Origin of the sequence: Micromonospora sp. NPDC005254, assembly GCF_042872525.1 — a bacterium.
GTDB lineage: Bacteria > Actinomycetota > Actinomycetes > Mycobacteriales > Micromonosporaceae > Micromonospora.
The window spans coordinates 337,315-394,771 of record NZ_JBIAKM010000002.1; the positions used below are offsets into that span (position 1 = coordinate 337,315).

50 protein-coding genes, 1 tRNA gene and 2 pseudogenes (2 of these 53 running past the window's edge) are annotated in these 57,457 nt (G+C 72.6%); 37 read left to right on the forward strand and 16 right to left on the reverse strand.

Going from position 1 to position 57,457, the window contains the following annotated elements; genetic code table 11:
- The 10 genes from ACFYPR_RS07210 to ACFYPR_RS07255 all read left to right on the forward strand — a co-directional run.
- Window positions 1–300, forward strand: the end of a protein-coding gene (locus ACFYPR_RS07210) for an HAAS signaling domain-containing protein (RefSeq protein ID WP_355062965.1). Its footprint begins 714 nt before the window's first position; 300 of the gene's 1,014 nt are visible here — the last part of the coding sequence; its start codon lies beyond the left edge, outside the window; its stop codon occupies window positions 298–300.
- A gap of 130 nt (window positions 301–430) precedes the next feature.
- Window positions 431–937 (forward strand): hypothetical protein, encoded by a 507-nt coding sequence (locus ACFYPR_RS07215; RefSeq protein ID WP_355062967.1) that lies wholly within the window; start codon window positions 431–433, stop codon window positions 935–937.
- Window positions 938–1,148: 211 nt separating this feature from the next.
- Window positions 1,149–1,835 carry a dienelactone hydrolase family protein gene (locus tag ACFYPR_RS07220; RefSeq protein ID WP_354854158.1) on the forward strand — a complete coding sequence of 229 codons (687 nt, stop codon included), beginning with the start codon at window positions 1,149–1,151 and terminating at the stop codon, window positions 1,833–1,835.
- Window positions 1,828–2,568: a uracil-DNA glycosylase gene (locus ACFYPR_RS07225; protein WP_387258936.1), complete on the forward strand. Its 741-nt coding sequence runs from the start codon at window positions 1,828–1,830 to the stop codon at window positions 2,566–2,568. Before ACFYPR_RS07220 ends, ACFYPR_RS07225 begins: the two co-directional genes overlap by 8 nt.
- 20 nt (window positions 2,569–2,588) lie before the next feature.
- Window positions 2,589–3,398 (forward strand): DUF4129 domain-containing protein, encoded by an 810-nt coding sequence (locus ACFYPR_RS07230; RefSeq protein WP_387258938.1) that lies wholly within the window; start codon window positions 2,589–2,591, stop codon window positions 3,396–3,398.
- 22 nt (window positions 3,399–3,420) lie between these two features.
- Window positions 3,421–4,011 (forward strand): hypothetical protein, encoded by a 591-nt coding sequence (locus ACFYPR_RS07235; protein ID WP_355062971.1) that lies wholly within the window; start codon window positions 3,421–3,423, stop codon window positions 4,009–4,011.
- A complete protein-coding gene (locus ACFYPR_RS07240; RefSeq protein WP_354854163.1) occupies window positions 4,008–5,015 on the forward strand; it encodes a MoxR family ATPase in 1,008 nt (335 codons plus the stop codon). Before ACFYPR_RS07235 ends, ACFYPR_RS07240 begins: the two co-directional genes overlap by 4 nt.
- Window positions 5,015–6,457, forward strand: a complete 1,443-nt coding sequence (locus tag ACFYPR_RS07245) for a DUF58 domain-containing protein (RefSeq protein WP_387258940.1) — start codon at window positions 5,015–5,017, stop codon at window positions 6,455–6,457. The genes ACFYPR_RS07240 and ACFYPR_RS07245 overlap by 1 nt, the downstream gene beginning before the upstream one ends.
- A gap of 19 nt (window positions 6,458–6,476) precedes the next feature.
- Complete coding sequence (locus ACFYPR_RS07250) at window positions 6,477–7,040, forward strand: hypothetical protein (protein WP_355062975.1); 564 nt, start codon at window positions 6,477–6,479, stop codon at window positions 7,038–7,040.
- 103 nt (window positions 7,041–7,143) lie between these two features.
- Window positions 7,144–8,475, forward strand: coding sequence for an NAD(P)/FAD-dependent oxidoreductase (locus ACFYPR_RS07255; RefSeq protein WP_387258942.1), 1,332 nt, complete (start codon window positions 7,144–7,146; stop codon window positions 8,473–8,475).
- Window positions 8,476–8,533: 58 nt separating this feature from the next.
- Here ACFYPR_RS07255 and ACFYPR_RS07260 read toward each other — a convergent pair whose 3' ends face one another.
- The gene (locus ACFYPR_RS07260) at window positions 8,534–10,393 is read right to left on the reverse strand and encodes a hypothetical protein (protein WP_355132855.1); all 1,860 of its coding nucleotides are present in this window, start codon (window positions 10,391–10,393) and stop codon (window positions 8,534–8,536) included.
- Window positions 10,394–10,494: 101 nt separating this feature from the next.
- Here ACFYPR_RS07260 and ACFYPR_RS07265 point away from each other — a divergent pair.
- The 4 genes from ACFYPR_RS07265 (at window position 10,495) to ACFYPR_RS07280 (ending at window position 12,764) form a co-directional block, all read left to right on the forward strand.
- Window positions 10,495–10,575 (forward strand) — tRNA-Leu (locus ACFYPR_RS07265).
- 111 nt (window positions 10,576–10,686) lie between these two features.
- Window positions 10,687–11,502, forward strand: coding sequence for a Bax inhibitor-1/YccA family protein (locus ACFYPR_RS07270; RefSeq protein WP_354854173.1), 816 nt, complete (start codon window positions 10,687–10,689; stop codon window positions 11,500–11,502).
- Between the two features lie 136 nt (window positions 11,503–11,638).
- Window positions 11,639–12,397 (forward strand): Bax inhibitor-1/YccA family protein, encoded by a 759-nt coding sequence (locus tag ACFYPR_RS07275; protein WP_354854175.1) that lies wholly within the window; start codon window positions 11,639–11,641, stop codon window positions 12,395–12,397.
- A 46-nt stretch (window positions 12,398–12,443) separates the two neighbouring features.
- The gene (locus ACFYPR_RS07280; protein WP_354854177.1) at window positions 12,444–12,764 is read left to right on the forward strand and encodes a hypothetical protein; all 321 of its coding nucleotides are present in this window, start codon (window positions 12,444–12,446) and stop codon (window positions 12,762–12,764) included.
- Between the two features lie 7 nt (window positions 12,765–12,771).
- On the opposite strand, the gene ACFYPR_RS07285 is transcribed toward ACFYPR_RS07280, so the two are convergent.
- From ACFYPR_RS07285 to ACFYPR_RS07295, 3 genes and pseudogenes are all read right to left on the reverse strand, one after another.
- Window positions 12,772–14,034 carry an acetyl-CoA C-acetyltransferase gene (locus ACFYPR_RS07285; RefSeq protein WP_363940545.1) on the reverse strand — a complete coding sequence of 421 codons (1,263 nt, stop codon included), beginning with the start codon at window positions 14,032–14,034 and terminating at the stop codon, window positions 12,772–12,774.
- Window positions 14,035–14,112: 78 nt separating this feature from the next.
- Window positions 14,113–14,901, reverse strand: coding sequence for an SGNH/GDSL hydrolase family protein (locus tag ACFYPR_RS07290; RefSeq protein WP_387259357.1), 789 nt, complete (start codon window positions 14,899–14,901; stop codon window positions 14,113–14,115).
- Window positions 14,893–15,974 (reverse strand): annotated as a pseudogene (locus tag ACFYPR_RS07295) (SGNH/GDSL hydrolase family protein); the annotation flags it as partial. The gene ACFYPR_RS07290 and the pseudogene ACFYPR_RS07295, both read right to left, overlap by 9 nt.
- Window positions 15,975–16,124: 150 nt before the next feature.
- Here ACFYPR_RS07295 and ACFYPR_RS07300 point away from each other — a divergent pair.
- The gene (locus ACFYPR_RS07300; protein ID WP_354854181.1) at window positions 16,125–16,481 is read left to right on the forward strand and encodes a YkvA family protein; all 357 of its coding nucleotides are present in this window, start codon (window positions 16,125–16,127) and stop codon (window positions 16,479–16,481) included.
- Between the two features lie 72 nt (window positions 16,482–16,553).
- Window positions 16,554–17,924: a cystathionine beta-synthase gene (locus tag ACFYPR_RS07305; protein ID WP_387258945.1), complete on the forward strand. Its 1,371-nt coding sequence runs from the start codon at window positions 16,554–16,556 to the stop codon at window positions 17,922–17,924.
- Between the two features lie 232 nt (window positions 17,925–18,156).
- Here ACFYPR_RS07305 and ACFYPR_RS07310 read toward each other — a convergent pair whose 3' ends face one another.
- The 4 genes from ACFYPR_RS07310 to ACFYPR_RS07325 all read right to left on the reverse strand — a co-directional run bounded on the left by ACFYPR_RS07310 (window position 18,157) and on the right by ACFYPR_RS07325 (window position 21,115).
- Window positions 18,157–18,666 carry a GNAT family N-acetyltransferase gene (locus tag ACFYPR_RS07310; protein ID WP_355132859.1) on the reverse strand — a complete coding sequence of 170 codons (510 nt, stop codon included), beginning with the start codon at window positions 18,664–18,666 and terminating at the stop codon, window positions 18,157–18,159.
- A complete protein-coding gene (locus tag ACFYPR_RS07315; RefSeq protein ID WP_387258947.1) occupies window positions 18,663–19,592 on the reverse strand; it encodes a ribonuclease Z in 930 nt (309 codons plus the stop codon). The genes ACFYPR_RS07310 and ACFYPR_RS07315 overlap by 4 nt, the downstream gene beginning before the upstream one ends.
- A 363-nt stretch (window positions 19,593–19,955) precedes the next feature.
- Complete coding sequence (gene msrA, locus ACFYPR_RS07320; RefSeq protein ID WP_354854188.1) at window positions 19,956–20,618, reverse strand: peptide-methionine (S)-S-oxide reductase MsrA; 663 nt, start codon at window positions 20,616–20,618, stop codon at window positions 19,956–19,958.
- 74 nt (window positions 20,619–20,692) lie between these two features.
- The gene (locus tag ACFYPR_RS07325) at window positions 20,693–21,115 is read right to left on the reverse strand and encodes an HIT family protein (RefSeq protein ID WP_354854190.1); all 423 of its coding nucleotides are present in this window, start codon (window positions 21,113–21,115) and stop codon (window positions 20,693–20,695) included.
- Between the two features lie 137 nt (window positions 21,116–21,252).
- Between ACFYPR_RS07325 and ACFYPR_RS07330 the strand changes: the two genes are divergently transcribed.
- The 4 genes from ACFYPR_RS07330 to ilvA all read left to right on the forward strand — a co-directional run bounded on the left by ACFYPR_RS07330 (window position 21,253) and on the right by ilvA (window position 26,189).
- Entirely contained in the window at window positions 21,253–22,395 is a 1,143-nt protein-coding gene (locus ACFYPR_RS07330) for a cystathionine gamma-synthase (protein WP_354854192.1), read from the forward strand.
- Window positions 22,396–22,407: 12 nt separating this feature from the next.
- Entirely contained in the window at window positions 22,408–23,817 is a 1,410-nt protein-coding gene (locus tag ACFYPR_RS07335; protein ID WP_387178531.1) for an amidase, read from the forward strand.
- Window positions 23,818–23,863: 46 nt separating this feature from the next.
- The gene (locus ACFYPR_RS07340) at window positions 23,864–24,844 is read left to right on the forward strand and encodes a DUF4328 domain-containing protein (RefSeq protein WP_387258949.1); all 981 of its coding nucleotides are present in this window, start codon (window positions 23,864–23,866) and stop codon (window positions 24,842–24,844) included.
- Between the two features lie 124 nt (window positions 24,845–24,968).
- Entirely contained in the window at window positions 24,969–26,189 is a 1,221-nt protein-coding gene (ilvA, locus tag ACFYPR_RS07345; protein WP_354854197.1) for a threonine ammonia-lyase, read from the forward strand.
- Between the two features lie 105 nt (window positions 26,190–26,294).
- Here the strand turns inward: ilvA and greA are convergent, their stop codons facing one another.
- Together greA and ACFYPR_RS07355 are read right to left on the reverse strand one after the other, a co-directional pair.
- Window positions 26,295–26,792: a transcription elongation factor GreA gene (gene greA, locus ACFYPR_RS07350; RefSeq protein ID WP_354854199.1), complete on the reverse strand. Its 498-nt coding sequence runs from the start codon at window positions 26,790–26,792 to the stop codon at window positions 26,295–26,297.
- A 168-nt stretch (window positions 26,793–26,960) separates the two neighbouring features.
- On the reverse strand, window positions 26,961–27,401 hold the full coding sequence (locus tag ACFYPR_RS07355) for a DUF4307 domain-containing protein (RefSeq protein ID WP_355062995.1): 441 nt from the start codon (window positions 27,399–27,401) through the stop codon (window positions 26,961–26,963).
- A 198-nt stretch (window positions 27,402–27,599) separates the two neighbouring features.
- Here ACFYPR_RS07355 and mca point away from each other — a divergent pair, with 198 nt between their 5' ends.
- The 9 genes from mca (at window position 27,600) to purE (ending at window position 38,624) form a co-directional block, all read left to right on the forward strand.
- On the forward strand, window positions 27,600–28,481 hold the full coding sequence (mca, locus tag ACFYPR_RS07360) for a mycothiol conjugate amidase Mca (RefSeq protein WP_354854202.1): 882 nt from the start codon (window positions 27,600–27,602) through the stop codon (window positions 28,479–28,481).
- A gap of 48 nt (window positions 28,482–28,529) precedes the next feature.
- A complete protein-coding gene (locus tag ACFYPR_RS07365) occupies window positions 28,530–28,823 on the forward strand; it encodes a hypothetical protein (RefSeq protein ID WP_354854204.1) in 294 nt (97 codons plus the stop codon).
- Window positions 28,824–29,053: 230 nt separating this feature from the next.
- Window positions 29,054–31,534, forward strand: coding sequence for a bifunctional diguanylate cyclase/phosphodiesterase (locus ACFYPR_RS07370; RefSeq protein WP_354854309.1), 2,481 nt, complete (start codon window positions 29,054–29,056; stop codon window positions 31,532–31,534).
- 250 nt (window positions 31,535–31,784) lie between these two features.
- Entirely contained in the window at window positions 31,785–32,468 is a 684-nt protein-coding gene (locus ACFYPR_RS07375; protein WP_387258951.1) for a hypothetical protein, read from the forward strand.
- Between the two features lie 568 nt (window positions 32,469–33,036).
- Window positions 33,037–34,098, forward strand: coding sequence for a class I SAM-dependent DNA methyltransferase (locus tag ACFYPR_RS07380; protein ID WP_387178542.1), 1,062 nt, complete (start codon window positions 33,037–33,039; stop codon window positions 34,096–34,098).
- Window positions 34,095–34,730, forward strand: a complete 636-nt coding sequence (locus tag ACFYPR_RS07385) for a restriction endonuclease subunit S (RefSeq protein ID WP_354854210.1) — start codon at window positions 34,095–34,097, stop codon at window positions 34,728–34,730. The genes ACFYPR_RS07380 and ACFYPR_RS07385 overlap by 4 nt, the downstream gene beginning before the upstream one ends.
- Before the next feature lie 41 nt (window positions 34,731–34,771).
- The gene (locus ACFYPR_RS07390) at window positions 34,772–36,808 is read left to right on the forward strand and encodes a thioredoxin domain-containing protein (protein ID WP_387258953.1); all 2,037 of its coding nucleotides are present in this window, start codon (window positions 34,772–34,774) and stop codon (window positions 36,806–36,808) included.
- A gap of 117 nt (window positions 36,809–36,925) precedes the next feature.
- Window positions 36,926–38,101: a 5-(carboxyamino)imidazole ribonucleotide synthase gene (locus ACFYPR_RS07395; protein WP_354854214.1), complete on the forward strand. Its 1,176-nt coding sequence runs from the start codon at window positions 36,926–36,928 to the stop codon at window positions 38,099–38,101.
- Between the two features lie 31 nt (window positions 38,102–38,132).
- Window positions 38,133–38,624: a 5-(carboxyamino)imidazole ribonucleotide mutase gene (purE, locus tag ACFYPR_RS07400; RefSeq protein ID WP_355063003.1), complete on the forward strand. Its 492-nt coding sequence runs from the start codon at window positions 38,133–38,135 to the stop codon at window positions 38,622–38,624.
- Window positions 38,625–38,718: 94 nt separating this feature from the next.
- Here the strand turns inward: purE and ACFYPR_RS07405 are convergent, their stop codons facing one another.
- Both ACFYPR_RS07405 and ACFYPR_RS07410 read right to left on the reverse strand, forming a co-directional pair.
- Window positions 38,719–43,620, reverse strand: a complete 4,902-nt coding sequence (locus ACFYPR_RS07405; protein ID WP_387258955.1) for an SCO7613 C-terminal domain-containing membrane protein — start codon at window positions 43,618–43,620, stop codon at window positions 38,719–38,721.
- Between the two features lie 150 nt (window positions 43,621–43,770).
- Complete coding sequence (locus tag ACFYPR_RS07410; protein ID WP_354854219.1) at window positions 43,771–45,198, reverse strand: UDP-glucose/GDP-mannose dehydrogenase family protein; 1,428 nt, start codon at window positions 45,196–45,198, stop codon at window positions 43,771–43,773.
- 251 nt (window positions 45,199–45,449) lie between these two features.
- Here ACFYPR_RS07410 and ACFYPR_RS07415 point away from each other — a divergent pair, with 251 nt between their 5' ends.
- Complete coding sequence (locus ACFYPR_RS07415; protein WP_354854221.1) at window positions 45,450–46,619, forward strand: acyl-CoA dehydrogenase family protein; 1,170 nt, start codon at window positions 45,450–45,452, stop codon at window positions 46,617–46,619.
- A gap of 183 nt (window positions 46,620–46,802) precedes the next feature.
- Window positions 46,803–48,083: a Bcr/CflA family efflux MFS transporter gene (locus ACFYPR_RS07420; protein WP_355063009.1), complete on the forward strand. Its 1,281-nt coding sequence runs from the start codon at window positions 46,803–46,805 to the stop codon at window positions 48,081–48,083.
- A gap of 66 nt (window positions 48,084–48,149) precedes the next feature.
- Here the strand turns inward: ACFYPR_RS07420 and ACFYPR_RS07425 are convergent, their stop codons facing one another.
- Entirely contained in the window at window positions 48,150–48,815 is a 666-nt protein-coding gene (locus tag ACFYPR_RS07425; protein ID WP_387258957.1) for a hypothetical protein, read from the reverse strand.
- A 23-nt stretch (window positions 48,816–48,838) separates the two neighbouring features.
- Between ACFYPR_RS07425 and ACFYPR_RS07430 the strand changes: the two genes are divergently transcribed.
- Window positions 48,839–49,357, forward strand: coding sequence for a hotdog domain-containing protein (locus ACFYPR_RS07430; RefSeq protein WP_328423667.1), 519 nt, complete (start codon window positions 48,839–48,841; stop codon window positions 49,355–49,357).
- Window positions 49,358–49,499: 142 nt separating this feature from the next.
- The gene (locus tag ACFYPR_RS07435) at window positions 49,500–51,509 is read left to right on the forward strand and encodes an acetoacetate--CoA ligase (protein WP_387258959.1); all 2,010 of its coding nucleotides are present in this window, start codon (window positions 49,500–49,502) and stop codon (window positions 51,507–51,509) included.
- Window positions 51,510–51,754: 245 nt separating this feature from the next.
- Here ACFYPR_RS07435 and ACFYPR_RS07440 read toward each other — a convergent pair whose 3' ends face one another.
- On the reverse strand, window positions 51,755–52,444 hold the full coding sequence (locus tag ACFYPR_RS07440) for a TIGR03089 family protein (protein WP_354854228.1): 690 nt from the start codon (window positions 52,442–52,444) through the stop codon (window positions 51,755–51,757).
- Between the two features lie 151 nt (window positions 52,445–52,595).
- Here ACFYPR_RS07440 and ACFYPR_RS07445 point away from each other — a divergent pair, with 151 nt between their 5' ends.
- Together ACFYPR_RS07445 and ACFYPR_RS07450 are read left to right on the forward strand one after the other, a co-directional pair.
- Window positions 52,596–53,741, forward strand: a complete 1,146-nt coding sequence (locus ACFYPR_RS07445) for a glycosyltransferase family 1 protein (protein WP_354854230.1) — start codon at window positions 52,596–52,598, stop codon at window positions 53,739–53,741.
- Window positions 53,742–53,804: 63 nt separating this feature from the next.
- Entirely contained in the window at window positions 53,805–54,896 is a 1,092-nt protein-coding gene (locus tag ACFYPR_RS07450; protein WP_354854232.1) for a sugar phosphate nucleotidyltransferase, read from the forward strand.
- On the opposite strand, the gene ACFYPR_RS07455 is transcribed toward ACFYPR_RS07450, so the two are convergent.
- Window positions 54,844–55,482, reverse strand: coding sequence for an NUDIX hydrolase (locus ACFYPR_RS07455; protein ID WP_387258961.1), 639 nt, complete (start codon window positions 55,480–55,482; stop codon window positions 54,844–54,846). The two genes, ACFYPR_RS07450 and ACFYPR_RS07455, sit on opposite strands and share 53 nt — an antisense overlap.
- A gap of 35 nt (window positions 55,483–55,517) precedes the next feature.
- Here ACFYPR_RS07455 and ACFYPR_RS07460 point away from each other — a divergent pair.
- A pseudogene (locus ACFYPR_RS07460) lies at window positions 55,518–55,928 on the forward strand (hypothetical protein); the annotation flags it as partial.
- A gap of 291 nt (window positions 55,929–56,219) precedes the next feature.
- Window positions 56,220–57,218: a winged helix-turn-helix domain-containing protein gene (locus ACFYPR_RS07465; protein ID WP_355063017.1), complete on the forward strand. Its 999-nt coding sequence runs from the start codon at window positions 56,220–56,222 to the stop codon at window positions 57,216–57,218.
- Window positions 57,219–57,237: 19 nt separating this feature from the next.
- Here the strand turns inward: ACFYPR_RS07465 and ACFYPR_RS07470 are convergent, their stop codons facing one another.
- Window positions 57,238–57,457, reverse strand: partial view of a coenzyme F420-0:L-glutamate ligase gene (locus ACFYPR_RS07470; RefSeq protein ID WP_354854236.1) — the 3' end only. 869 nt of this gene lie beyond the right edge of the window; the window shows 220 of its 1,089 coding nt (coding positions 870–1,089); its start codon lies beyond the right edge, outside the window — the gene reads right to left on this strand; the stop codon is at window positions 57,238–57,240.

Genomic DNA, 57,457 nt, shown 5'->3' on the forward strand with positions numbered 1-57,457 from the left:
GCCCGGCTGTTCGATCAGAACGGCAATCCGATCCGCCTGGGCTACCCGGGCTGCGAAGGCCGCGTCGACGAGTACGGCAACCCGCTGCTGCGCCCGTACCCGTACTGTCCGAGCCAGGCGCCCTTCGGCCCGCGCGCCCCCGGAGCGCCCGTCCCGCCGACAATCGAGCCGCAGCCGACCGACACGTCGACACCGAGCCAAACCCCGGCGGTCCCGACACCCACTCCGACCACGGCGAGCCCGAGCGTGACGCCGAGTGCCACGCCGAGTGGCGACCCGACCCCGACCGCGACGAGCTGACGGGCGATGTGAACCAGATCATGCACACGATGCTGGGAAATAGCTGAACGGACGAGGCGAGCGGGACGACGCCGGAAATCAATGATCGTTACGGTGTCGTCTGCTCATCCACCCCTCGGAAGGAACCCCCGTGTCAGAGCAGGTCGCACCGCCCCCCGCGTCCGACGCCGCGCCGCAGCAGCCGGCCGTCGAGACGCCCGCCCAGCCGGGTGTCGAGACGCCGCCCCCGGCCGAGCCGGAGGCGAAGAAGTCCGGTGGGAAGAAGGCGCTGGGCATCATCGGCGCGATCGTCGTGTTTCTCGTCGTCGCCGGCCTGAAGTTCGGTCTCGGCGCGGCGATCGGCAACTTCCTGAACAAGGACGAGACGGCCGACGCCAAGGCCGGCGACTGCATCGCGGAACTGCCCGAGATCAAGGGCGACAAGCAGCAGAAGGTCGACGGCGCCAAGGTCGTCGAGTGCACCTCCACCGACGCCGCGTACAACGTGGTCGGTCGGATCGACGGGCAGACCGAGGCCCAGGCCAAGGCCGACACCACCTGCAACGAGTTCTTCAAGGAAGGCCAGGACGGGTACGTCTTCTCCAGCATCGAGTCGGGCAAGAAGGGCTACGTGCTCTGCCTGACCAAGAAGGCCTGACCGAAAAGGTCAGACCGAGCTGGGAGACCGATGACGGCGGCGGGGGAGCGTTCCCCGCCGCCGTCGGCGTACCCCGGTCACCGTCCGGCGAACAGGAGGTGAATGCCACTGTTCCGGCGTCTTCCCGGCGGAGGCGCGGCATGGCAGGCTACCGGCACGTAGGACCACTGGGCGACCAGCCAACGATGACTGACCGCTAGGAGGACGGCCGATGGGCGACATGGTGAGCTACCGCAGCAACGGGGGTACGAGCGAGGGGTATCTCGCGATACCCGCCAGCGGCACGGCCAGCCCCGCCGTCATCGTCATTCAGGAGCGGTGGGGTCTCGTCCCGCACATCCGGTCGGTCGCGGACCGGTTCGCCGAGGCCGGCTTCGTCGCCCTCGCCCCGGACTTCTACCACGGTGAGACCACCAGCGAGCCGGACGAAGCGCAGCGTCTGCTGCTGGCGATGCGGATGGACGAGGCGGCGAAGGACATCGCCAGCGCCGCCGACTACCTCGCGGGGCGGCCGGAGGTAACCGGCAAGGTCGGCGCCGTCGGCTTCTGCGCCGGTGGCAGCCTCGCCCTCTGGTCGGCGACCCTCTCCGAGCGGATCGTCGCCACCGCCGGCTTCTATCCCGTGCTGCCCTGGGAGTCGATGCGCCCCGACTGGGTCGACTACGCCGGCAAGACGGCCGTCATCCACTGCTCCGAAGAGGACGGCACCTCGGCCGCCGAGGGTGTGCAGACCGCACGCCGGGCCATCGAGGAGGCCGGCGGCACCTGCCAGCTCTACGACTACCCGGGCACCTCGCACTCGTTCTTCAACGACGACCGGCCAGAGGCGTTCGACCAGCGTTCCGCCGCCAGCGCCTGGGCCCGCACCCTCGAACTCTTCCGGGCCAAGCTTGGCTGAGCCGCGTACGCCCGACCAGGTCGTCGCCCGCGCCGCGCGGGCGACGGACCTGGCCGACCTCGACGCGGCGGTCAGTGACTGTTTCGCCTGTCCACGGCTGGTCCGGTGGCGGGAGGAGGTGGCCCGCACCCGGCGGGCCGCCTTCCGCGACCAGGAGTACTGGGGTCGGCCGGTGCCGGGCTTCGGCCCCGCCGACGCGCGGATCGCCATCCTCGGGCTCGCGCCCGCCGCGCACGGTGGCAACCGCACCGGCCGGATCTTCACCGGCGATCGCTCGGGTGACGTGCTCTTCGCGGCCCTGCACCGGGCCGGGCTGGCGAACCAGCCGACAAGCGTCGCCGCCGACGACGGGCTGGCGCTGCACGACACCCGCATTTTCTCGGCCGTCCGCTGCGCTCCGCCGGACAACAAGCCAACCCCGGACGAGCGGGACACCTGCGCGCCCTGGCTGCACCGCGAGGTCACGCTGATCCGGCCCACCCTGCGCGTCGTGGTCGCGCTGGGCGCGTTCGCCTGGGCCGCGTGGTGGCCGGTGCTGCGCCAGGTGTACGGGCAGCGCCCGCCCAGCCCGCGACCGGCGTTCGGTCATGGGGCACACTGGTCCGGCGCGGCCGTGCCGGAGTTGCTCGGTTGCTACCACGTCAGCCAGCAGAACACCTTCACCGGGCGGCTGACACCGGGGATGTTGGACGATGTCTTCGGCCGGGCCAAGCAGCTGGCCGAAGTGGACTGAGAACGCGTGGGGTGGTGGCGATGACGAACGGAACGCGCCCGCCCACGCCGTCCCCGGTCGCCGGGTCGGGTGTGGTCCGCCCGGTGCTCGGTCTGCTGCGTCGGTGGTGGCCGGTGGGTGCGGTGGCGGCGCTGCTCGCGGCCGCCGCACTGGCCTCGGCGCACTCGTCGATCGGCGCCAGTCAGATCCCGCCGGCCGCGGAGAACGTCCCCTGGGTGCCCGAGTACCCGACGGATATGCCGTCGCCGCCGCCGTCGATCCCGGTCGAGCCGAGGGACGCCGGCGAGGCCACCCAGGCGCACATCCCGCAGTGGATCGCCACCGTGGCGATGGCTCTGCTCGGGCTGGCCATCCTCGCGGTGCTGGGTTATCTCAGCTGGCTCCTGCTCCGTGGCGCGCTGCGCCGCACCTCGCGGGCGCTGCCGGCGCAGCGGGCCCGGCGTACGGCCGAGGGCACCGCCCGCGAGGTGGCCGCCGCCCTGGACGCCGGCCTGGTGGAGCTGGACGACCAGGCGACCGACCCGCGCGTCGCGGTGATCGCCTGCTGGGTACGCCTCGAGGAGGCCGCCGCCGCGGCCGGTGTGCCCCGGCGGCCCGGCGACACCCCGACCGACCTGGTCACCCGGCTGCTGCGGGGTGACCCGTCGACCGGGGTCCCGGCGATCGTCAGCGCCGACGTGCTGGCCGAGTTCGCGCACGTCTACCGCGAGGCCCGGTACGCCACGCGTGAGGTCGACGAGGGCACCCGCGACCAGGCCCGCGCCGCGCTGCGGCGGCTACGCGGTGAACTCACCATCGTGACGACGGGCGCTTCCGAGGTGCCGTCGTGAACGGGCTGGGGACGGTGCGACGGTGAGCGGCAGTGCCAGCATCGACGACCTGCTCACCTTCGAGGAGGAGCGGCCGAGGCAGGCCGAGCGTGAGCGGGGTGGCCGCGCCGGGCGCGTCTTCCGGGCTCTGGCCGGCAACGCCGCCCTGGTCGCCGTGCTGGTCGTCGGTCTGCGGGCGGTCGGTCTGCAGGTGTCGCTGGTGATCCTGGTGGCCGGTGTGTTCGCGGTGTCCGCGGTGCGCCGGGTCGCTGCCGCGCTCGCGCCGCCACCGGCGGCGAGGTCCCGTCCTCCGCTTCACCAGTACGACGACGACGGCACCTGGAACTGGGGTGCCCGGGACGCGCTGCGCGCCGCCATCAACGGCTGGGAACTCCCGCTGGACTGGTCCACGACGCGACCCGAACGCTTCACCGGGGTCATCCTGCCCCGGCTCGCGGAACTGGCCGACGAGCGGCTGCGCCTGAAGCACGCCGTGACCCGCGAGTCGGATCCGACCCGTGCCCGTGCCCTGCTGGGCGATCGGTTGTGGACGTTCCTGGAATCCCCGCCCCGCCGCCCCCCGTCGCCGCGCGATCTCGCGGTGATCGTCGCCGAACTGGAGAAGATTTCATGAACGACGTGGACCGGAGCATGCCCGCCGCCGAGGTCGGTCGCCTGGCCCGGGCCGTCCTGGACGCGGTCGGCACCGTCGTGGTCGGCAAGCGGGACGCGTTGGAGCTGGTCCTCGCCGGGATCCTGGCCGGTGGGCACGTGCTCCTGGAGGATCTGCCCGGCCTGGGTAAGACGCTCACCGCGCGCTCCTTCGCCCAGGCGCTCGGGTTGGACTTCCGCCGGCTCCAGTTCACCCCGGACCTGCTCCCCGCCGACGTCACCGGCTCCTTCCTCTACGACCAGCGCAACGGCGACTTCACCTTCCGCGCCGGGCCGGTCTTCACCAACCTGCTCCTCGCCGACGAGATCAACCGGACGCCGCCGAAGACCCAGTCCGCGCTGCTGGAGGCGATGCAGGAGAAGCAGGTCTCGGTGGAGGGCGTGACGTACAAGCTGGACGAGCCGTTCCACGTGCTGGCCACCGCAAACCCGATCGAGTACGAGGGGACCTACCCGCTGCCCGAGGCGCAGCTGGACCGGTTCCTGCTGCGGGTCTCCTTCGGCTATCCGGAGCACGAGGAGGAGTGGGAGGTGCTGCGCCGTCGGATGGGCCGCCGCCGCGAGGAGGCGGACATCAAACCGGTCGTCGACGCCGCCACCCTGCGGGCGATGCAGGCCGCCCTGGAGGACGTGGTGGTGGAGGACTCCATCGGCCGGTACATCGTGTCGCTGACCGCGGCCACCCGGGAACATCCGTCGGTGCTGGTCGGCGCCTCGCCGCGTGGCTCGTTGGCGCTGCTGCTGCTGGCCCGGGTGCGCGCGGTGTTCGGCGGCCGGGACTACGTGGTGCCGGAGGACGTCAAGGAAGTGGCGGCGCCCGCCCTGGCCCACCGGATCACCCTGCGCCCGGAGATGTGGCTGCGCCGCGTCGACCCGGCCTTCGTGGTGGGTGAGGTGTTGGAGGCCACGCCCGCCCCGGCCAGCGGTGCGCTGCCCAGCTACGCCGCCGGCGGGCTCCGGCGCTGATGACCGGCCCGACCGCGCCCGCGCCGCGATCCACCGAGCCGGAGTCGGCCGCCGGCTGGGCGCCCACCCCGGCGCTCGGCCGCGCGGTGCTGCTCGCCGGCCTGTTGCTGGTGGCGGGGGTCCTGCTGGGGCGGGTCGATCTCGTCGTGCTGGCGGCCCCGTTCGCGCTGGGCACCGCGTACGCGCTGCGCCGCCGGCCCACGACGCTGCCGCAGGTCTGGATCACCGCCGGGGACGACGGACCGCTCGTCGAGGGTGGCGAGGTGTCGGCCGCCGTCAGTGTCGGCAACCCGGACGCGGTCGACTACGACCTCGTGGTGGTGCGGTCCCGGGTCTCGCCGTGGTTGCGGATCACCCATGCCGGTTTCGCCGGCACCGGCCCGGCCGACGACGCCCCGCCCGCCGACGCCCCGCCCGCTGCTGGCGCGTCCGCCCGCACCGGCCGCTCCGTCGCCGATCGGCCGTTCGTGACCTCAGTGCCCGCCGCCGCGGCGGTGGACCTCGAGTTGGCCGGCCGGGCTCTGCGCTGGGGCCGGCACCCGGTCGGTCCGGCCGGCGCGCGGGTCGCCACGGCGGGTGGCCTGCTGGTCTCCCGAGCGGTGTTCACCGAGCCGGTCGGGGTGCGGGTCTATCCGCGCACCGAACCGTTCGAGGCGGTGGAGGCGATGCCCCGCGCCGCCGGCCTGGTCGGCGCGCACCACTCCCGCCGGCCCGGTGAGGGCGGCGAGCTGGCCGGCGTACGGATCTTCGCCCCCGGCGACCGGCTCCGCCGCGTCGACTGGCGGGTGTCGCTGCGCGCCCGGCAGTTGCACGTGGCGGCCACCCTCTCCGACCGGGACGCCGAGGTGGTGGTGCTGCTCGACGTGCTCGCCGAGGCGGGGCGCTCCGGCGGCGTGGACGGCTCCGCCTCGGTGCTGGACACCACAGTGCGGGCCACCGCGGCGATCGCCGAGCACTACCTGCACCGGGGCGACCGGGTGTCGCTTGTGGAGTACGGGCCGGGTGCCCGCCGGTTGCGCGCGGCCGCCGGCCGCCGGCAGTACCTGACCGTCCTGGAGTGGCTGCTCGACGTGCGCGCCGAAGCCTCCCAGCACGAGCCGTACGACCAGGTCTTCGGCCCGCAGCAGCTTTCCTCGGACGCGTTGGTGGTGGTCCTCACCCCGCTGCTGGACGAGCGGTCGGCGCAGATGCTGGCGCGGCTGGCCCGCTCCGGCCGGTTCGTGGTGGCGGTCGACACGCTGCCGGCCAACCTGACGCCGCCGAAGGATCGGGGTTGGGCCGAGGTGGCGTACCGCCTGTGGCGGCTGGACCGGGAAACCATGATCGGGCAGCTCCGGGAGCACGGCGTGCCCGTCGTGCGCTGGGCCGGCGCGGGCAGCCTGGACCAGGTGCTGCGGGACGTGGCGCGGCTGGCGACGGCCCCAAGGGTCGGTTCCCGGTGAGGATCGAGGGTGTGGGCAGATGATCGACGCGATCACCGGGCGGGTTCGGGCTGCTCAGGATGCTGTTGCACGGATCAGCGCCGTTCCGCTGATGGTCCGGGCCGCGATCTTCGTCACCGCGCTGGCCGGGCTGGCGCTGGCGTTTCCCGCCGAGGTGTTGACCGGCCGGCCGCTGCTGCTCCTGGCGGTGGCGGCGCTGCTGCCCGCGGTGGGTCCGCGGCGGCTGTGGCCGACCTTCGTGGCGCTGGTCATGGCCGGCGGCTGGCTGCTCGCCACCGACGGATACGGCCGACCGGTGGCGTTGTGGCGGCTGCTCGCCGTCGCTGCGCTGTTGTACCTGGGGCACTCCCTGTGCGCGCTGGCGGCGCTGCTGCCGTACGACGCGATGGTGGATCCGGAGCTGGTCACCCGGTGGTTGCTGCGGGTGGCGGCGGTGCTGTTGGGTACGGCCGTGCTGGGGGTGCTGCTGTTGCAGGCGGCGGGCCTGGGCGGGGAGGCCGGTCATCAGTGGGTCACCGTGCTGGGGCTGGTGGTGGCGGTGGGTCTCGTCGCGTTGCTGGGTTGGCTGCTGCGGCGTAGGTGAACCCCTGAGGCGACAGAGTTATGCAGGTCACAGGGGTTGTGTTCCGTCACAGATGGGGGGCGCGAGCGGGATTACCTGAGCCCGGCGGGGAAAGATAGATGACGTGAATCCGAAGCGGATCCTTGTGGTGGGTGCCGGGCACGTCGGTCTCTACGCGGCCCTGCGCCTGTCAAAGAAGCTCAGCTCCCGTGAGGCTGAGGTCATCGTCGTGGACCCCCAGCCCCACATGACCTACCAGCCGTTCCTGCCCGAGGCCGCGGCGGGGAACATCTCCCCCCGGCACGCCGTGGTGCCGCTGCGCCGGGAGCTGCGCCGGTGCAAGGTGGTGGCGGGAACGGTCACGCGGGTCGAGCACGACCGCAAGGTGGCCACCGTGCAGCCGATCGTCGGTCCGGCCCGGGAGATCGCGTACGACCACGTGATCGTCGCGCCGGGTTCGGTGTCCCGGACGCTGCCGATTCCGGGCCTGCACGAACAGGGCATCGGGTTCAAGACCATCGGTGAGGCGATCTACCTCCGCAACCACGTGTTGGACCGGCTGGACGTCGCGGCCGTGACCCCGGATGCGGAGGTGCGCCGCTCGGCGCTGACCTTCACGTTCGTCGGTGGCGGTTACGCGGGCATCGAGGCGCTCGCCGAGATGGAGGACATGGCCCGGGACGCCCTGCGCTACTACCCGGAGCTGAAGCCGGAGGACATGCGCTGGGTGCTCGTCGAGGCCACCCAGCGGGTGCTGCCCGAGGTCGACCGGGACATGGGCGCCTACACGGTGCAGCAGCTCATGAAGCGCAACATGGACATCCGGCTGGACACCCGCCTGGAGTCCTGCGTCGACGGGGTGGTCAAGCTCTCCGACGGGGACAGCTTCCGGTCCGACACGATCGTCTGGACGGCCGGCGTGAAGCCGTCGCCGATGCTTGACGCGACGGACTTCCCGCGTGACGAGCGCCGGCGGGTCACCTGCATTCCCACCCTCCAGGTGGTCGACGGTGACCGGGTCATCGAGGGCGCGTGGAGCGCGGGTGACTGCGCCGCCGTGCCGGACCTGACCAAGGAGCCGGGCAACTTCTGCTCGCCGAGCGCGCAGCACGCGGTGCGTCAGGCGGCGCGGATGGCCGACAACATCGTCGCGGTGATCCGCGGCCGCGAGCCGGTCAACTACAAGCACAAGCACGCCGGCAGCGTCGCCAGCCTCGGCCTGCACAAGGGCGTCGCCCAGGTGTACGGCATCAAGATGACCGGCTGGCCGGCCTGGTTCATGCACCGGACGTACCACATGAGCCGGATCCCCTCGTTCAACCGCAAGGTCCGGGTGGTGGTGGACTGGTCGCTGGCGTTCTTCCTCAAGCGTGAGGTCGTCGCCCTGGGCCAGCTGCACGACCCGCGCGAGGAGTTCGTCGAGGCATCCCAGCCGGTGGGCGCGCCGCGCGTCTGAGCAAACTGGACGAAAGGGCCCCTCCTGCTCAGGAGGGGCCCTTTCGCGATACTCGGCGTCAGACCCGCCAGATCCAGGCGTCGGCGATGCGGGTGGCCGGGCCGTACAACTGCTCCAGGGTCGCCCGCAGGCTGTCGGCGTGCGGCGCGTCGTCGGCCAGCGCCACGCAGGACGCGCCCCAGAAGTCGACGTCCCGGGCGGCCTGCCGGCGCTGCTCGTCGCCGATGGCCGGCTGGTCGCCGCGGCGGGCGACGTCGGCCAGCAAAGCCGAGGTGGGCTGCTTGAAGGTGCCCATGGCGGCGGTGCCACCGCGCCCGTACGGGCCGATGAAGAACCCCTCGGGCAGGCCGAACCCGGCGTCGGCGGCGGCTGCCCAGCGCATCGGCCACGGTTCCTTGGGGGTGGGCAGTGGCACCGGGACCAGCACCCCGCCCGGGCGGACGCACTGCCGCCAGTGCCCGCCGGTGATGAACTCCGGCACGGCGGGCCGCTCGGCGGTCGGCAGTGGGGTCGGGAAGATCGGCAGCAGGGCTGCGATGACGGCGAGCGGCACCAGCCGCCGCGCCCGGCCGGTGCCGCGCAGTGCCCGGTCGACGGCCACGACGAGCACCGTCGCCACGATCGGGAGCAGCGCCAGGCCGAACCGCATCGGCAGCGCGCCGTCCACCACCGGCAACCCGGCCAGCAGGGCGTACGGGCCGGGCAGCGCGGTGCGGGTGCCGCCGAGCACCACCTCCGGGCCGAGGGAGAGCGCGCCCATCACCAGCGCCGCCACCACGCAGGCGAGCACCAGCCGGCGCCGGCCGGCCCAGACCGCGCAGGCGGCGGTGACCAGCAGCAGCGGCCAGCCGAGGAAGGTGTTGTATTCGGCGGGGCCGGTGGTCAGCCGGGACGCCTCGTCGCTGCCGGCGACCGACAACGGGGAGACCGCCCACCAGCTGCTGAGGTCGGCCGAGAAGTAGGCCGGGCTGAACATCCCGTCGGCGACGCCCTGCGGCCCGGCGAACTGGAACCACAGTGGGTAGCCGAGCACCAGCAGCGCCAGGCCGGCGGCGATCGCCAGCCCGCCGGCGAATCCGGGCAGTGCGCGCCGGGCGAGGTCCCGGTCCGCGACGGTGTAGCTGATCGCCATCACCAGCAGTGTGACGGCGCAGAGGAAGAGGACCTCCTCGCCGATGAAGACCTGCGCGGTGACGGCTGCGGCCAGCCCGGCAGCGGAGCTGATCATCCGTCGTCGGTCCGGGCCGACCGATCGGGCGCGGCCCGTCGCGTCGGGTGTCGTGGGGCCGGGGTCGGACGCGCGGAGCAGCCGGAGCACCAGCCAGACGATCACCGGCACCAGCCACTGCGCCGTCATGTGCAGGTGGCTGTTGGACTGCGAGATCATGCCCGGACCGAACCCGCACAGCCCGCCGCCGAGCGCGGCGGCGAGGCGGTGGGCGCGCAGCGTCCGGTGGAACAGCAGGTACCAGGCGAGGGCGGTGCCGGCCAGGTTGGCGGCGGCGAGCAGCGCGAAGGTGGTGGGCGCGCCGAGCAGGAGGGTGATCGGCGCGCAGACGACGCCGAGCGCGATGACAGTGGTGTTGGCCATCAGGTTGACGCCGTCCGGGGCGTTGAGCCGGTCGGTGAGCAGGTGGAAGTCGCCGAGCAGCGCCCTCGCGTCGACCGCCAGGAACCATTCGTAGAGCGTCTGGTCCTCGGGGTTGAGCGCCAACGTCCGCCCACCCGGGTCGGGCCACAGGCCGTGGGTCAGCCAGCCGGCGAGCGCCACCCAGACCACCGCGATCAGCAGATCCGCCCGGTGGCGGCGGACGGCGGCCAGCAGCCGGACGGCCCGGGGTCGGCGGCTGACCTGATCGTCGAGACGGAAGACCTGGTCAGGGGCGGCGTCGGGGGCCGTTGGGGCTGCGCTGCTCACGGCATCGACCCTAATGTGGCCAGCCCGGCGGGGTACGCCGGGTCGCCGCGGACCGGCTACGGTGACACTGCACCGTGCGTGTCGGCGCGCGGGTGCCACCCGCCCGGGTGGTGGAACGGCAGACACGGCCGCCTTAAAAGCGGCTGCCGAAAGGCGTGCGGGTTCGACCCCCGCCCCGGGCACCCAACCGCCACGGCGTCCGCGTTCCCATCGTGATCACCAGGAGTGGGCCGGGCAGTTTACTCTTGGGGTGCACGTTCACGTGCAAACGACCCCCTGAGGGAGGCCAGACAGTGAAGACCTCGAACCCGGTGCTCGCCCGGCTCGGCCAAGCGGCCGAGCGGGAGCGCTCCGCCGGGTACGCACCGGCCGGGCCGTACGGACAGCCCGGCATTCCGCAGCAGTACCCGTCCCAGGCCGGCTACCCGGCCGCACCGCCCGCCGTGGCACCGATGACCGTCGACGACGTGGTCGTCAAGACGGTCGCGCTGTTCGGCATCCTCGGCATCACCGCCGCCGCGGCCTGGGTGCTCGTGCCCGACGCGCTGGTCGGCACCGCCTGGATCGGCGCGGCGGTCGTCGGCCTGGTGCTCGGCCTGATCATCTCGTTCTCCCGGATGGCCAACCCGGCGCTCGTCATCGCGTACGCGGTCGTCGAAGGTGTCTTCGTCGGCATGGTCAGCAAGGCGTTCGAGTCCGCTTACGACGGCATCGTGCTCCAGGCCGCCGTGGCCAGCTTCGGCATCTTCTTCGTGATGACGATGATCTACAAGGCGAAGATCATCCGGGCCACCCCGGTCTTCGTCAAGGTCATGACTTCGGTGATCATCGGCCTTGCCGCGGTCATGCTGATCAACCTGGTGCTGGCGCTGTTCGGCATCAACACGGGTCTGCGTGACGGCAGCCCGCTCGCCATCGGCTTCAGCCTCGTCTGCATCGTGGTCGCTTCGCTGAGCTTCGTGCTCAGCTTCAAGGAGATCGAGGACGGCGTCCGGATGGGCCTGCCCCAGCGCTACTCCTGGGTGGCCGCGTTCGGCATCCTGGTCAGCCTGGTCTGGCTCTACATCGAGATCCTGCGCCTGCTGAGCTACTTCCAGGGCGACGACTGATCTCGTCCGTCCCGCTGACCGGCGCCCGCTCCCGCTCTCGCGGGGGCGGGCGCCGTCGTCCGCGCCGTTTCGCCGCCGCCGCCGGGCCGTCCGGGGCAGAGTGACTGCGAGGGGTACGCGGGCGAAGGAGGCGACGGTGCGCAGCAACAACCCGGTGCTCAACCGGCTGGACGAGACCGGCCGGTTGGAGTCCCGGGTGGTCAGCTCCCGCGACGTCGAGCCGATGACCGTCGACGACGTGGTGGTGCGTACCGTCGGATTGCTCCTGCTCACCGGCGCGGCCGCCGCGGTGTCCTGGGCGGTGGTGCCCGACGCGGTGTGGTTGGGGGCGGCCCTGGCCGGCAGCGCCCTGGCCTCGATCGTGCTGGTCCTGGTCATCTCGCTGCGGGGGATCACCAACCCGGTGCCGATCGTCGGCTATGCGGTGCTCCAGGGGCTGCTGCTGGGGGTCGCCAGCCGGACCTTCCAGCAGGTCTACCCCGGGATCGTGGTGCAGGCGGTGGCCGGCACCTTCGGCGTCTTCCTCGGCATGGCGGCGCTGTACCGGGCCCGGGTGATCCGCGCGACGCCCCGGCTGGCCCGCCTGGTGATCGGCACGCTGCTCGGTATCGCCGTGCTCAGCGTGGTCAACCTGGTGTCGTACCTGATCTCCGGACGGCCGGGGCTGGCGGTCTACAGCGTCAGCGGGGAGGTCGGCTGGTTGCCGTACGCCTTCTCGGTCGTGGCGATCATCGCCGGTGCGTTCAGCTTCATCCTCGACTTCGACCTCGTCGAGCGCTCGGTGCGCGACGGCCGACCCCGCCGGTACGCGTGGCTGAGCGCGTTCGGCCTGCTCACCGGCCTGGTCTTCCTCTACTGGCAGCTGCTACGGCTGCTCAGCTACCTGCGCCGCTGAGCGGCCCGGAATGTCGGGGTCGGCGCCGGCCGTAGACTCGGCGGCGATGAGCGCAGCGGAGTTGGAGCGGGCCGTGCAGTTGCTGGTCCGCCAGGTCGGGCACTGGGAGCAGCCGCGCTGGGCGGCGGCCGCGACCACCGGCAACGTGCCCCGCGCCGACCTGATGCACCGGTTGGTGCAGGAGATCGCCAATCTGGCCGCCGACGCCGAGGGACAGCCCCGCCGGACCGTGCCCCGGCTGGACAACGACCTGGCCCTACCCGACCAGTTGCGGGTGGTGACGGCCGACCTGCTGGCCGCCGGGGCCGACGCCGAGGCGCTGGCGCGGGCCGCCGCCGAGGTGACGGCGACCCGCGGCGCTCTCTGACGTCGGGTCAGCTCAGGCGTTCGAGCACCATGGCCATGCCCTGGCCGCCGCCGACGCACATGGTCTCCAGACCGATGGTCTTGTCGTGCCACTCCAGCGCGTTGAGCAGGGTGCCGGTGATCCGGGCGCCGGTCATGCCGAACGGGTGGCCGACCGCGATCGCGCCGCCCATGACGTTCAGCTTCTCCTCCGGGATGCCCAACTGCCGGTAGGAGGGGATCACCTGAGCGGCGAACGCCTCGTTGATCTCGACCAGGTCGACGTCGTCGATGGTCATGCCGGCCCGGCGCAGCGCCTGCCGGGACGCCTCGACCGGTCCGAGACCCATGATCTCCGGCGACAGCGCGGTCACGCCGGTGGAGACGATCCGGGCCAGCGGGGTCAGGCCCAGCTCCTCGGCCCGCTGGGCGCTCATCACGACGACGGCGGCGGCGCCGTCGTTGAGCGGGCAGCAGTTGCCCGCGGTGATCCGCCCGTCCGGACGGAACACCGGCTTCAGGCCGGCCACCGCATCCAGGGTGACGCCTGCGCGGGGGCCGTCGTCGGTGCTCACCACGGTGCCGTCCGGCGTGGTGACCGGGGTGATCTCCCGGGCCCAGAAGCCGTCGGCGATGGCCTTCTCGGCGAGGTTCTGACTGCGCACACCGAACTCGTCCATGTCGGCGCGGGTCACGTCGTACACCTGGGCGAGGTTCTCCGCGGTCTGCCCCATGGTCAGGTAGATGTCCGGCAGCTCACCGGCCTCGCGCGGGTCGGTCCAGACCTCGGCGCCGCCCTGCGCGCGGCGCTTCGAGCGCTCAGCGGCCGTCGCGAAGCGCGGGTTCTCCCAGCCGCCGCCGACGAGAGCCTGCGCCTCGGGAGGCAGCCCGTCGGAGCTGCCGCGGGCGTAGCGGGAGACCATCTCGACACCGGCGGAGACGAACACGTCGCCCTCGCCGGCGCGGATCGCATGCAGCGCCATCCGGGTGGTCTGCAACGAGGAGGCGCAGTAGCGGGTCAGCGTGGCGCCGGGAACGGTGTCCAGCCCCAGCAGGGTGGCCACCACGCGGGCCATGTTGAAGCCCTGCTCACCGCCGGGCAGGCCGCACCCGAGGTAGATGTCGTCGATGGTGGTCGGGTCGAGTTCGGGGATCTTGTCCAGCGCGGCCTGGACGATGGTCGCGGCGAGGTCGTCGGAGCGGACATCGCGCAGGGACCCCTTGTGCGCCCGGCCGATGGGGGAGCGGGCGGTAGCGACGATGACGGCGTCGCGGGACGACTCAATCGGCATGAGCCAACGTTAACCCGCCGGTAACATGGCACGGAAGAAGCAGGCGCGGCGGGAAATGTCACCCCGGCCGGGCGTGCTCTAGCGCCGGGAGGCGACCGCCGCCGCGGCCACGACGGCCGGCAGCAGGGCGTGCGCCCACACCCGGTAGCCGTCGGCGGACGGGTGGAAGCCGTCGTGGCAGAGCGTCCCCGCGTCGGCCCGGAAGACCGGCCCGGTCTCGGTGGCCAGGTCGACCACCGCGCCGCCCGCCTCCAACACCGCAGTGGTCTGCGCGCGGGCCATCCGCCGCCCGGACCAGCCGACCAGCTGACGCAGCGGCGGCGCGATGGCGCGTACGGCGCCGAGGTCGGGGCAGGTGCCCACCACCACCTCGACGCGCGCCTCCCGCAGCCGGTGCACCGCCGCCCCGAGATAGGCGGACGCGTCGGCGGGCCGGCGCAGCCCGGTGGCGTCGTTCGCGCCGATCAGGATCAGCGCCACGTCGGGCCGCTCGCCGAGCAGGGCCCGGGCGACCTGGGTGGCCAGGTCCGTCGAGCGCGACCCGGAGACGCCGACGCTGGACAGGTGCACCCGGCGGCCGGTCGGGCCCTCGGCGAGCAGGTTGGCCAACTGTCCGCCAATGGTGTCGTCGAGGCGGTCGACGCCCACGCCCAACGCCGACGAGTCACCGAGCAGCACCAGCCGCAGCGGCGCGGCGTCGGCCCGGCCGATCGTCGCCCGCAACGCCAACCCCAGCTCCGGCTCGGCGTAGCGCCGGTGCCGGGCGACGAACGCCTCACCGGCCAGGACGGCGGCGCCGCCCACCGTGCCGGCGAGCAGCGACAGCGCCGCCGCCCGACCCAGGCGGCCGGGAAGACCGGCGGTCACGCCCCGCTCGCTGCGCTCGTTCATGCCAGTCCCTCCACTGTCGAGGTGTCCGTCGCGGAGCCGGACTGCGGCACCGTGTTGACACCGAAGAACGCCCGGCGACGCAGCTGCGCCCACCGGCCGGCCGGTCCTCGGTCGCGGCCCCGGACCTGGGTGCCGCTGACCTCGGTGCCGGCGTGCCGGGCCGCCTCCTGCGCGGCCTTTGGCAGCGACCGTACGCCCTCGCCCCGCGCCGGTGTGGCCCGTCGCTCCGGCCCGGAGCCGAGCGCCGAGAGCATCGTCGGCAGCAGAGCGGCGGCGGCCATCGCGTACCCCTCGGCGGAGGGGTGGAACCGGTCCCAGGCGAACATTCGGTGCGGTTCGGCGGCGAACCGTGGGCCGAGCAGGTCGCCGAGGGACACCGTCGAGCCGCCCGCCTCGACCACCGCCACCGTCTGGGCGGCGGCGAGCTGGCGACTCCACCGGTGCGCCAGCCAGCGCAGCGGTGGCTGGATCGGCCGGATCGCGCCGAGGTCGGGGCAGGTGCCGACGACCACCTCGCAACCGGTGTCGCGCAGCGCGTGGACCGCCTCGACCAGGTAGCGCACCGCCAGGCCGCGCGGCGTGCGGTTGGTGATGTCGTTGCCGCCGATCAGGATCACCGCGATGTCCGGCGCGCACTCCAACGCCGCCTCCACCTGGTGCCGGAGCGCCGCGGAGATGGCGCCGACCACCGCGAAACGGCGCACCAGGACCGGCCTGTGCAGCCGCCGGGACAGGCCGGTGGCGAGCAGCGCCCCCGGTGTCTCCCGGCGGCGGTGCACCCCGTAGCCGGCCGCCGACGAGTCACCGAGCACGACCATGGTGAGCGGGGGGCCGGGGAACTTCGCGCCGTACATCCCGTCGCAGCGCGGCGGCGGGGCCTCGGCCATCGGGATGGTGCGCCGGGCCTGGCGGGCCTGGCCGAGCAGCACCCCGCCGGTCGCCATCGCGGCCGCCGCGGTGGCGCCCGTCCCGATAGCCGCCAGCCGGGCGATCCGCCAGGCCTGCCGCCAGCGCGGACCAACGGGTACGACAGAACCAGCGACCCCCATATGCCGACATTATCGCGCCGGCCCGACACGCCGCTGTCGTCGTCCCGGCTCGGGAGTGCCTGGAAACCGACGAGACGGGGTACCTGTCCGGTGGAGGCCGGCCGACTTGCGCCGACCCGCCACGCTGATCCGGCGGAGAGGAGCGCGACGATGGGGAAGACACTGAAGCGCAGCGCGGCGTTCACGGCCCTGGCGCGGGCACTGGCGGCGGGGGCGCGCGGCGGGCCCTCGCTGGGCAGCCGACTGGCGGCGCTGCCCCGGATGATCCGGGCCACGACCCGGGGGGAGTACGACGGTGGCCTCCGGCTGGCCCTGATGACGGCGGCCACGGCGTACATCGTCTCGCCCATCGACCTGCTGCCGGAGATCCCACTGGCGATCTTCGGGCTGGCCGACGACGCGGTGATGATCACCTGGCTGGCCGGCAGCGTGCTCGCCGAGACCGACCGTTTCCTCGAATGGGAGGCCCGACGCAGCTCGGTCATCCCCGGGGGGCTGGTGCCCTGACGGCACGTACGCTGGTCGGCGAGGATACGTCTGCCCGGCCGCCGTCGCCGGCGCCGCAATGAAGGGCACACCGTGCAGTACTACGACAACGTCGTCGACATGATCGGCAACACCCCGCTGGTCCGCCTGCGCAACGTCACCGAGGGCATCCAGGCCACCGTGCTCGCCAAGGTCGAGTACGTCAACCCGGGCGGCTCGGTGAAGGACCGGATCGCGCTGCGCATGGTCGAGGACGCCGAGGCGGCGGGCCTGCTGCGGCCCGGCGGCACGATCGTCGAGCCGACCAGCGGCAACACCGGCGTCGGGCTCGCCCTGGTGGCCCAGCTCAAGGGCTACAAGTGCGTCTTCGTCTGCCCCGACAAGGTCAGTCAGGACAAGCAGGACGTGCTGCGGGCGTACGGCGCCGAGGTGGTGGTCTGCCCGACCGCCGTCGCGCCGGAGGACCCGCGCTCGTATTACAACGTCTCCGACCGGCTGACCCGCGAGATTCCCGGCGCGTGGAAGCCCGACCAGTACAGCAACCCGGCGAACCCGCGCTCGCACTACGAGACGACCGGCCCGGAGCTGTGGAAGCAGACCGAGGGCCGGCTCACGCACTTCGTGGCGGGCGTCGGCACCGGCGGGACGATCTCCGGCATCGGGCAGTATCTGAAGGAGGCGTCCGAGGGGCGGGTGCGGGTCATCGGGGCCGACCCGGAGGGCTCGGTCTACTCCGGCGGCACCGGCCGGCCGTACCTGGTGGAGGGCGTCGGCGAGGACTTCTGGCCGGAGACGTACGACCGGGGTGTGGCCGACGAGATCGTCGAGGTCTCCGACAAGGCGTCCTTCGAGATGACCCGGCGGCTGGCCCGCGAGGAGGGCCTGCTGGTCGGGGGCTCCTGCGGGATGGCCGTGGTCGCCGCGTTGGAGGTGGCCCGCAAGGCCGGCCCGGACGACGTCGTGGTGGTGCTGCTGCCCGACGGCGGTCGCGGCTACCTCTCCAAGATCTTCAACGACTCGTGGATGGCCCGGTACGGCTTCCTGGACAACTCCGGCCACGAGCCGACGGTGGCCGACGCGCTGGCCAGCAAGCCGGGCGGCCTGCCCGAGCTGGTGCACGTGCACCCGACCGAGACGGTCCGGGACGCGATCGACTACATGCGTGAGTACGGCGTCTCGCAGCTGCCGGTGCTCAAGGCCGAGCCGCCGGTGGTGACCGGTGAGGTCGCCGGCTCGATCGCCGAGCGGGATCTGCTCGACGCGCTGTTCACCGGTCAGGCCCACCTGCACGACACCATCGAGCGGCACATGGGTGACCCGTTGCCGATGATCGGTGGCGGCCAGCGGGTGAGCGAGGCCGTCGGCCTGCTGGAGAAGTCCGACGCCGCGCTGGTCCTGGTCGACGGCAAGCCCAAGGGCGTCCTGACCCGCCAGGACCTCCTGGCTCACCTCGGCGCCCACTAGTTCTCGCCCCCGCCTGTCCGCATGCTTCCCTCCGGGGCGGCACGGGCACCTCTGCCGGTCCTTTGCTCTGCTTCACTCCACGCAACACCGAGTGTCCGATTACCGGACACTCGGTGTTGCGTATGTTGAAGCAGAGCAAAGGCCGTGAGGCAGGGCGGGGCGGGGTGGACGCCGCACGAACCGCACGTGGGCGAGCGCCCCACGAAACGCACGATCGTCGGGCAGCAGGGCGTCAGAGGGGGCGGGTGTAGCGGAGCTGGGGCGCGGGGGCGGTGCCCATGTGTTCCTCGCGTTCCGCTCCCGTCGGGGTCCAGCCGCCGCGCTCGTAGAAGGCGCGGGCGTGGGCGTTGTCGCGGAGCACCCAGAGCACCGCCCGCTGCCAGCCCCGCGCCCGCATGGCGTCCAAAGCGTCCACCATCAACGCGCGGCCGGTGCCCCGCCCCTGCTCGGCCGGGTCCAGGTGGATCGCGTTGAGCAGTCCGGTCGCCGGGTCGTCCTCGTCGTCCGGGCCCACGTAGCTGAAGCCGACCAGCACGCCGACGCGTTCCGCCACGGTCAGCCGGTGGTTGTCGCGCTCCCAGGCCCACCGCTCGGTCCAGTACCGTCCCATCGCCTCCCCGGTCGGCTCGGCCAGCGCCTCCGCCGGCAGGAACGACGAGTAAGCGGCCACCCGGGAGCGTTGGTGCAGGGCGCCGATCCCCATCAGGTCGTCGTCGGTGGCGGGGCGGAGCGTGACGGTCATCCGGCCGAGGCTACCCGGCGCGGCGGGACCTGCACGGTGGTCAGATCCTCGGCGATGACCAGGTCGCCGTCGAAATGCCCGCGGGCCTCGTCGAAGAACCGGCGGGGGTCGGGGTAACGCTGCGAGAAGTGCGTGAGCACCAGCGTGCGTACCCCCGATTCGGTCGCCACCCGCGCGGCCTGCGCCGCGGTCAGGTGGCCGACCTCGGCGGCGAGCGCGGCCTCCGACTCCAGGAAGGTCGACTCGATGACCAGCAGGTCGGCGTGCTCGGCCAGGGCGTACACCCCGTCGCACAGGCCGGTGTCCATCACGAAGGCGAACCGCTGCCCCGGCCGGGGCACGCTCACCTCGTCGCGGGTGACGCGACGACCGTCGAGGTCCAGGTGCCCGACGCGGATCAGCGCGCCGACGGCCGGACCGGCGATGCCGTACGCGGCCAGCTTCTCCGGCAGCATCCGGCAGCCGTCCGGCTCGACCAGCCGATAGCCGTACGTCTCGATCGGGTGCCGCAGCCGGCGGGCCTCCAGCGTGCCGCAGCTCAGGGCGATCCGTTGACCGTCGGTCTCGATCGGGGTGACCGCCAGCTCGGCGGTCTCGTAGAAGGAGGTGGCGTGCCGCAGTCGGGCGAAGTACTCGGCGCCGCCCGCCGGGAAATGCACGGCGACCGGATGCGACACCCGGTCCAGCGAGAGTCGCTGGATGGTGCCGGGCAGGCCGAGGCAGTGGTCGCCGTGGAAGTGCGTGACGCAGATCCGGGTCAGGTCGGTCGCGGTGACCGTGGTGTGCAGGAGCTGCCGCTGGCTGCCCTCGCCCGGGTCGAAGAGGATCACCTCGTCGTCCCAGCGCAGCACGTACCCGTTGTGGTTGCGCTGCCGGGTGGGGGCCTGGCTGGCCGTCCCGAGAATCACCAGCTCGCGCATCGACACGCTGATCTCCCACAGATATGGAGCGACCCCCGGGGCGCTCCGCGCTGTCGCGCGGGCCGGCTGGACTTGGCCGGCACCCCGGGGGTCGGGTGGCTGTCGTGGATTCGCCGCACCGCTGCCACACGGTCTCGACGGTCGTACTGGTTGCCCGCCTCGCGGCGGACGGATCACTGTCGAGGACAGCGGCTAGCTGACAGCCACCTCACGAGTCCGATTGCTATACAAGTCTGGACCACCTCCTTTCACGTGTACGGCCACGTTATCGAGTTCTCGCCGGGCGCGGCAACGGATTTCGATCACAGGGCCAGACGGGAATGCCCGGCCACCTCGTCGGCGGCCGGGCATCGCGCTCAAGCAGGTGGGTCAGCCAGCGGTACGCGCCACGCCGACCGGGCAGCTCAGCCCGTTCGGGCCGTGGTTGCAGTACCCGTTCGGGTTCTTGGTCGGGGCGAGGTACTGCTGGTGGTAGTCCTCGGCGAAGTAGTAGCTGCCGAGCGGGGCGATCTCGGTGGTGATCTCACCCTTGCCGGCCCGGCTCACGATCGGCTGGAAGGCGTCCCGGGACGACTCCGCGATGGCCCGCTGCTCGTCATTGGTCGTGTAGATCGCCGACCGGTACTGGGTGCCCACGTCGTTGCCCTGGCGCATGCCCTGGGTCGGGTCGTGGTTCTCCCAGAAGACCTTCAGCAGGTCCTCATACGTGATCTTGCTGGGGTCGTACACCACCTGGACGACCTCGGCGTGCCCGGTCCGGCCGGAGCACGTCTCCTCGTACGTCGGGTTCTTGGTGATGCCGCCCGCGTAGCCGGCGGAGGTGGTGTAGACGCCGGGCAGCGTCCAGAACAGCCGCTCGGCACCCCAGAAACAGCCCATGCCGAAGACGGCGACCTGGAGACCCTCTGGGAACGGGCCCTTCAGCGGGGTGCCCAGCACCTCGTGGCGGTCGGCGACCGGCATGGCGATCGGCCGGCCCGGCAGGGCCTGCTCGGGCGAAATCATCTCGGCGTTCATACGGCGCAGGAACACGGTGGGACTCCTCTCGTACCTCTCCCAGCGTGTAACACCGGTGGGTCTTTCTTCCTTACCCGTGCCACTGTGACTCAGGCCCCGCCACCCAGGCCGGCGGCGATCCGGTCGGCGTAGGTCTGTGCGTCGGTGTCGTCGGCGTACCGGGTGCGCGGCCAGAAGAAACCCCGCAGCCCGTCGCCCTTGGTTCGCGGCACCACGTGGGTGTGCAGGTGCGGGACGGATTGGGACACCTTGTTGTTCACCGCCACGAACGTCCCACCCGCCCCCAGAGCGGCCTCCACCGCCACCGCCAGCCGCTGGACCAGCGCGAAGTAGCCGGGCAGCAGGTCGGCCGGAAGCTCGGCCAGGGTCACCAGGTGCGCCCGGGGCACCACCAGCACGTGCCCCTTGAACACGGGCCGGGTGTCCAGAAATGCCACCCCGTCCGCCTCGTCGGCGACCCGGAACGCCGGCACGTCACCCGACACGATCCCGCAGAAGACGCACCCGCTCATCGCCCCAGGCTATGTCGCCGGCTGACCGGCCCGCCGCCCCCTGGCCGGCACGTGGGGGCCGGGCCGGACAGGCCCGTCCCCACCCGGAGCGCGGGTTCCGTTCCAGCCCGCCGGACGGGGGCACTAGCCTCACCAGAATGAGTCACGGCTTCGAGACGCTCGCCATTCACGCCGGTCAGGACCCTGAGGCCCGCACCGGCGCGGTGATCCCGCCGATCTACCAGACCAGCACGTACGCCCAGGACGCCGTCGGCGCGCCCCGGCTCGGCTACGAGTACAGCCGCTCCGGCAACCCGACCCGTGACGCCCTGCAGGAGTGCCTGGCCGCGCTGGAGGGCGGGCCGGTGGGCCTCGCCTTCGCCAGCGGCCTGGCCGCGGAGGACACCCTGCTGCGGGCCGTCTGCCAGCCGGGCGACCACGTGATCATCCCGGACGACGCGTACGGCGGCACCTACCGGCTCTTCGCCCGGGTGGCCCAGCGCTGGGGCCTGGAGTTCACCCCCGCCAAGGTCTCCGACGCGGCCGCGGTCCGGGCCGCCGTGCAGCCCGGTCGGACGAAGATCGTCTGGGTGGAGACGCCGACGAACCCGCTGCTCGGCATCGCCGACATCGCCGCCCTGGCCGCCGTGGCGCACGACGCGGGCGCGCTGCTGGTTGTCGACAACACCTTCGCCTCGCCGTACCTCCAGCAGCCGATCGCCTTCGGCGCGGACGTGGTGGTGCACTCCACCACCAAGTACATCGGTGGGCACTCCGACGTGGTCGGTGGCGCGCTCGTCGTCGCCGACGCCGGGCTCGGCGAGGAGCTGCGCTACCACCAGAACGCGATGGGCGCGATCAACGGCCCGTTCGACGCCTGGCTCACCCTGCGCGGCATCAAGACCCTCGGGGTACGCATGGACCGGCACTGCGACAACGCCGAGCGGCTCGCCGCGTACCTGGACGGGCACGCCCAGGTGGCCGAGGTGATCTACCCCGGGCTGCCCTCGCACCCTGGTCACGAGGTGGCCGCGAAGCAGATGCGTCGGTTCGGCGGCATGATCTCGTTCCGCGCCTCCGGCGGTGAGGACCACGCCGTGGAGATCTGCAACCGCACGAAGCTCTTCGTGCTCGCCGAGTCGCTCGGCGGCGTGGAATCCCTGATCGAGCACCCGGGCCGGATGACACACGCAAGTGCTGCCGGCTCGCCGCTTGAAGTTCCCGGCGATCTCGTGCGACTGTCTGTCGGCATCGAGACGGTCGACGACCTGCTCGCCGATCTGGAGCAGGCGCTGGGCTGACCGCTGGGGAGGATGGCCGTGCAGGACATCATGTCGACCTGGGTCGGGGCGACCGCCAAGCAGATCGCCCGGGGCGTACGCAGGGGTGACGTCTCGGCCACCCAGGTCGTCGCCGACCACCTGGAGTACATCGCCTCGGCCGACCGCGAGCTGGCGGCTTTCCGCGCCGTTCGCGGCGGCGAGGCGATCACCGAGGCCGAGAAGGTCGACGAGCAGGAGGACCTGGCCAACCTCCCCCTGGCCGGGGTGCCGGTGGCGGTCAAGGAGAACACCCCGGTCGCCGGCCTGCCCACCTGGAACGGGTCGGCAGCCGTGCGGACCGACGTCGCGGAGGCCGACCACGAGGTGGTGCGTCGGCTGCGCGGCGCGGGCGCGGTGATTCTCGGAGTCACCCGGATGCCGGAGCTGGGGCTGTGGGCACTCACCGACGACGACAGCGCGGTGACCCGCAACCCGTGGGACAACACGCGTACCCCCGGCGGCTCCTCCGGCGGCGCCGCCGCCGCGGTGGCCGCCGGGCTGGTGCCGATCGCGCACGGCAACGACGGTCTCGGCTCGATCCGGATTCCCGCGGCCTGTTGCGGCCTGGTCGGGCTCAAGCCCGGCCGAGGCGTGGTCCCCTGCCAGCTCGGCGCGGACGACTGGTTCGGCCTCACCGAGCACGGCATGCTGACCAGCACGGTCGCCGACGCGGCGGTCGGCTTCTCGGTGCTCGCCGGTCGGCGTCCCGAGAAGCTGGTCCCGCCGCAGCGGCTGCGGGTGGGCGTCTCGCTGCGCTCCCCGGTGCGCGGCGTCGCAGCGGACGCGCCCAACCGGGACGCGGTCGCCGCCGCCGGTCGGCTTCTCGCCGCCGCCGGGCACGACACGGTGCCGGCCGATCCGGTCTACCCCACGGCCCTGGGCCTGCAGGGCATCGCCACCTGGTTCGCCGCCGCCGCCACCGACGTCCGGGCTTCCGGGTTGGACCGGCGTGGCCTGCAACGGCGTACCCGGCGGCACGTCGCGCTGGGCGAGTGGGCGCAGCGTCGCGGCTACGTGCGGGAGGCTGACCGGGCCGCCTGGCGGCAGCGGTCGGTCGACTTCTTCACCGACCACTCGGTCGACCTGCTGCTCACCCCCGCGCTGGCCAGCGCGCCGCCGGAGGCCGGGCGCTGGTCCGAGCGGTCCTGGCGGGCGAACATGTCGGCCAACATCCGGTACGCCCCGTACGCCGCACCGTGGAACATCGCCGGCCTGCCGGCGATCGTGGTGCCGGTGGGCCGCCGGCCCGACGGCCTGCCGGTCGCCGTGCAGATCGTCGGCCCGCCCGGCTCGGAACTGCTGCTGCTCGGCGTGGCCGGTCAGTTCGAGATGGCCGCCCCGTGGTCGCGTCACGCCCCCGGTTATCCCCTCGTCGGAACGGGGTCGCCGGCCGCCGCATGATCGTCTACCGTGTGCGCGCAACGTCGCGCGGACCCGGGGGACACCAATGCGCTGCCAGACCTGCGGGGACCCCACGTCCCCCGAGCACAACGACTGCCAGCGCTGCTACACGCCGCTGGGCCAGCCCGCCGTCACGCCGGGTCTGCCGACCTACCGCGTACGCGGGATCGGCCTGGCGGCGAACATCGCCGTCGGCGCGACCGCCCTGCTCTACCTGGTGGTGGCGCTGTCCCCGCTGATCGGGATGGCGATGGCCCGGCAGGCCAGGGCCAACGACGACGTGGACCTGCTGCTCGGCGCGGCGATCGTCGGAGGGCTGCTGTCGCTGCCCATGGTGGTGGCGCACCTCACCGCCGCCGTACTGGTGATCATCTGGACGTGGCGGGCGCGGAAGAACACCGACGCCTTCCCCGGCGCCCTGCCGACGCTGGGGGCCGGCTGGGCGATCGCCGGCTGGCTGGTGCCCTTCGCGAACTTCGTGGTGCCGGCCCGGGTGGTGGCGGGCGTGGCGCGGGACAGCCTCTGGCGGCGGTTCACCCCGACCCTCGTGGTCGTCTGGTGGTGCGCCTGGCTGGTGTTCAGCGTCGGCGATCGGGTGCGCAGCCGCGTGGACGAGGAGGCGTACAACCGGCTGCCGGAGACCCCGTTCACCGACGCCGGCTACCAGGCGTACGTCGACTACTACCGGGACTCCCTGCTCCGCAACACGCTGCCCGCGCTGGGCTGCGCAATCGCCGCGGTGACGCTGATCCTGCTGATCCACCGGATCTCCGCCGCGCAGGAGGCCCGGATCGCCCGCGCCGCCCCGGTGTGGCCTACCGCCCCGGTCTGGCCGGGGGCGCCGGTGTGGCCGGCGGCGCCGGTGTGGCCCGCGTCCGCTCCGCCCTCGGCCGGTCCGGCTCCGACGATGGCGACCCCGGCGGCCCCTGCCCCGCCAGAGGCTCCTGCCGCGGCCCCGGCGGGTCCTGCCGCGGCCCCGGCGGCCCCCGCGGGCCCTGCCGCACCGGAGGCCGCGCCGACACCGTGATCCACTCGGGATCGCTGATGTGGCGGTGTCCGGGCGCGGTTGATACCGCGACATCGGGGATGTCGAGTGGATCAACCCGGTGTCGCCGCAGGGGACGCCGGGGCCGGATGGCACGATCGGGGGCATGACGGAACTGGTCGGCCTCGACGACGTACGGGCTGCGCGGAAACTGCTCGCCGACGTCGTCCGGACCACCCCGCTGGAGCCCTGCCGGCCACTGAGCGCGGCACTGGGCGGACCGACCTGGCTCAAGTGCGAGAACGTGCAGCGCGCCGGCTCGTACAAGGTGCGCGGCGCGTACGTGCGGATCTCCCGGCTGTCGGCGGCCGAGCGCGAACGCGGCGTGGTCGCGGCGAGCGCCGGTAACCACGCCCAGGGAGTGGCTCTCGCCGCCGGGCTGGTCGGCACGCACGCGACGGTCTTCATGCCGGTCAACGCGCCGCTGCCGAAGGTCGCCGCCACCAAGGGGTACGGCGCGCAGGTCGAGCTGGCCGGCAACACGGTCGACGAGTCGCTGGTGGCGGCGCAGACGTACGCCGAGCGCACCGGCGCGGTGCTCATCCACCCGTTCGACCACCGGGACGTGATCGCCGGGCAGGGCACGGTGGCGTTGGAGATCCTCGAACAGTGCCCGGACGTGCGGACGATCATCACCGGGGTGGGCGGCGGCGGCCTGATCTCGGGCATGGCGGTGGCCGCCAAGGCACTGCGGCCCGACGTCCGCATCATCGGCGTGCAGGCGGCCGGCGCGGCGGCCTTCCCGCCCTCCCTGGTGGCCGGGGAACCGGTCCGGCTGCCCGCCTTCGCCACCATCGCGGACGGCATCGCGGTCGGGCGACCGGGGGAGATCACGTTCAACCATGTCCGCAAGCTCGTCGACGAGATCGTCACGGTGACCGAGGAGGACATCTCCCGGGCCCTGCTGATGCTGTTGGAGCGGGGCAAGCAGGTCGTCGAGCCGGCCGGGGCGGTCGGCGTGGCCGCGCTCCTGGCCGGCGTGGTGGAGGTGGAGACACCCGTGGTCGCGGTGCTCTCCGGCGGCAACATCGACCCCCTGCTGATGATGCGGGTGATCGAGCACGGGCTGGCCGCCGCGGGTCGCTACCTGCGGGTGACCGTGCGCTGCTCGGACCGGCCGGGGCAACTCGCGTCGCTGCTCAGCCAGATCGCCGAGCACCGGGCCAACGTGGTGGACGTGGAACACCAGCGGGCCAATCCGCACCTGGGCCTCGGGGAGGTGGAGGTGGCGCTGTCGGTGGAGACCCGTGGTGTGGAGCACTCCGACACGCTGATCAGCGCCTTGCGGGCCAGTGGTTACCAGGTGGTCTTCGCCGCCGAGGCGTGACACGGGTGGGTGTCACGCCTCGGCGGCGGCACACGTCAGACGGCGCTCAGGTGCCCGGTGCCGTGAAAGGCCGCTCGGCGACCGCGGCGCAGAGCCGCGTGACGCTCAGCCGGAGAACGGCTCGAAACTGACCACGGTCACCTTGATGTCGGCGCCACTCGGGGCCGTGTAGGTGCAGGTCTGCCCGGAGCGGCCACCCAGGATCGCCTTACCGAGCGCCGACTCGGGGCTGTAGACGGTGAGGTCGGTGGTGGCGGCGATCTCCCGTGAGCCGAGCAGGAAGGTCTCGGTGTCGTCGGCGTCGTCGTCGAAGTAGATCGTCACGACCATGCCGGGCGACACCGCGTCGGCCGTCGGGGCCTCGCCGACCTTGGCGGTGCGCAGCAGTTCCTGCAGGTAGCGGATGCGACCCTCGGCCTTGCCCTGCTCCTCGCGGGCGGCGTGGTAGCCGCCGTTCTCGCGCAGGTCACCCTCCTCGCGCCGAGCGTTGATCTCGGCTGCGATCGCCGGCCGGTTGGCGATGTGCTCGTCGAGCTCGGCCTGGAGGCGGTCGTACGCGTCCTGGGACAGCCAGGTGGCGGGCGCCTCGTTGCCAGTGGACACAGGCGTTCTCCTCAGTTGTGCGTGGCTGGCTGACAGGTGAACTACCAAGTTACCAGTGCGGTACGACACAGCGTGGCGGCGATCACCGCCGGTGTCCGCCTCCGGCACTCGCGGTCGACGCGCCGCGACGGGTTGACCGCAGGCGTTGCGGAGTGACGTCTGCGCAGCTCAGGCAGGAGGCCGGCAGCGCAGCACCTCGCCGATGAACGGTCGGGCGGAGGTGCTCAGACGGTGCCGGGTGGTGACGTGCCGGTCGCCGGGTGCGGCGCTCACCGTGACCTCTTCGCGGGCCACCTCGACGCCGGCGCGGTCCCGGGCGCGCAGCACACAGACCGCCGAGCCGCCCGACGGCACGGTCACCCGGAAGTCGACGACCACCTGGCTGTCCGTGATGTCGGTGTACGTGATCACCTGAGCGTCGTAGACCGGGTCGCCGTACTGCCGGTAGAGCCGCAGCGAGATCAGGCTCAGCACCGTCACCAGCACCAGGAGGACCAGCGCGGCCAGCAGCGTACGGCGGCGGCCCCCGCCGGGCGCCCGGCGGCGACCGTAGCGGCCGGCGGGGAAAACCGGCGCGCCCGGTGAAATTGTGGCGTGCGTCTCGGTCACCGGCGGGTATCTCCTGGCGTTGTTGTCGGCGGCATCGGCAAGAATGGCAGAAGTCCATCCTCCCAGCCCGGCCAAACGGCAGGAATGGCAGGTCGGGCCCCGCGGTGCCGACCGGCAGCGGGGCGAGGAGGGTCCCGGCAGGTCAGCCGGTCGAGCCCGGTCGGGTCCACCGGCCGGCACAGACGAGGAGCGCCGAAGTTGGCAGAGCAGCTGCGTCTCATGGCCGTCCACGCGCACCCGGACGACGAGTCGAGCAAGGGTGCGGCGACGATGGCGAAGTACGTCGCCCAGGGGGTGGACGTGCTGGTGGTGACGTGCACCGGTGGTGAGCGCGGCAGCGTGCTCAACCCCAAGCTCGACCGGCCCGACGTCTGGGCCAACATCGCGGAGATCCGGCGCGCCGAGATGGACGCCGCGCGGGCGATCCTCGGCGTCGACCAGGCCTGGCTCGGGTTCGTCGACTCCGGCCTGCCCGAGGGTGACCCGCTGCCGCCGCTGCCCGAGGGCTGCTTCGCGCTCCAGGACGTCGAGGTGGCGGCCGGCCCGCTGGTGCGCCTGATGCGTGAGTTCCGTCCGCACGTGGTGACCACGTACGACGAGGAGGGTGGCTACCCGCACCCCGACCACATCATGTGCCACAAGGTGAGCGTGGCCGCGTTCGAGGCCGCCGGCGACCCGGAGCGCTACCCGGAGCTGGGTGCCCCCTGGCAGCCGCTGAAGCTCTACTACGACATCGGTTTCTCCAAGGCCAGGATCATGGCCCTGCACGAGGCCATGCTCGCCACCGGCGCCGAGTCGCCGTACGAGGATTGGCTCAAGCGCTGGGACGAGCGCCCGGACAAGGGCCCCCGCATCACCACCCGGGTGGACTGCGCCGAATACTTCCCCGTCCGGGACGACGCGCTGCGCGCCCACGCCACCCAGGTCGACCCGGACGGCTTCTGGTTCCACGTGCCCATGGAGCTGCAGCAGCGTGCCTGGCCGACGGAGGATTTCGAGCTGGCGCGCACCGTGGTGGACAGCCCGCTGCCCGAGTCCGACCTCTTCGCCGGAGTGCGGGAGACGGCGCACGCGGGTTGATTCCGGCCGGGGCTACCCTGGTAGGCAGTCGCACAACGGAGGAACGCCATGCTGACCGCTGCCCAGGTGCTCGCGGAGAACAACTTCGGTGACACCCGCACGGGTGGTCTGGCCGGACCGATGGGCCTCTTCCTCATCCTGCTGCTGTCCGCCGCGACCATCCTGCTGATCCGTAACATGAACGCCCGGCTGCGGCGTCTGCCCGACCGGTTTCCCCAGCAGGGGCGGCCGACCGATGCGACCAGGGCCGACGCTTCAGTCGTCGATCCGACAGACGGGACCAGCGCGCATGATTCATCCACGCGCGCTCCCAATGGGCACCAGCAGCAGCGGAACGGGTAGTCCGCGCATGATTCACGCCGAACCGGGTGGTGGACCCCTGTTGCGACCACCCGGTTTGGCTTAGCCTTCCGCCGGGGGGACCAAAAGTCCCCGAGCCGTGCGCGGAAGGGGGCGCCGATGACCGTCACAGCACCGGCCGCCCGCCGTACCGTCGGTCGGTCGGCTGACGGGGGAGGTCGATGACCTCCGGCACGGGCGGCGACCCGTTCGACCGTCTCGGGGTGCACGGCATGCCAGCCCGGCTGCTCGTGCTGACGGCTGCGGTGACGGTGACGGCTCTGGCCGCCGCCGTGGTCGGTCTGACCCTTCCGGCCGGGCTGCCGTCGGATGATCCTCTTGGTGCTCCGGCCCGCTTCGGCATCGCCGTCGCCGTCCTCGCCGTGGCCCAACTCGCCCGGCTTCGCTTCCGCACCTCCGCCGGCATGGTCAGCATCACCTGGGGCGAGGCCGCCCTGATCGTCTGCCTCTACCTCGCGCCGGCCGGCTGGCTGCCGTCGGCCACCCTGCTCGGCACCGGGCTGGCCTGGACGGCGCTGTCGCTGCACAGCGACCGTCGCCCGCCGCTGGAGATCGTCCGGATCGCCGCGTCGCTGACTGCCGCGTCGGCGCTGGCCGTGACCGTGACCACCGCCCTGGGGCATCCGCTGCTCGCCTCGCCGACGCCGATGCTGGCGCTGGCCGTGATCGCCGGTTCGGTGACCTACCTCCTGGTGACCGCGTGGCTCGGTGGCGTGACGCTGGGTCTGCGGCACGGGCTGCCCATCGGGCCGCCGCTGCTCGCCGCGCTGCGCGGCAAGCTGCTGATGTTCGTGGGCAACGTGGCGGTCGGCCTGGTCGTGGTCGCGCTGCTGGAACTGGATCCGCGCTGGTTGCTGCTGCTCCCGCCATTGCTCTGGCTGCTGCAACAGACCTACCGCTACCGGCTGCGCGCGGACCAGGAACGCCGAACGTGGCGTGCCTTCGCCGAGGCCACCGCGGCCCTCAACCAGCTCGACGAGCGGGGCGTGGCCAGCGCGGCGGTGACCGGCGCGCTGGCGCTGTTCAACGCCGAGTTGGTCGACGTCGACGTGGCCCGGGCCGACGGCAGGTGGCGTCGCTACCGGGGAGACGCCGGCGGTCAGCTGCTCGACCGGGAGGTGAGCCCTCCGGACCGGTCGGAGCCCGACGAGTACGAGTTGGTCCGTCCCCTGTCGGTGGGCACCGCGCCGGTCGGCCAGCTACGGGTCCGGTTCCCGCGCTCCGCTCCACCAGCGACCCGGGAACGGGACGCGGTGGCGGCCTTCGGCGACGCGCTCGCCGCCGCCCTGCACGACGCCGCGACCCATCGCGAGCTGCGGCTGGTCACCGCCCGATCGTCGTACGAGGCGGTGCACGACCCGCTCACCGGGCTGGCGAACCGTACGGCGATGCTCGGCAAGGGCGACCAGTCGCTGCGGCAGCTCGCCCACGACCACCCGGTTGCGCTGCTGCTGCTGGACATCAACCAGTTCAAGGAAGTCAACGACACCCTCGGGCACGCGGCCGGCGACCAGTTGCTGCGGCTGACCGCCAACCGGCTCAGCGCGCTGGCCCGCCCCGGTGACCTGCTCGGCCGGCTCGGCGGCGACGAGTTCGCGCTGCTGCTCACCTCGGTCCCCGTGCTCGGCGACCGGGCCGCGCCGATGGCGCACGCGCTGCGGCAGGCTCGCGAGATCGCCGAGCGGCTGGCAGCACCGACCGAGGTGGCCGGGGTGCGGATGTCCATCGAGGTCTCCGTCGGGGTGGTGGTCGCCGACGCCGGCACCGCCGACCTGACCGAGCTGCTGCGCCGCGCGGACATCGCGATGTACCAGGCCAAGGAGGGCGGCGGCAGCGTCGCCGCGTACGACAGCACCCGGGACGCGGCCAGCACCGACCAGTTGGCACTGCTGGCCGAGCTGCGCGAGGCGCTGAAGGTCGACGACCAGTTGGTGCTGGCGTTGCAGCCGGCGGTCGACCTGGCCACCGGCGCGCCCACCGGGGTGGAGGCGCTGATCCGCTGGCAGCACCCCCGCCGTGGCTGGCTGAACCCGGCCGACTTCATCCGCCCGGTGGAAAACAGCGAGCAGCTCGGCACCTTCACCCGCTACGTGCTCGACAAGGCGCTCGGCGTGGCCGCCGGCTGGGCCCGCGAGGGGCTGGACGTCCCGATCTCGGTCAACCTCTCCGCGCGCAGTCTGCTCGACCCGCGCCTGCCGGCGGAGATCGCCGACGCGCTGCGCCGACATCAGGTGCCGCCGCACCGGCTGGTCCTGGAGATCACCGAGACGGTGGTGATGAGCGAGCTGGAGATCATCGACGAGGTGCTCGCCACGCTCCGGTCGATGGGTGTGCAGCTCGCGGTGGACGACTTCGGCACCGGCTTCTCCTCGTTGACCTTCCTCACCCGGATCGCCGTGGACGAGTTGAAGGTGGACCGCTCGTTCGTGATCCGGATGACCGACTCGCCGGAGGCCGCGGCGATCGTCCGGACCACCGTCGGGCTCGCCCACGAGCTGGGGCTGCGGGTGGTCGCCGAGGGTGTGGAGACGGCCGAGCAGCGGCTGGCCCTGGCCGAGCTGGGCTGCACGTCGGCGCAGGGCTACCACTTCTTCAAGCCGATGCCGGCGGACAAGATCGGCGCGGTGCTCGGGTCGCTGCGCGACTCGGCCGAGTCGAACGTCTTCCGGCTACGCGCCGACGGCGCCTCCTGACGAGGAAAGCCGGGGGTTAACAGGAATTGCGTAGCGGAGTGCGCTTGCAGAACCGGACACCGGGGCGGTAAGTCCTACTGCACCTGGGGAGCGCTGGCCGCACCGCCCTGCATCGCTAGGGCCAGGCACTCCTGCCCGGACAAAGCCGTGCCCCGGGCGGCATGCAGAGCAGAGGCGGACCCGGGGCTTACGTCCTTCACGGTACCACGCCAACCCACGCAGGTAACCCGTTCGGACGGAGTGACTGAGCATGAGCGCCGACGACCTGCCGGACTGGATTCGCCGAGCGTTCTCCGTCCCGCGACTGAACCCGTACCTGACGGAGAGCGGGCAGGATCCGGATGAAGCGGTGGGGCTCTACTGGTGGAACATCGAGGTATCTGCTGCCTTCTACGGACCGCTGCACTGTCTCGAAGTTGCGCTCAGGAATGCTCTACACGACCAACTCTGCCGCCGATTCGGTCGATCGGACTGGTGGGCGTCGGCGTCGGTTCCCCTGACCGATCACGGCATCCGACTGGTGACCGAAGCGACGCTCAAGTGCCGTCGCAGGGGCCTGACGCCACCCACGGCCGATGATGTCGTCGCCGAACTGAGCTTTGGATTCTGGGTTTCTCTGCTCAGCAATCACCGCGGCTCCTCCTACGACCGGTTGCTCTGGGTCCCGACGCTGCACCTGGCGTTCCCGCATTACTCCGGCCGAAGGGCTGAACTGCACGAGGCGTTCGAAACCATGCGGCTGCTGCGGAACAGGATCATGCACTACGAGCCCATCCACCACCGGGACCTGGCCGCCGACCACCGCAAGCTCTATCTCCTGTTGGGCAGGATGGATCCCACGCTGGCAAAGGAGATCCGAGGGCTGGATCGAGTCGAGGCGGTCCTTATGCGACGCGTAGATTTACGTTCGCGAATAGCGCGGCCGGGCTTCTGAGGCTCGCATGGACACCCTCGGCGCAGATCTCGTTTCCCGATCTGACATCGCACGCCTCGCGGGCGTGGAACGCCCGGCCGTCACCAACTGGGAGCGTCGGTACTCCAACTTCCCGAGACCGGTCGAAACGCCTCGCGGACAACTTTTCCAACGAGACGAGGTGGTCGCCTGGCTCTCCCGGCGTCCAATACCTATGAAGTCGCTCCGGGATGACGAACTGCCGGGTAGTACATACGGCTGCCGTGTGGAACCAAGTGCGCAGCCCGGAGCGCAGAGGGAAGAGTCCGCATCCGAAGGGGATTGCCGACTGGTCAGGGAGGTCGTCGGTCTTACGGCGGACCTTCACCGATCGGCGACCCGCGATGGTGTTTTTTGGCACGTCGTCCTGGCGCTCGTATTCCTGCGCCGCTTCCGACCGGTGGTCTGGCACCATCTTCTACTCAACCAGCCGGCCCAACGAAATAATCAGTTCGCCGGCGTATTCGCAGACGCTGGCTTGTTCGAGTCGGCTAGGATTGCCGAGCGGTTGGTCGACGCGCCACCGGCGACTCTGCGCCCCTTGGGTCGCGTGATCGACCTCCTTGACAGCGTGGCCGCGGAGCCGTCTGATCTCCTCGCCGTCTTCGAGCACGCGCTCGACCAGCTCGGCGACGACCTGTCGTACGAGTTTGTCACCCCTCGATCGGCCGCTCGGCTGATAGCGGAGATGGTTGGTCCGATCACTGCTGGCTCGCGTTGTTTCGATCCGTTCTGCCGCACGGGAGAACTTCTCGTCGAGGTCAACCGTGTGGCTGGAGAGGGCGGTGCCGTACCCGTTGTCGTGAGGGGTTCGCACCCCGAACCAGCTTTCGTGGAACTGGCGGAGATGAACCTTTCCATGCATGGGGCGAGTGCCCTCGTGTCGAGGTCGGAGCCGGCTTCACCCGCGATGCCTGTCAGTGACCGGTTCGACGTCGTGGTATCGAATCCGCCTTTCGGCTCGCTGGCGGAAGCCGACGTGATGCATCGGCGGTATGGACCCTCCCGCAGGCGGGAGTTTAACTGGCTGCAAATCGTCGTCGAATCGCTCGACGAGAATGGGCGGGGCGGAGTCATCATGCCCAATGGTGCCGCCTTCACCCTCAGTCACCGGGATCGGGAAATCCGGCGAGCTCTTGTCGAGGATGGAGCGCTTACCGCAGTGGTGGCCCTGCCTACGCAGCTCTTCCGGGGGACATCGATCGGGGTGACCCTGTGGCTGGTGCAACGTCCATCCGGACAGAGCGGTGAGATGCTCTTCATCGACGCCCAGAAGCTGGGCGTCATGTCCACGCGGACCCGCCGGCAGTTGACGCCGCAGGACATCGAGGAAGTGTCCCAGGAGTATCGACGCTGGCGGTTGGCCCTCCGGACGGACGGCACGTTTGTCCCGCGGGCCGGCTTCAGCGCGACAGCCACGGCGGCTGCCATTGCCAAACAGAACTACTCGTTGTTTCCGCCGAGCTACGTGGAGCCTGGCCCGATCGCACCGGACCGCGACTCCGAGGCGGACTTCTGGACGCTGGCGAAAGAGTTGGTTCGATTGACCGATGCTGCGCAAGAGGCAGATGCCGACGTCCGCAAGATGTTGAGGGGGTTCAGCGAAGGATGAGCCTGCTGGATGTCGTACCCCGAGGCTGGGCGGAGTCCAGTCTGGGAGATGTCGCCGATATTCGGTCCGGGCCCTCGGGAGCGGCTGTGAAGACGGACGACCGCAGCGCGGACGGCGTAGGCATGATCGCTCCAAAGGACCTACATGACGGGCGGGTCCAGCCGGGTGCTGTCAGCCGCGTCCGTGCCGATGTGGCGGCCGCTCTCGCGCCCTACACCGTCGTTCTGGACGACATCGTTGTTACCCGAACCGGCACGGTTGGCCGACTCGCATGGATTCCGTCGGCATGCAACGGGTGGCTTTTCTCCACCAGCCTGATGAGGGTACGTCCTCATCGAGTGGTGTCGCGGTATCTCGCCTACTACCTCGCGCTGCCCGAGGCGCAGGAGTGGGTACGGCGGCGAGCCCGGGGTACGGCTGTGCCGTCGATGAGCGCGGCAGTGCTCGCTGGCCTGCCGGTAGTGCTTCCGCCCCTTGAGGATCAGCAAGAGATCGCTCGTGCTCTCGCGCTGTTGGATGCGCAGGTCGAGGCACACGCCACGCTGAGTCGGTTGGCAGCGCAGACACGGAATACGCTGGCCGGAATGATGATGCGAGGTGAAAGGCCGGACCGGCTCGCGCTTCGTGGGTAACTTTTTCACACTCTTCTGGCATGGCTGGTTATGGTCGTCGGGTGAACCGACTCGCCGACGCCACCAGCCCGTACCTGCTCCAGCACGCCGACAACCCGGTCGACTGGTGGCCCTGGTGCGACGAGGCATTCGCCGAGGCGAAGCGACGGGACGTCCCGGTGCTCATCTCGGTCGGCTACGCGGCCTGCCACTGGTGCCACGTCATGGCGCACGAGTCGTTCGAGAACGAGCAGGTCGGCGCCCTGCTGAACGACAACTTCGTGTCGATCAAGGTGGACCGTGAGGAGCGCCCCGACGTCGACGCCGTCTACATGACCGCCACCCAGGCGATGACCGGGCAGGGCGGCTGGCCGATGACTGTCTTCGCCACCCCGGACGGCACCCCGTTCTTCTGCGGCACGTACTTCCCGCGCGCCAACTTCACCCGCCTGCTCCAGTCGGTCACCACCGCCTGGAAGGACCAGCGGGACGAGGTGCTGCGCCAGGGTGCCGCCGTGGTCGAGGCGATCGGCGGCGCACAGGCCGTGGGTGGCCCCACCGCCCCGCTGGACGCCCCGCTGCTCGACGCCGCGGCCGCCAACCTCGCCGGTGAGTACGACGCGACGAACGGCGGTTTCGGGGGCGCCCCGAAGTTCCCGCCGCACATGAACCTGCTCTTCCTGCTGCGCCACCACCAGCGCACCGGCGACCCGCGCAGCCTGGAGATCGTCCGGCACACCGCCGAGGCGATGGCCCGGGGCGGCATCTACGACCAGCTGGCCGGCGGCTTCGCCCGCTACTCGGTGGACGCGCACTGGACGGTGCCGCACTTCGAAAAGATGCTCTACGACAACGCGCTGCTGCTGCGCGTCTACACGCAGCTCTGGCGGCTGACCGGCGACCCGCTGGCCCGTCGGGTCGCCCGGGACACGGCCCGGTTTCTCGCCGACGAGCTGCACCGGCCGGGGGAGGGGTTCGCGTCCGCGCTGGACGCCGACACCGAGGGCGTCGAGGGGCTCACCTACGCCTGGACGCCGGCGCAGCTCGTCGAGGCGCTCGGCGACGAGGACGGCCGGTGGGCCGCCGACCTGTTCACGGTGACCGAGGCTGGCACGTTCGAGCACGGCATGAGCGTGCTCCGGCTCGCCCGGGACGTCGACGACGTCGCGCCCGAGATCCGGGCCCGCTGGCAGCGGGTGGTCGGGCAGTTGCTCGCGGCCCGCGACACCCGGCCCCAGCCGTCCCGCGACGACAAGGTGGTGGCCGCCTGGAACGGGCTGGCGATCACCGCGATCGCCGAGTTCCTCCAGGTCGCCGCGCTGTACGCGTCGCCGCAGGACGAGGACGCCAACCTGATGGAGGGCGTCACCATCGTCGCCGACGGCGCGATGCGCGACGCCGCCGAGCACCTGGCCACCGTGCACCTGGTCAACGGCCGGCTGCGCCGGGTCTCGCGCGACGGCAGGGTCGGCGAGCCGGCCGGGGTGCTGGAGGACTACGGCTGCGTGGCCGAGGCGTTCTGCGCGCTGCACCAGCTCACCGGCGAGGGTCGCTGGCTCAGCCTGGCCGGTCAACTGCTGGACACCGCGCTGGAGCACTTCGCCGCGCCCGGGGGCGCGTACTACGACACGGCCGACGACGCGGAGCGGCTGGTCGCCCGGCCGGCCGATCCGACCGACAACGCCACCCCGTCGGGTCGGTCGGCGCTGATCGCCGGCCTCGTGTCGTACGCCGCGCTGACCGGGGAGACGCACTATCGGGAGGCCGCCGAGACCGCGCTCGCCACCGTGGCGCCGATCGTCGGGCGACACGCCCGGTTCGCCGGGTACGCGGCCATGGTCGGCGAGGCGCTGCTCTCCGGGCCGTACGAGATCGCTGTGGCGACCGACGACCCGGCCGGCGATCCGCTGGTGGCCGCGGCTCGGCGGCACGCCCCGCCCGGAGCGGTGGTGGTCGCCGGTCGCCCGGACCAGCCCGGGGTGCCGCTGCTCGCCGACCGGCCGCTGGTCGACGGACGGTCCGCCGCGTACGTCTGCCGGGGTTTCGTCTGCCAGCGACCGGTCACCTCGGTCGAGGACCTGGTCGCCGAGCTGGGTTGAGTTGTAGCGCCCGGTAGTTGCCGGCGCCGCGCACCGGGCGGTCGGCGCGGCGTTGTCGAGGTGGGTCACCGGCCCTGCGGATCGGCACGGCGGCCGCCCGGATAGGCTGGCCGCGCTATGGATTCCCGTACCGGTCTGCCTGTTGTCGGCATGGTGGGTGGCGGCCAGTTGGCCCGGATGACCCACCAGGCCGCGATCGCCCTCGGCCAGTCACTGCGTGTGCTCGCGAGCGCCCCCGACGACGGCGCGGCGCTGGTCGCCGCCGACGTCCAGTACGGCGACCACACCGATCTGGCCGCCCTGCGCACCTTCGCCAAGGGCTGTGACGTGGTCACCTTCGACCACGAGCACGTGCCCAACGAGCACATCCGCACCCTGGCGGCCGAAGGGGTGACCCTGTACCCGCCGGCGGACGCGTTGCTGCACGCCCAGGACAAGCGGGTGATGCGGGAACGCCTCACCGAGCTGGGCGCTCCCAACCCGGTGTGGCGGCCGGTCAGCGAGCCCGCCGACCTGGTCGGCTTCGGTGAGCAGGTCGGCTGGCCGGTGGTGCTCAAGGCGGCCCGGGGCGGCTACGACGGTCGGGGTGTCTGGATGGTGGACGACGCCACCCAGGCCACCGAGCTGGCGACCACGCTGCTCGCCGGAGGCACCCGGCTGATCGTCGAGGAGCGGGTGCCGCTGCGTCGCGAACTCGCCGTGCAGGTGGCCCGCTCGCCGTTCGGGCAGGTGGCCGCGTACCCGGTTGTCGAGACGGTCCAGCGCGACGGCATCAACGTCGAGGTGCTGGCCCCGGCGCCCGGCCTGGACGAGGAGTTGGCCGTCGCCGCTCAGCAGCTCGCCATCGACCTGGCCACCGCGCTCGGCGTGGTCGGCCTGCTGGCCGTGGAGCTGTTCGAGGTGCGCGACGACGCGGGCCGGCCGGCGATCGTGGTCAACGAGCTGGCCATGCGCCCGCACAACTCGGGGCACTGGACCATTGAGGGCGCCAGGACCTCGCAGTTCGAGCAGCACCTGCGGGCGGTGCTGGACTACCCGATGGGTGACACCGCGCTGACCGCGCCGGTGGTCGTGATGGCGAACGTCCTCGGCGGCGAGCCGGGCGGAATGTCGATCGACGAGCGGCTGCACCACCTCTTCGCCGCCGAGCCGGGCGCCAAGGTGCACCTCTACGGCAAGCAGGTACGCCCCGGCCGCAAGATCGGGCACGTCACGGTGCTCGGCGACGACCTGGACGACGTACGGGCGCGGGCGGCGCGGGCCGCACGCTGGCTGCGCATGGGGCATGAGTGACCCGGGCGGCCGCGAACCAAGGAGGACCCCGGTGACCACGGTCGGACTGATCATGGGTAGCGACTCGGACTGGCCCACGATGCGGGCCGCCGCCGAGGTGCTGGACGACTTCGAGGTGTCCTACGAGGTGCGGGTCATCTCGGCACACCGGACGCCGGTCGCGATGATCGACTATGGTCGCGACGCCGCCGACCGGGGGCTCAAGGTGATCATCGCCGGTGCCGGTGGCGCCGCCGCCCTGCCGGGCATGGTCGCCTCGGTGACGCCGCTGCCGGTGATCGGCGTGCCGGTGCCGTTGAAGCACCTCGACGGTATGGACTCGTTGCTGTCCATCGTGCAGATGCCGGCGGGGATTCCGGTGGCCACCGTGTCGATCGGCAACGCCCGCAACGCCGGCCTGCTGGCCGTCCGGATCCTCGGCGCCTCCGACGAGACCCTGCGCGCCCGGATGGCGACGTACCAGCGGGACCTGGAGCAGCTCATCAAGACCAAGGACGCAGCCCTCCAAGCCACCCTCCCGTAACCCCTGCGGCCAACCCGGCCGGGTGACGGTGACCGGCGCACGAACCCGGCCCACTCACCGTCTCCACCCACCCACGCCGCCGTGACCCTCCGTTTCATCTCATGCCGCGTAGCGCGGTCTGGAGGCGTTCCTGGGCGCGGCGGCGGCGTTCGTTGCTGGCCCCGAGGACGAGCAGCATGAGCCCCACGGGGATCAGCGCCAGCCACGGGCCGAGGCTGAACAGCGCGTGGATCGCGGCGATCGCGGTGACCGACGCGCCGACGATCACCGGGGCCTGCTGCCGGCTGGACGAGCCGAAGATCAGCACCGCCACCGCACCGAGCAGCAGCAGCATCTGCCGCAACGTGCTGGAATCGGTGGCCAGCACGATCGCCAGCGTCGGCAGGAACGCGGCGACCAACGCCGGCCCGTACGCCACCCAGCTGCTCAGATCCGGTCGGTGCCGTAGTTCGAGCACGCCGACCAGCAGGGCCAGCGCGGCGAACGGCAGCGTGTACGCCTCGGGCAGCGCCACGTCGGCGACGCGCATCAGGATCCACCAGGCGGTGATCTCGCAGAACACCACCGCCCAGAAGAGGATTCGGCGTTCCACCGGCCGTCGTCCGGGACGGGTCGCCGCCACGCCGAGGACCGCTCCCCAGGCGGCCAGCAGGGCGGCGATGTGCCGGGGGGAGTCGAAGGCGAGCGCCAGCGCGATCAGGGCCGCCGCGTACCCGCTCCACTGCACGGTGGCGGCCTCGCGCTGCGCCTCCGGGCGGCGCAGTCGGGGCAGGGTCGCGGCGAACACCTGCAGGACCGCTCCGACGGCGAGCACCCCGAACGCGGACCAGACCGCTGCCAGCCCGATGATCAGGCCGGCGGTGAGCACGAAGAGCTGGGCCATCAGCGAGGCGAAGAGCCAGCCGAGGATGCGCGCCCGCTGGGTGGTGCCGAACAGGGCCGCCACCACGCCCACGCCGACCGCGCCCCCGAGGGTGAACAGGGTCAGTTGCCGGTCGGCCAGGCTGCCGGCCAGGCCGGCCCCACCGGCGGCGAGGCCGATGGCGAAGACCAGCACCCGGGCCAGCCGCAGCGAACGGGCCGGCTCGACGAGGGGCGGTGGCGGGGTCAGGGCGAGGCCGAGCATGGAGATGGTGAAGACGGAGAGCGCGGCGAGCGTGCTCGCCGGCCACCCACTGCCCAGCGCGATGGGCGCGATCAGCAGCGTGACGGCAGCGCCGGGTAGCACCACCGGTACGGCACGGGACCGCCGTCCGCCGCTGAACCCGGTGGCGGCCAGGGCCGCCGTCGCGGTGAGCAGCAGCGCGGTCAGCACGTGGGTCGGGTTGACCACGTCCGCCGGCGGGGTGAGCAGCTCCGGCGGCGGACCCTGCCAGATCCGGCTCAACGTGCGGTGCGGCTCGACGAGGGCGACGATCAGGGCGGGCGCGATCGACGCGACCGCCAGGGCGGTCGGCAGCGCGGCGGCCGCGAGCGCGCCGGCGGAGGGGCTGACCCGCCACCGCCGCCGGTCCGGGTCGTCCGGCAGTCGCCGTAGCGCACCGTCGAGGAGCACCGCCCAGCGGCGGACCGGCTGGGCGGAACCGGTGGGCGGCACGGTCGCCGCGCGGATCAGCTCGGCGAGGACACCGAGCAACGCGGCGGCGGCCGCGTAGACCCCGGCCGGGAGCCCGGTGGGGATGGCGGCGAGCGCGCTGATGCTGGCACCGCCGACCACGGCCACGCTGACCCAGGGCAGGTACTGCGGAACGTGCCGGCGTACCGCGGCGACGCCGGCCAGACCGAGGCTGGACGCGGCCAGCGCGGCGGTCAGCACCACCTGTGCCGAGTGCTGGAACTCGACGGCCAGCGCCGCCACCGCGCCGGGCAGCGCGAGCAGCGCGGCGCCGGCCGCCGCGCCACCGATCTGCGCCAGGTGCGGCGGCATGCCCTCGGTCTCCAGGTCGGCTACCTGCGGCCCGGCCAGGACGCGCGCCAGCGCGGCCACCACGATGCCGATCAGCGCGATGCTGCCCAGCGCCAGCGCGGTGGTCCACGGGCGGACCAGGCCGGCACCGGCCCCGTGCAGCGCGACCACCCCGGCCACGGTGGCCCGGGACAGCCCGGCCCGGGCCTCCTCGCTGGCCACCGCCGCCATCCCGTAGACGGTGGCGACCATGGCCCCGACGAGCACCGGCGACCACCAGGGCAGCTCGAACGCGGCCGGTGCGCCGATCGTGGCGAGCACCACGGCCACGCCTGACGCGTCCCACCGCCAGGGCGGCGGGAGCAGGAGGCCGGCGGCGACGGCCAACAGCACCAGCGCGATCGGCGCCTGCCAGGTCGCGCCGCCGGTCGGCGCGGCCGGCCAGCCGCTCAGGTCGCCGTCCCAGATCGGCCCGGGGGTGGCCAGCACACCGACCCCACCGCGCAGCGCCGTCCAGCCGGCGAGCACGCCGATGAGCAGGCCGCCGACGGCGATGCCGAGGATCGGGCCGCGTCGCCACTCCTCGGGCATGGCACGGGCGCCCACGGCCACCACCAGGACCAGGCCGGCGGCCACCGCCAGTTGCCCACCCGGAGCGAGGACCGCGGCGATCCGCACCATTGTGGCGATCAGGGCGGTGGTCACCGCCGCGGCGGCCAGGTCCGACCCGTCCAGGGTGAGGTCCGAGCGGCGGCCGGCGTCGATCGACGGGGCCAGGAAGAGCAGCACCGCGGCGACCAGCAGCAGCGCACCGACCCAGGCGTCGGCGACCGTCGCACCGGGTGCGCCGAAGGCGGCGGCGGTGACGACGAGCGCGCCCAGCCCGGTGCCGACAGACAGGGGCGCCGGGATGCGCCGCTGGGACACCTGCACCATGGCGGCGTACCCGAGGGTCACACAGACGGCCAGGAAGCTCGCCGCCAGCACCGGGACGGTCGCCTCGCGGAGGCTGGCCGGGGTGGGGGTCTCGTCGACGGGCATGGTCGCGGCCACGAACGCGGCCACCGCTCCGGGCAGCGCGAAGGCCGCCCCTCCGGCGGCCCAGTCCGTGACCGTGTCGGCGGCGGCCGACGCGATCCGGACCCGGGGCGCCAGCGCGACCAGCGCGCCGGCCGCGAAGAGGGTGAGCAGGACCGCGGCGGTGAGCGCCGGACGGGACAGGCCGGCGCCCGCGCCGAACAGGCCCACCACGGCGGCGCCGGCCGCGTGGGCCAGGGCGGCCCGGGTGGTACGCGCGGAGAGGCCGATGACCCCGATGCCGATCGCGGTGACCACCATCGGCCAGGGCGCCGAGGCCCAGCCGAGCCCGAACGACGCCGGTACGGCGAGCGCAGTCAGCGCGGCCCCGGCGACCGCGAACTCGCGGCGGATCTCCGGCGGCAGGGCCAGCACCGCGGCGATGGTGAGCAGGAACGCGGCGGCGGCGAGTTGCCACGTGGTCGGGCCGACGGCGGCGGCCAGCTCGGCCGGGTACCTGTCCAGGTCGGCGCTCCACGCGGGCAGTGCCGCCCGGACCGGGGCGACCCCGGCGCGCAGTGCTCCTCCGGCGACAACCAGTCCGCTGACGGTGAGGGCGACCGCCGAGGCGATCTGCGGGCCGCGTCGGGCGGTCTCGGGGACCGCGCGTACCGCCAGCCCGGTCACCGTGATCACCGCCGCGATCAGCAGCAACGCCTGGCCGGGCAGGGCCACGGAGACGATCCGGCCGAACGCGCCGATCACGGCCAGGGTGAGGATGCCGGCCGCCACGTCCGGCAGCGGTGGGCGGCGCAGCACCAGCGCGCCGGCCAGCCCGACGGCGGCGGCCAGCAGGAGCACCAGTCCGGCACCGGTCGCCGTCGGTACGGCCTCTGCCCGCAGCAGGGCGGTGACCGCGTACGCCAGGGCGACCGCGACGGCCACCGCGTGCAGCGACCAGGTCAGCTCGCGCAGCCCGGGAACCGCGCGGGCGGGCCGGGCGTCGACGGTGCCCGCGCCCGCGTCGATCAGCTCGCCGGCCTCCTCCGGGTCGGCCTCCGGTCGCGCCTCGGCGGCACGTTGCCGGGGCGCCGCCGATCCGGTGGCCGCGTCCGGCAGGTCCTGCCGGACGGGGCGCTCCACCACGATCGGGGAGCGGGCCAGCCAGAGGTCGAGGAGGGCCACCAGGGTCAGCACCAGCGCCCAGCCGCCCGGCCCGGTGATCCGGTCGTACGCGAGCAGCGGCAGCACCGGCTGCGCGGCGACCACTGTCGCGAAGCGGGGCGCGCGCAGCCCGGTCCAGGCGGCGTACCCGACGGACACGGCGGCGGTGGCCGCGAAGATCAGCCCGGCGAAGACGGCGCCGGAGGTGACGCCGTCGCCGATCCGGTCCACCGCCCACAGCGCGTACCCGGCCAGCGGCACGAGCAGCAGACCCACCGCGGAGATCGTCTCCGCGGTGGAGGTGAGCCCGCGCCGGGCCAGCGCCGGCGGTGCGAGCAGCATCAACACCGTGGCGACCAGCAGGACGCCGAGGCGGGCCAGCGCGTCCATCGAGCTGGTCGCCACCGCGGCGAAGACCACTGCGGCCACGGCGAGCAGCAGCGCGCCCAGCCCGAGCGGGATGTTCTGCACCTCCCGCGAGGACGCCTCCGGCGGGTGCTCGGGGTCGTCGGCGTCCAGCCAGGACGCCCGGGGCGGGGGCGGCGGCGGATCGTCCGGAACGTGCGGCGTGCCCTGGCGCGGAACCCGGGGCGGCGGCGCGCCGGTGGTGGCCGTCGGCGGGCGGCGACCGGGGCGGCGGCGCAGCACCCGGCGGGGCCGGGTGGCCTGCTTGATCCGCTCCTCACCGGCGTGGGCGAGGATGTCCCGTTGAAAGAGCGCGGCCTGCATCTTGGCGGCGATCTGCCGCTGTTCGCTGGCGATGGCGGCGTCGCGTGCCTTCATCTCCGCGATCGAGCGCTCGATGTCCGCCAGATGTTCGACCCACTGGGGCTGGTCGGCCCCGCAGTGCGGGCAGCGCACGGCCGGCTTGATCTCCCGACCGCACGAGGAGCATTGAAAGGTCGCCACGACACCCCTCCACCCGCACTGTGGACTCCCACTGTCGCAGCATGCCCAAAGCTGGCGCGGATTTCGACACTTGTCGGCGGGTCCGGGGCAAACAACATCACCGGCCGGCCGCGCAGAGTGCTTCGCGACCGGCCGGTGAGTGGCGAACCGTCAGGGGCGGCCCATGCCCCGGTACTCCCAGCCGGCCTGGGTCCACAGTGCCGAGTCGAGACAGTTGCGCCCGTCGACGACCTTGCGACCGCCGACCAGCTCGCCCAGGGCGACCGGGTCGGCGTTGCGGAAGTCCGCCCACTCGGTGAGGACGCAGACCAGGTCGGCGCCGGCGACCGCCTCGTTGATGCCGGCCTCGTAGGTCAGCTCGGGCACCGCGCGGCGGGCGTTCTCGGTGCCCTGCGGGTCGTACACGTGCACGTCGGCGCCGGCCTTCTGCAGGAGCGCGGCGACGGCGAGCGCCGGGGCGTCGCGGACGTCGTCGGTGTTGGGCTTGAAGGTCGCGCCCAGCACGGCGATCCGGGTGCCGGAGAAGTCCGGGCCGGCCGGCCCGGAGCGGCGGCCGAGCAGGTCCGCCGCGAGCTGGAGCACGCGGGTCCGGCGGCGCAGGTTGATCAGGTCGACCTCGTGCAGGAAGCGCAGCGCCTCGCCGGCCCCCAGCTCCTGCGCGCGGGCCTGGAAGGCGCGGATGTCCTTCGGCAGGCAGGCGCCACCGAAGCCGAGGCCGGCCTGGAGGAACCGGTTGCCGATCCGGGGGTCGTACCCGATCGCGCGGGCCAGCTGGGTGACGTCGCCGCCGCTGGCCTCGCAGACCTCGGCCATGGCGTTGATGAAGGAGATCTTCGTGGCCAGGAACGCGTTCGCCGCGACCTTGACCAGCTCGGCCGTCGCGAAGTCGGTGACCACCAGGGGCACCTCGCGGTCCTCGGTGGCGGCCAGGTCGAAGACGCCCTTGTGCGCGGCGTAGAGCATGCCGTTGGCCCACTCGCTCTTCACGCCGACCACGATCCGGTTGGGGCGCAGCACGTCGTCGACGGCGAAGCCCTCCTGGAGGAACTCGGGGCTCCACGCCACCTCGACGCCCAGGTCGCCGGGGGTGTGCTTACCGACCAGCTGCTCGACCCAGTCGGCGGTGCCCACCGGCACGGTGGACTTGCCGACGATCAGCGCCTTGCGGGTCAGGTGCTGCGCGAGGCTGGTCACCGACGCCTCGACGTACGACAGGTCGGCGCCCATCCCGTCGGCCCGCTGCGGGGTGCCGACGCAGATGAAGTGCACGTCGCCGAACTCGGCGGTCTCGGCGATGTCGGTCGAGAACCGCAGCCGACCGGCGGCCAGGTTGCGCTTGAGCAGCTCGTCCAGGCCGGGCTCGTGGATCGGCACCTCGCCGGCGTTCAACATCGCGATCTTGTCCGCGTCGACGTCGAACCCGAGCACCTCGTAGCCGAGTTCCGCGTAGCAGATGGCGTACGTCGCACCGAGGTAGCCGGTCCCCAGGAACGTCACCCGCGGCCGAGGCGCGCCCGAAGGCGGCGTCACCGCGGCGATGGCGGGGGTCGGCTGGATGGTGGGGTAGGGGATCGTCACGCCTGTCTTCTCCGCTCGCACTGGCGGCGCGTCGTCGCGTCGCATTCTGCTGCGGCGCCTGGCCGGGCACCGGAGGGGTGGCTCAACTGTCTGCCTTCCATCATCGCCCAGCGGCGCGGGTGCTCCGTCATGCCCATACCTACGCGCCGGTAACATCACCTGAACTGCAGTCGCTATCCTTCAGTCTGCGCGGTCGGCGGTCAGGGGAGGCCACAGACTGCGCATGATAGCGGTGAAGGGGAGGGGCCGACATGGCCGCAGGGGAGTCGTTCGACGTCTACCGGTTGCCCGAGGAGCATGAGGCGATCCGGCAGGCGGTCCGTGAGGTCTGTGCCGCCAAGGTGGCTCCGCACGCCGCCGAGGCCGACGAGACCGGGGAGTTCCCGAAGGCGTCCTACGACGCGCTGCGGGCAGCCGATTTCCACGCGCCGCACATCCCCGAGGAGTACGGCGGCGCGGGCGCGGACGCGCTGGCCACCGCCATCGTGATCGAGGAGGTGGCGCGCGCCTGTGCGTCCTCGTCGCTGATCCCGGCGGTGAACAAGCTCGGCACGATGCCGCTGCTGCTGTCCGGTTCCGAGGAGCTCAAGCGCCGCTACCTGACCCCGGTCGCGGCGGGCGACGCCATGTTCTCGTACTGCCTCTCCGAGCCGGAGGCGGGCAGCGACGCGGCGTCGATGACGACCCGGGCGGTGCGTGACGGGGATCACTGGGTGCTCAACGGCGTGAAGCGGTGGATCACCAACGCCGGCGTCTCCGAGTTCTACACCGTCTTCGCCGTCACCGACCCCGCCGCCCGCTCCCGGGGCATCTCGGCCTTCGTGGTCGAGAAGTCCGACGCCGGGGTGAGCTTCGGCGCTCCGGAGAAGAAGCTCGGCATCAAGGGCTCGCCGACCCGCGAGGTCTACCTGGACAACGTGCGGATCCCCGCCGACCGGATGATCGGCGCCGAGGGCACCGGCTTCGCCACCGCCATGAAGACCCTGGACCACACCCGGGTCACCATCGCCGCGCAGGCCGTAGGGATCGCGCAGGGCGCGCTCGACTACGCCAAGGGGTACGTGGCCGAGCGCCGCCAGTTCGGCAAGGCGGTCGCCGAGTTCCAGGGCATCCAGTTCATGCTCGCCGACATGGGCATGAAGCTGGAGGCGGCGCGGCAGCTCACGTACGCCGCCGCCGGCAAGTCCGAGCGGGGCGACGCCGACCTGACCTACTTCGGCGCGGCGGCCAAGTGCTTCGCCTCCGACGCCGCCATGGAGATCACCACCGACGCGGTGCAGCTGCTCGGCGGCTACGGCTACACCCGCGACTACCCGGTCGAGCGGATGATGCGTGACGCCAAGATCACCCAGATCTACGAGGGCACCAACCAGGTGCAGCGCATCGTCATGGCCCGGCAGTTGCTGGCCGGCGTCGTCTGACCGCCGCCTGATCGACCCCGACAGCCCCACCGCCCGCCGGCGGTGGGGCTGTCGTCGTCTGCGTGAGCCCCCACACAGTGGCGATGTCACAGGGGTCTGCGACGTTGTCGCCAAGTGAGAATCACCGAACACGATCCCCCACCGCTCGCCCCACGACGCACGACCCTCCGCAGAGAGATCGAGATGATGAAGCAGCTGGTGGAGAAGACCGCCCCCGAGCAGGATGTGCTGCCCGGCGACCTGATGACCAACCGCCAGCGGGCGCGGCTCGTGCTGGTGCTCGGCGCGTTGATCGCGATCGGCCCCCTGACCATCGACATGTACCTGCCGGCGCTGCCCGCCATCACGGCCGGCCTGCAGACCACCGAGACGGCCGTGCAGTTGACGCTGACCGGCACGCTGCTCGGCCTCGCGCTGGGCCAGTTGCTGATCGGGCCGCTCTCCGACGTGGTCGGGCGGCGTCTGCCGCTGCTCGCCGGGCTCGCCGTGCACATCGTGGCCTCCGTGCTGTGCGTCTTCGCGCCCAACATCGCCGTGCTCGGCGTGCTGCGCGTCCTGCAGGGCCTCGGCGTGGCGGCCGCCACCGTGGTCGCCACGGCCGTCGTCCGTGACCTGTTCAGCGGCGCCTCGTTCGCGCGGATCTTCTCCCGGTTGATGCTGGTCATGGGGCTGGCGCCGATCCTCGCGCCGACGCTGGGCAGCGGGCTGCTGCGCTGGACCGAGTGGCGGGGCGTCTTCGCGGCGCTGGCCGTGCTGGGCGCGTTGCTGATCGTCATCGCGGCGTTGCAGCTTCCGGAGACCCTCGCGGTGGCACGCCGCCGGCACGGCGGAGTGGCGGCGACCCTGCGCGACTACCGGGGGCTGCTCAACGACCGGGCCTTCGTCGGCCTGGTGCTCGTCGCCGGGCTGGCCATGGCGTCGCTGTTCGCGTACGTCTCCGGGTCGTCCTTCGTGCTCCAGCGGGAGTACGGCCTCGACGAGCAGCAGTTCGGCCTGGCCTTCGGGGCCGGTGCCGTCGGCCTGATCGGCGCCACCCAGTTCAACATCCGGCTGCTGCGGCGCTACACCCCGCAGCAGATCCTCATCAGCGCGCTGATCGCCGGAACGGCCGCCGGGCTGCTGCTGGTCGTGTTCGCCGCCACCGGCGTCGGTGGCCTTGGCACCCTGCTCGCGTCGCTGTGGCTCGTGCTGGCCGCGGCGGGCCTGGCCCTGCCGAACGCTCCGGCGCTGGCCATGAGCCGGCACAGCGAGGCCGCCGGCACAGCCGCGGCGCTGCTCGGGGCCGTGCAGTTCGGCGTCGGCGCGTTGTCGGCGCCCCTGGCCGGCCTGTTCGGCACGGGGAGCGTACCGATGGCGGTCGTCATCGCGGGCGGCATGGCGGCGGCGCTGGCGGTCATGGTCCTGGTCGTGCCCCGCGCCACCCTCGGCGCGGTCGACCCGGACCTGGCCGTCGCCGTGCACTAGCGCGACTCGCGCCCCTCGCGCGGCGGGTCTGGTCGGGCGGGCCGGGCCTGCCGGCCCGCCCGACGATCAACGGATCTCGGTGGTGTCCTCGGGGCGCGACTGGCCGCGCGGCGGGGCGGACCACGGCGATTCGCCGCCCACCCGGCGGGGCAGCGGCTCGGTCGGCGTCGGATCGGCCGGGTAACCCAGGGTCAGCGGGGCGGTGTCGCGCTCCGCGGGCTCGGGCGACGGCCAGTCGGTGAGGGTGAAGTCGTCGCCGCGCGGGCCGTCCGCCGGCGCCGGCGTCAGGGCCGGCGCGGTGGCGGCCTGCGGCCACTGCCGCCAGCGTTGACCGCTGAACGTCGCCATGAGCAGCAGCAGGCCGAGCAGGAAGAGCGTGCCGTTCTGCACCGGCAGCGCCAGCGGCAGCGGGTCACCGAGCACCTTCCACCCCTGCGGGATCGCGTCGCGCACCTCGAACGGCGCCACGAACATCCCGACGTACGGGGTGACCAGCAGCAGCCCGGCCACCAGCGGGCCCGCCGGTGAGAAGCGCAGTGTGCCGAGCAGCCCGAGCAGGACACCGCCGACACCGAGGTACACGGCCGGCTCGATCAGGTTGGCGGTGTTGAAGGTGCCGATCTCCACCCAGCGGTCGACCGTCCGGCTCGACCCGTCCTGCCCGAGTGTGACAAGCGCCCACGTGATGGGTGCCACCACCAACCCGGCGAGGAAGCTCCAGAGATGTCGCATCCGCGCACCGTACCGTTTCCGGCATGACCGAGCACCTCTCCGCCGCTCCGACCGGCAAGCCGACGTCGTACTCGCGCGTCACCCTCAGCAAGATCATGACTGCGGTGGACGTGAACCTCTACGGAACCGTCCACGGCGGGGTCCTGATGAAGTTCGTCGACGACGTGGCGGGCGCCGCCGCCGCCCGGCACAGCGGCGGAACGGCGGTCACCGCGGCGATCGACGAGATCGTCTTCTCCGAGGCCGTGCGGGTCGGTGACCTGGTGCACGCGCACGCCCAGGTGAACTGGACCGGGCAGACGTCGATGGAGGTGGGCGTGCGGGTGGTCGCCGAGCGGTGGGACTCGGCCGAGGACGCGCCGGTGCGGGTGGCCACGGCGTACCTGGTCTTCGTCGGGGTGGACGTCGGCGGTGCGCCGCGCATGGTCCGTCCGGTGCTGCCGGAGACGCCGGAGGACGAGCGCCGGTACCGGGAGGCCGAGATCCGGCGTGCACACCGCCTGGCCCGCCGCCGGGCCATCCAGGCGCACCGGGCGGGCTGAACCACATGGGTGGGTGGGCTGGAGTGTGGGCCGGGCACGCGTCGATCGGCGTACCCGGTGCGCAGAATGGCGCTTCGAGGTAGGGCAAGATGGCGCCACGGCCCATTCACAGTGTCGTGCGGGGCCAGGGGAGGGTGGAGCAGTGGGTGACGTGCTGTGGACGCCGCCGGCGGACGTGCTGGAGCGGTCCCGGATCGGCGACTACCTGCGCTGGCTGCGCGAGCACCGCGGGCTGGACTTCGCCGACTACGACGCGCTGTGGCGGTGGTCGGTCACTGACCTGGACGCGTTCTGGCGCTCGATCTGGGACCACTTCGAGGTGATCGCGCACACCCCGCCGACCGCCACCCTGGCCGAGCGGGGGATGCCCGGGGCCCGCTGGTTCCCGGGCGCCACCCTCAACTACGCCGAGAACGTGCTGCGGATGCCGGGCCGCGCCGACGACGACCCCGTGGTCATCGCGCACGGCCAGACCCGGGGGCCGGTCACCCTCACCGCCGGGGAGCTGCGCGAGCAGGTCCGCCGGGTGTCGGCCGGTCTGCGCCGCCTCGGCGTCACCGCCGGGGACCGGGTGGCGGCGTACGCCCCCAACATTCCCGAGACGTACGTCCTGCTGCTGGCCACCGCCAGCCTGGGGGCCATCTTCTCGTCCTGCGCGCCCGAGTTCGGCACGCGCAGCGTCACCGACCGGTGGCAGCAGATCGAGCCGACCGTGCTGGTCGCCGTGGACGGCTACCGCTACGGCGACAAGCCGGTGGACCGCCGCGCCGAGGTCGCCGCGATCCGGGCGGCCCTGCCGTCGCTGCGCCACACCGTGAGCATCGGCTACCTCGACCCGACGGGCTCCGCGCCCGAGGGCGCGCTGAGCTGGGCGGAGCTGGCCGCGCCCACCGACGAGCCGTCGACGTTCACGCCGGTGCCGTTCGACCACCCGCTGTACGTGCTCTACTCCTCGGGCACCACCGGCCTGCCGAAGCCGATCGTGCACGGCCACGGCGGCATCCTGCTGGAACACCTGAAGATGCTCGCCCTGCACCACGACCTCGGCCCGGCCGACCGCTTCTTCTGGTTCACCACCACCGGCTGGATGATGTGGAACTTCCTGGTCTCCGGGCCGGCGGTGGGCGCGGCCATCGTGCTCTTCGACGGCAACCCGGGGGTCCGGGCGGAGCCCGGCCGGCCGGCCGAGCCCGACCTCGGCGCGCTGTGGCGGCTGGCGGCCGAGACCAACACCACGTACTTCGGCACCTCGGCGCCGTTCCTACTGGCCTGCCGCAAGGCCGGCCTGGTGCCCCGCGAGGTCGCCGACCTGTCCGCGCTGCGCGGTGTCGGTTCCACCGGTGCGCCGCTGCCCGCCGAGGGCTTTCATTGGGTGTACGACACCGTCGGCGACCAGGTGCAGCTCCAGTCGCTGTCGGGCGGCACCGACGTGTGCACGGGCTTCGTCGGCGGGGTGCCGCTGCTGCCGGTGTACGCCGGTGAGATCGCCTGCCGCGCGCTGGGCGCCAAGGTGGAGGCCCGCTCGGCCGACGGCACCCCGGTGATCGGCGAGCTGGGCGAGCTGGTGATCACCGAGCCGATGCCGAGCATGCCGGTGGGCTTCTGGAACGACCCGGACGGCACCCGTTACGCCGAGGCGTACTTCTCCGTCTACCCGGGCGTCTGGCGGCACGGTGACTGGATCACCATCAACTCCCGGGGCGGCTGCGTGATCACCGGGCGCTCCGACGCCACCCTCAACCGTGGCGGGGTGCGGCTCGGCACCGCCGAGTTCTACTCGGTGGTCGAGGGCCTCGACGAGGTCGTCGACTCGGTGGTGGTGCACCTGGAGGACGACGAGGGCGGCGCCGGTGAGCTGCTGCTCTTCGTGGTGCTGGCCGACGGGCTGACGCTGGACGACGCGCTGCGGAAGAAGATCTGCCGCGAGCTGCGGACCGCCCTCTCACCCCGGCACGTGCCCGACGAGATCCACCAGGTACGCGCCGTGCCCCGCACCCTCTCGGCGAAGAAGCTGGAGGTGCCGGTCAAGAAGATCCTCACCGGCACCCCGGTCGACCAGGCCGCGGCCAAGGGCGCCCTGGTGAACCCGGAGTCGCTTACCGCGTTCGCCGCCCTGGCCCAACGCCGCCCTGCGAACAGGACGCCCGCCTGACAGTTGGCCGCGTGGCGACTCGTCTCCGCCCCGTCGGAGCGCATGGTGGTGACTGGGGTGTGCCCCGGCATACGCGTCCTTTGCTCTGCTTACGCGGACGCAACAGTCCGGGCCGCTTTCTGTTGCGCCGGTTGAAGCAGAGCAAAGGACGGGCGCGTACCCACCGGCCCTTGGCCGTGCCGGGCGCCCACCCGGGGATCCCCGTGGTGCCGCGCTGCCGCGCCACCGGGGCGCCGGCGGGTGGGTCACGGGAGAGCGTGCGTGACCTTCTCCGTGGTCAGGCGGGTGGGGAGGTTGGCCGGGGCCAGGTTGGCGCACAGGACGACTGTGGCGGCCCGGGTCAGCGGGGCCAGGAGCCAGTCGACCGGATCCGGGTAGCGGCTGGCGTCGACCAGGACACGTGCCCCACGCTCGATGCCCAGCTCGTCGGCGCGGGCCTCGGCGCGGGCCAGCAGGTGCGCGTCGGCGGGGCCGGGACCGGACTGCGGGGTGAAGTGGTCGCCGTGCCCGCGTACCTCGACCACGTAGTCGGCGAAGCCGGGCGGCACCTGCCGCAGCGGGACGGCGAGCGGGGCGAGGCCCAGGACGTACCGCTCGTCGGCGGGCCAGGACTGTGCTTCGTCGAGCCGGTCGGCGGCGGCGAAGAGAACGTCCACCGCGCCCGGGGTGTCGGCGACGGTCACCTTGGCAGCCCAGCAGCCCAGCAGGACGGCGGCGGTCTGCCAGTGCGGGGGGAGCAGCACGCCGGCCGCTGTGCCCGGCGCGAGGCCGACCTCGTCGACGAGGAGGTTGGCGGTCTTCGACACCCAGTTCGCCAGGGTCGCGCCGGAGAGTTCGGTGCGGTCGCCGGTGGAGTCGTCGTACCAGGTCAGCAGCGGTCGGGTCGGGTCGGTCGCGATCGCGTCGGCGAACACCCGGGCAATGTTGTCGGCCATCGGCGCGAACGATACGCCTCCGCCGCCCGTACTCGATGACGATGACAAGTCGGCGTACCGTCGGGTCGCAGTCAGCGTCGGCCCCGTACTCCGGCGTAGGCTTTACCCCGGAGTGTTGTTCCCCACAGACCCACCCTCAAGGAGTCGCCCCGTGACCGCCGGTCGCCCGCCCCGCGTGCTCATCGACGCCACGAGTGTCCCCGCCGACCGTGGTGGCGTCGGTCGATACGTCGACGGTCTGCTCGGTGCCCTCGGCAAGGTGTGCGGGTCGGGGGTGGAGTTGGCCGTGGTGAGCCTCCGCACCGACCTGGAGCGTTACACCCGGATGCTGCCCGGCGCGGAGATCATCCCCGCTCCGGCCGCCGTGGCGCACCGCCCGGCCCGGCTCGCCTGGGAGCAGACCGGCCTGCCGCTGCTCGCCCAGCAGGTCGGCGCGCACGTGCTGCACTCGCCCTTCTACACCTGCCCGCTGCGGGCCGGGTGCCCCGTCACGGTCACCGTGCACGACGCGACGTTCTTCACCGAGCCGGAGCACTACGACAAGTCCCGCCGCACGTTCTTCCGCAGCGCCATCAAGACCTCGATGCGCCGCGCCAACCGGGTGATCGTGCCCAGCAAGGCCACCCGGGACGAGCTGATCCGGCTGCTCGACGCCGACCCGACCCGTATCGACGTGGCCTACCACGGTGTCGACCACGACGCCTTCCACGCGCCCAGCGAGGAGGAGAAGGCCCGCGTGCGCGCCCGGCTGGGGCTGGGCAACAGCACGTACGTGGCCTTCCTCGGCGCCAAGGAGCCGCGCAAGAACGTGCCCAACCTGATCCGCGGCTGGGCCCGCGCGGTGGCCGACCGGGTCGACCCGCCGGCCCTGGTGATCGCCGGTGGGCAGGGGCACGACGACGACATCGACCGGGCGGTGGCCGAGGTCCCGTCCCACCTGCGGCTGCTGCGCCCCGGCTACCTGCGCTACGCCGACCTGCCCGGCTTCCTCGGTGGCGCGCTGGTCGCGGCATACCCGTCGTACGGCGAGGGGTTCGGCCTGCCGATCCTGGAGGCGATGGCGTGCGCCGCCCCGGTGCTGACCACCCCCCGGCTCTCGCTGCCTGAGGTGGGCGGCGACGCCGTGGCGTACACCTCGGAGGACCCGGGCCAGATCGCCACCGACCTGGCCGCCCTGCTCGACGACGAGCAGCGCCGGTTGTCGCTGGCGAAGGCGGGCTTCGACCGAGCCAAGGAGTTCACCTGGGAGTCCAGCGCCGAGGTGCACATCGCCGCCTGGAGTCGCGCCCGGTCGTAACCCTTCGGGCCTCTCGTGGTGACCCGTGCCACTGCGGGCGGATGCGTCGGGCATGATGTGCGGATGCTTTATGCGGTCATCCCGGCAGGTGGCAGCGGCACAAGGTTGTGGCCGTTGTCCCGCGCCGGCCACCCCAAGTTCCTCCACCCGCTGACCGGTACCAGCGCCTCGTTGCTCCAGGCGACCGTGGAGCGGCTCGCGCCGCTGACCACACCGGATCGGACCCTCGTGGTCACCGGCGCCGCGCACGTCGCGGCGGTCGCCCGACAGCTGACCGGGCTGCCGGAGGAGAACATCCTGGTCGAGCCGTCCCCCCGGGATTCCTGCGCGGCGATCGCGCTGGCCGCGGCGGTGATCGCGCAGCGTGACCCGGACGCGGTCATGGGGAGCTTCGCGGCCGACCACCTGATCCGCGACCCGGACAGCTGGGTGCGCACGGTGCGGGAGGCGGTCCGGGGGGCCGAGCAGGGCATGCTGATGACGGTCGGGATCACCCCGACCCGGCCGGAGACCGGCTACGGCTACCTGGAGACCGGCGACGAGACCGAGGGCACGCCGTGGCGCCAGGTGGCCGAGTTCAAGGAGAAGCCGGCCGCCGAGGTCGCCGAGGCGTACGTCCGCTCGGGCCGGCACCTGTGGAACGCGAGCATGTTCGTCTGGCGGGTGGACGTGTTCCTCGCCGAGTTGGCCCGCCAGCAGCCCGCGCTGCACGCGGGGGTCACCGCGATCGCCACCGCCTGGGGCACCCCTGAGCAGGACGACGTGCTCGGCACGGTCTGGCCGACGCTGCCGAAGATCTCCGTCGACTACGCGGTGATGGAGGGCGCGGCCACCGCGGGTCGGGTCGCCACGGTGCCGGGCGATTTTGGCTGGAACGACGTCGGTGACTTCCACACCCTGGGTGACGTGCTGCCCGCCGACGACGCGGGCAACGTGGTGCTCGGCACCGACGCCAAGCCGGGCGTGCTCCTGCGGGACACCGCCAATCTGGTGGTGGTGCCGCAGTCGGGCCGGTTGGTGGCGGTCCTCGGTGTGCGCGACCTGATCGTGGTGGACACTCCGGACGCGGTGCTGGTCTGCCCGCGTGAACGGGCCCAGGACGTCAAGCTCCTCGTCGACGAGCTGAAGGAGCGGGGCGAAGAGGGCTACGTCTGAGGGCCGCGAGGGCCGGCTCGACCAGTTGCGCCGTCCCGCCGGCCAGCGGCTCGGGCAGCCGATCGGGCGGGAACCATCCCAGCTCCTCGGCCTCGTCGCTGACCTGCTCGACGGCGCCGGGCGGGGCGACCACGGCGAACCGGACGTCGTAGTGGCGCGACCCGCCCTGGCAGAGCACCTCGTGCACGTCGATGTCGATCGGCACCGGATCGATGTGCAGGCCGTCGATGCCGGACTCCTCGGTGGCCTCGCGCAGCGCGGCTCCGACCAGGGTCTGGTCGACCGGTTCGCAGTGTCCGCCGAGCTGCACCCAGCGGCCGAACTTGGCGTGCAGGCAGAGCAGCACCCGTGCGCCGGTCGGGTCCAGCACCAGCGCGCTCGCGGTGACATGGCCGGGGCGGTGCTGCCGGCTCATCGCGACCGGCCCGGCGGTGAGCAGCGCGAGGGTCCGGTCCCGCGCGTCGGCCGCCGCCGGGCTGGTCGGCTGCCAGCCCTGCAGCAGCGCGACGGCGTCGGCGTGCAGCGTCGCGTACGACGCGGGATCGGTGGGGTCGACGGTGGGTCCGGTGAGCGCGGTGTCAGGCACCCCGTCACTGTACGAGCGTGCCCTCCGTACGCTAGCCGATCCTGGTGGAGGTGTCCGGGGTGCCGGGCATGTTCGCCGCAGAGCCGGTGTGGCCCCGGGCGCTGGGGGCGTACGCGGTGACCGGGGTGACCCCGCCGGGCGAGCTGACCGGCTTCCGGGCGATCGCGCCGACGCCGGACGGCGGGTACGCGGCAGTGATCGGCTCGATCGACGCGCTGGGCAAGGGATCGGTGCTGCTCGACGACCATCCGGGCGGGGGCGCGGTCACGTCCCGGCACGTGCGGTTCCGGTTCCCGGCGGGGCGGACGGGCGACTCGTGCCGACTGGTCGGGGAGCCGGTGGCCGACCTGGCGCCGTTTCACCACGTCGAGGGGCTGGCCGAGCTGGACGGACGGCCGTTCTACGTCACGGACGAGGACCATCGGGTCGCGCTCTGGGTCGGCTGAGCGGGGCAGGCGTTTCCGCAGCGATGGGATGACCGGACGGCACCTCTGCGGAGCAAGGGCCGCAGACCCTCGTGGTGCCGCCCGATCACCGGTCCCTCCCCGGTCCCCGGTGCCCCGGCGCCGGTTACGTCCATGACGTGTCGGTGCCGTGCTCGGGCACTGGAAGCATGCCTAACTGGCCCCGGGGACGTCGAGGTTTTTCAGCCCAGGCTTAAAGATGGAGATAACTGCCGGCCGGGTAGAGTCGAACGGTCGCCCGGCATCCCTCTGCCGGCGACACGGGAGCGCTCCATGCTGAAGATCCACTTTTCCGGCGAGGACATTCTCCGGACCCGGGTGGCGCCGGCGGCCGACCCGGTCTGGGAGCTGGTCCTCAGCCTGCACGTGTTGCAGGGCCGCAACCGCGATCCGTTGACGTCGACCTGGCGGCGCACAGTGACTCGCGGTCTGCGCCAGGACGCCGCCTCCGACCAGCTCCGACTGCTCTTCGCCCTGAACCCGCCGCGCGGCTACTTCCCCGACTTCCTCACCCCGTACGCCAGCGTCGAGGGTTTCGAGGCGGGGCTGGAAGCGGTTCGCAGCACGCCGACCCAGCTGCTCCAGCGGGATCTGAACCTGCTGGCCGCCGAGAACCAACTGCCGGCCTCCGCCACCGCGCTGGCCCGCGGTGACGGGGCGATGCTGCGCCACCTCGCGGAGTCCATGGAGCAGTACCGGTCGCTCGCGATCGGCCCGTACTGGAGCCGGATCCAGTCGGCGGTGGCGGCGGACCGCACCCTCCGCGCGCGGGCCCTGCTCGACGGCGGCGTCGAAGGGCTGTTGGCCAGCCTTCGCCCGCGCATGCGCTGGGACAGCGGGGTGCTGGAGGTGCGCGACTACCCGCACAGCCGGGAGCTGCACCTGGACGGTCGAGGGCTGCTGTTGGTGCCGTCGTTCTTCTGCGCGGGCACCCCGGTCGCCCTGCTCGACCCGGCGCTGCCGCCGGTGCTGGTCTATCCGGTGGACCGGCTGGGCGGGATCGCCGCGACCGACGGCGACGCGTTGGCCGCGTCGAGCGCCGGCCGCGACTCGCTGGCCGCGCTGCTCGGCCGGACCAGGGCGGCGGTGCTGGAGGCCAGCCACGACGGCTGCACCACGGGCGAGGTGGCCCGCCGGCTCAACATCTCACCGGCGGCGGCCAGCCAGCACGCCACCGTGCTGCGCAACGCCGGCCTGCTCGTCAGTCACCGCGACCGCAACACCGTGCTGCACACGCTGACCCCGCTGGGCCGGGCCGTCCTGGACGCGTGAGTCTGGCCCGGCCGTGGGGTCACAGGGCGAGTGCGGCGCTGGCCGGGCTGCCGGCCGGCGGTGGCAGCAGCGTCGACCGGACACCCTCGGCGGTCAGGGCGACGCGCAGCCGGTGCAGGTCGGCGCCGAATCGGACCAGGTCCATCGGGTCGACCGGCGCCGGCGCGGTGCCGAGCACCAGCGCGCTGGCGTCGGCCGGCCAGCCCGGCACCTCGGCGACCAGGCCGGCGCGTACCTCC

Coding starts and splice junctions, on each gene's coding strand:
- ACFYPR_RS07220 (WP_354854158.1), top strand. CDS start 1,149: ATGGGCGACATGGTGAGCTACCGCAGCAACGGGGGTACGAGCGAGGGG.
- ACFYPR_RS07230 (WP_387258938.1), top strand. CDS start 2,589: ATGACGAACGGAACGCGCCCGCCCACGCCGTCCCCGGTCGCCGGGTCG.
- ACFYPR_RS07240 (WP_354854163.1), top strand. CDS start 4,008: ATGAACGACGTGGACCGGAGCATGCCCGCCGCCGAGGTCGGTCGCCTG.
- ACFYPR_RS07245 (WP_387258940.1), top strand. CDS start 5,015: ATGACCGGCCCGACCGCGCCCGCGCCGCGATCCACCGAGCCGGAGTCG.
- ACFYPR_RS07250 (WP_355062975.1), top strand. CDS start 6,477: ATGATCGACGCGATCACCGGGCGGGTTCGGGCTGCTCAGGATGCTGTT.
- ACFYPR_RS07280 (WP_354854177.1), top strand. CDS start 12,444: ATGAGCGCAGCGGAGTTGGAGCGGGCCGTGCAGTTGCTGGTCCGCCAG.
- ACFYPR_RS07285 (WP_363940545.1), bottom strand. CDS start 14,034: ATGCCGATTGAGTCGTCCCGCGACGCCGTCATCGTCGCTACCGCCCGC.
- ACFYPR_RS07300 (WP_354854181.1), top strand. CDS start 16,125: ATGGGGAAGACACTGAAGCGCAGCGCGGCGTTCACGGCCCTGGCGCGG.
- ACFYPR_RS07310 (WP_355132859.1), bottom strand. CDS start 18,666: ATGACCGTCACGCTCCGCCCCGCCACCGACGACGACCTGATGGGGATC.
- ACFYPR_RS07325 (WP_354854190.1), bottom strand. CDS start 21,115: ATGAGCGGGTGCGTCTTCTGCGGGATCGTGTCGGGTGACGTGCCGGCG.
- ACFYPR_RS07330 (WP_354854192.1), top strand. CDS start 21,253: ATGAGTCACGGCTTCGAGACGCTCGCCATTCACGCCGGTCAGGACCCT.
- ACFYPR_RS07335 (WP_387178531.1), top strand. CDS start 22,408: ATGGCCGTGCAGGACATCATGTCGACCTGGGTCGGGGCGACCGCCAAG.
- ACFYPR_RS07340 (WP_387258949.1), top strand. CDS start 23,864: ATGCGCTGCCAGACCTGCGGGGACCCCACGTCCCCCGAGCACAACGAC.
- ilvA (WP_354854197.1), top strand. CDS start 24,969: ATGACGGAACTGGTCGGCCTCGACGACGTACGGGCTGCGCGGAAACTG.
- ACFYPR_RS07365 (WP_354854204.1), top strand. CDS start 28,530: ATGCTGACCGCTGCCCAGGTGCTCGCGGAGAACAACTTCGGTGACACC.
- ACFYPR_RS07370 (WP_354854309.1), top strand. CDS start 29,054: ATGCCAGCCCGGCTGCTCGTGCTGACGGCTGCGGTGACGGTGACGGCT.
- ACFYPR_RS07375 (WP_387258951.1), top strand. CDS start 31,785: ATGAGCGCCGACGACCTGCCGGACTGGATTCGCCGAGCGTTCTCCGTC.
- ACFYPR_RS07385 (WP_354854210.1), top strand. CDS start 34,095: ATGAGCCTGCTGGATGTCGTACCCCGAGGCTGGGCGGAGTCCAGTCTG.
- ACFYPR_RS07395 (WP_354854214.1), top strand. CDS start 36,926: ATGGATTCCCGTACCGGTCTGCCTGTTGTCGGCATGGTGGGTGGCGGC.
- ACFYPR_RS07415 (WP_354854221.1), top strand. CDS start 45,450: ATGGCCGCAGGGGAGTCGTTCGACGTCTACCGGTTGCCCGAGGAGCAT.
- ACFYPR_RS07420 (WP_355063009.1), top strand. CDS start 46,803: ATGATGAAGCAGCTGGTGGAGAAGACCGCCCCCGAGCAGGATGTGCTG.
- ACFYPR_RS07425 (WP_387258957.1), bottom strand. CDS start 48,815: ATGCGACATCTCTGGAGCTTCCTCGCCGGGTTGGTGGTGGCACCCATC.
- ACFYPR_RS07430 (WP_328423667.1), top strand. CDS start 48,839: ATGACCGAGCACCTCTCCGCCGCTCCGACCGGCAAGCCGACGTCGTAC.
- ACFYPR_RS07440 (WP_354854228.1), bottom strand. CDS start 52,444: ATGGCCGACAACATTGCCCGGGTGTTCGCCGACGCGATCGCGACCGAC.
- ACFYPR_RS07450 (WP_354854232.1), top strand. CDS start 53,805: ATGCTTTATGCGGTCATCCCGGCAGGTGGCAGCGGCACAAGGTTGTGG.
- ACFYPR_RS07465 (WP_355063017.1), top strand. CDS start 56,220: ATGCTGAAGATCCACTTTTCCGGCGAGGACATTCTCCGGACCCGGGTG.